Source organism: Methylobacterium sp. Leaf456 (genome assembly GCF_001425465.1).
Classification (GTDB): domain Bacteria; phylum Pseudomonadota; class Alphaproteobacteria; order Rhizobiales; family Beijerinckiaceae; genus Methylobacterium.
Window position 1 is genome coordinate 168,886 of record NZ_LMQV01000043.1, and the last position, 56,233, is coordinate 225,118.

49 protein-coding genes and 2 pseudogenes (2 of these 51 running past the window's edge) are annotated in these 56,233 nt (G+C 70.7%); 23 read left to right on the forward strand and 28 right to left on the reverse strand.

The genetic code is table 11. The features are described from left to right. The 7 genes from ASG52_RS22305 to ASG52_RS22335 all read right to left on the reverse strand — a co-directional run. Window positions 1-999, reverse strand: partial view of a hypothetical protein gene (locus ASG52_RS22305; protein WP_286159159.1) — the 5' portion only. 231 nt of this gene lie to the left of the window's left edge; the window shows 999 of its 1,230 coding nt (coding positions 1-999); its start codon is at window positions 997-999; its stop codon lies beyond the left edge, outside the window. 212 nt (window positions 1,000-1,211) lie between these two features. Next, a complete protein-coding gene (locus tag ASG52_RS22310; RefSeq protein WP_056248007.1) occupies window positions 1,212-2,150 on the reverse strand; it encodes a tetratricopeptide repeat protein in 939 nt (312 codons plus the stop codon). Next, entirely contained in the window at window positions 2,150-3,073 is a 924-nt protein-coding gene (locus ASG52_RS22315; protein ID WP_056248010.1) for a VWA domain-containing protein, read from the reverse strand. The genes ASG52_RS22310 and ASG52_RS22315 overlap by 1 nt, the downstream gene beginning before the upstream one ends. Beyond that, window positions 3,070-4,092, reverse strand: coding sequence for a VWA domain-containing protein (locus tag ASG52_RS22320; protein WP_056248013.1), 1,023 nt, complete (start codon window positions 4,090-4,092; stop codon window positions 3,070-3,072). The genes ASG52_RS22315 and ASG52_RS22320 overlap by 4 nt, the downstream gene beginning before the upstream one ends. Window positions 4,093-4,096: 4 nt before the next feature. Next, window positions 4,097-4,561 carry a DUF4381 family protein gene (locus ASG52_RS22325; RefSeq protein ID WP_056248015.1) on the reverse strand — a complete coding sequence of 155 codons (465 nt, stop codon included), beginning with the start codon at window positions 4,559-4,561 and terminating at the stop codon, window positions 4,097-4,099. Window positions 4,562-4,780: 219 nt separating this feature from the next. Then, on the reverse strand, window positions 4,781-5,710 hold the full coding sequence (locus ASG52_RS22330) for a DUF58 domain-containing protein (protein WP_056248019.1): 930 nt from the start codon (window positions 5,708-5,710) through the stop codon (window positions 4,781-4,783). Window position 5,711: 1 nt separating this feature from the next. Continuing rightward, window positions 5,712-6,704, reverse strand: coding sequence for an AAA family ATPase (locus tag ASG52_RS22335; RefSeq protein ID WP_056248022.1), 993 nt, complete (start codon window positions 6,702-6,704; stop codon window positions 5,712-5,714). A gap of 302 nt (window positions 6,705-7,006) precedes the next feature. Between ASG52_RS22335 and ASG52_RS22340 the strand changes: the two genes are divergently transcribed. Further along, complete coding sequence (locus ASG52_RS22340; RefSeq protein WP_056248025.1) at window positions 7,007-7,723, forward strand: MgtC/SapB family protein; 717 nt, start codon at window positions 7,007-7,009, stop codon at window positions 7,721-7,723. A gap of 5 nt (window positions 7,724-7,728) precedes the next feature. Here ASG52_RS22340 and ASG52_RS22345 read toward each other — a convergent pair whose 3' ends face one another. After that, window positions 7,729-8,730: an Hsp33 family molecular chaperone gene (locus ASG52_RS22345; RefSeq protein ID WP_056248027.1), complete on the reverse strand. Its 1,002-nt coding sequence runs from the start codon at window positions 8,728-8,730 to the stop codon at window positions 7,729-7,731. A 292-nt stretch (window positions 8,731-9,022) separates the two neighbouring features. Here ASG52_RS22345 and ASG52_RS22350 point away from each other — a divergent pair, with 292 nt between their 5' ends. The 5 genes from ASG52_RS22350 to ASG52_RS22370 all read left to right on the forward strand — a co-directional run bounded on the left by ASG52_RS22350 (window position 9,023) and on the right by ASG52_RS22370 (window position 14,885). Then, window positions 9,023-9,838 carry a response regulator gene (locus tag ASG52_RS22350; RefSeq protein ID WP_056248030.1) on the forward strand — a complete coding sequence of 272 codons (816 nt, stop codon included), beginning with the start codon at window positions 9,023-9,025 and terminating at the stop codon, window positions 9,836-9,838. 3 nt (window positions 9,839-9,841) lie between these two features. Then, a complete protein-coding gene (locus tag ASG52_RS22355; protein WP_056248032.1) occupies window positions 9,842-10,975 on the forward strand; it encodes a DUF2336 domain-containing protein in 1,134 nt (377 codons plus the stop codon). 284 nt (window positions 10,976-11,259) lie between these two features. Further along, window positions 11,260-11,811, forward strand: coding sequence for a PadR family transcriptional regulator (locus ASG52_RS22360; RefSeq protein WP_056248036.1), 552 nt, complete (start codon window positions 11,260-11,262; stop codon window positions 11,809-11,811). Then, window positions 11,798-13,030: an MFS transporter gene (locus ASG52_RS22365; RefSeq protein WP_056248041.1), complete on the forward strand. Its 1,233-nt coding sequence runs from the start codon at window positions 11,798-11,800 to the stop codon at window positions 13,028-13,030. The genes ASG52_RS22360 and ASG52_RS22365 overlap by 14 nt, the downstream gene beginning before the upstream one ends. A 106-nt stretch (window positions 13,031-13,136) precedes the next feature. Continuing rightward, on the forward strand, window positions 13,137-14,885 hold the full coding sequence (locus ASG52_RS22370; RefSeq protein ID WP_056248044.1) for an ABC transporter ATP-binding protein: 1,749 nt from the start codon (window positions 13,137-13,139) through the stop codon (window positions 14,883-14,885). 39 nt (window positions 14,886-14,924) lie between these two features. On the opposite strand, the gene ASG52_RS22375 is transcribed toward ASG52_RS22370, so the two are convergent. From ASG52_RS22375 to ASG52_RS22385, 3 genes are all read right to left on the reverse strand, one after another. Further along, on the reverse strand, window positions 14,925-17,012 hold the full coding sequence (locus ASG52_RS22375) for a calcium-binding protein (RefSeq protein ID WP_056248045.1): 2,088 nt from the start codon (window positions 17,010-17,012) through the stop codon (window positions 14,925-14,927). Between the two features lie 390 nt (window positions 17,013-17,402). After that, entirely contained in the window at window positions 17,403-18,080 is a 678-nt protein-coding gene (gmk, locus tag ASG52_RS22380; RefSeq protein ID WP_056248049.1) for a guanylate kinase, read from the reverse strand. A gap of 8 nt (window positions 18,081-18,088) precedes the next feature. After that, a complete protein-coding gene (locus ASG52_RS22385) occupies window positions 18,089-18,952 on the reverse strand; it encodes a YicC/YloC family endoribonuclease (RefSeq protein ID WP_056248824.1) in 864 nt (287 codons plus the stop codon). Window positions 18,953-19,254: 302 nt separating this feature from the next. On the opposite strand from ASG52_RS22385, the gene ASG52_RS22390 reads away from it, so the two are divergent. After that, window positions 19,255-19,800 (forward strand): hypothetical protein, encoded by a 546-nt coding sequence (locus ASG52_RS22390; RefSeq protein ID WP_056248052.1) that lies wholly within the window; start codon window positions 19,255-19,257, stop codon window positions 19,798-19,800. A 128-nt stretch (window positions 19,801-19,928) separates the two neighbouring features. Here the strand turns inward: ASG52_RS22390 and ASG52_RS22395 are convergent, their stop codons facing one another. Further along, the gene (locus tag ASG52_RS22395; RefSeq protein WP_156384083.1) at window positions 19,929-20,159 is read right to left on the reverse strand and encodes a hypothetical protein; all 231 of its coding nucleotides are present in this window, start codon (window positions 20,157-20,159) and stop codon (window positions 19,929-19,931) included. 327 nt (window positions 20,160-20,486) lie between these two features. Here ASG52_RS22395 and ASG52_RS22400 point away from each other — a divergent pair, with 327 nt between their 5' ends. The 3 genes from ASG52_RS22400 to ASG52_RS28705 all read left to right on the forward strand — a co-directional run bounded on the left by ASG52_RS22400 (window position 20,487) and on the right by ASG52_RS28705 (window position 23,698). Next, complete coding sequence (locus ASG52_RS22400) at window positions 20,487-22,280, forward strand: sensor histidine kinase (protein ID WP_056248056.1); 1,794 nt, start codon at window positions 20,487-20,489, stop codon at window positions 22,278-22,280. 132 nt (window positions 22,281-22,412) lie between these two features. Next, window positions 22,413-22,991, forward strand: a complete 579-nt coding sequence (locus ASG52_RS22405) for a hypothetical protein (RefSeq protein WP_502691103.1) — start codon at window positions 22,413-22,415, stop codon at window positions 22,989-22,991. Between the two features lie 266 nt (window positions 22,992-23,257). Beyond that, window positions 23,258-23,698 carry a hypothetical protein gene (locus ASG52_RS28705; protein ID WP_353612502.1) on the forward strand — a complete coding sequence of 147 codons (441 nt, stop codon included), beginning with the start codon at window positions 23,258-23,260 and terminating at the stop codon, window positions 23,696-23,698. 58 nt (window positions 23,699-23,756) lie between these two features. Here ASG52_RS28705 and ASG52_RS22415 read toward each other — a convergent pair whose 3' ends face one another. The 7 genes from ASG52_RS22415 to ASG52_RS22445 form a co-directional block, all read right to left on the reverse strand. Beyond that, window positions 23,757-24,854, reverse strand: coding sequence for a M48 family metallopeptidase (locus tag ASG52_RS22415; protein ID WP_056248059.1), 1,098 nt, complete (start codon window positions 24,852-24,854; stop codon window positions 23,757-23,759). Between the two features lie 6 nt (window positions 24,855-24,860). Further along, the gene (locus ASG52_RS22420) at window positions 24,861-26,135 is read right to left on the reverse strand and encodes a YjgN family protein (protein ID WP_056248062.1); all 1,275 of its coding nucleotides are present in this window, start codon (window positions 26,133-26,135) and stop codon (window positions 24,861-24,863) included. A gap of 125 nt (window positions 26,136-26,260) precedes the next feature. Continuing rightward, window positions 26,261-26,491 carry a YbdD/YjiX family protein gene (locus tag ASG52_RS22425; RefSeq protein WP_056248063.1) on the reverse strand — a complete coding sequence of 77 codons (231 nt, stop codon included), beginning with the start codon at window positions 26,489-26,491 and terminating at the stop codon, window positions 26,261-26,263. A gap of 4 nt (window positions 26,492-26,495) precedes the next feature. Further along, the gene (locus tag ASG52_RS22430) at window positions 26,496-28,553 is read right to left on the reverse strand and encodes a carbon starvation CstA family protein (RefSeq protein WP_056248066.1); all 2,058 of its coding nucleotides are present in this window, start codon (window positions 28,551-28,553) and stop codon (window positions 26,496-26,498) included. 155 nt (window positions 28,554-28,708) lie between these two features. Then, window positions 28,709-29,335, reverse strand: a complete 627-nt coding sequence (locus ASG52_RS22435; protein ID WP_056248067.1) for a TPM domain-containing protein — start codon at window positions 29,333-29,335, stop codon at window positions 28,709-28,711. Beyond that, window positions 29,325-30,104: a TPM domain-containing protein gene (locus tag ASG52_RS22440; RefSeq protein ID WP_056248070.1), complete on the reverse strand. Its 780-nt coding sequence runs from the start codon at window positions 30,102-30,104 to the stop codon at window positions 29,325-29,327. Before ASG52_RS22440 ends, ASG52_RS22435 begins: the two co-directional genes overlap by 11 nt. A 13-nt stretch (window positions 30,105-30,117) precedes the next feature. Continuing rightward, a complete protein-coding gene (locus ASG52_RS22445) occupies window positions 30,118-30,753 on the reverse strand; it encodes a LemA family protein (RefSeq protein ID WP_056248073.1) in 636 nt (211 codons plus the stop codon). Between the two features lie 350 nt (window positions 30,754-31,103). On the opposite strand from ASG52_RS22445, the gene ASG52_RS22450 reads away from it, so the two are divergent. Further along, window positions 31,104-31,433 carry an Rdx family protein gene (locus tag ASG52_RS22450; RefSeq protein ID WP_056248075.1) on the forward strand — a complete coding sequence of 110 codons (330 nt, stop codon included), beginning with the start codon at window positions 31,104-31,106 and terminating at the stop codon, window positions 31,431-31,433. Window positions 31,434-31,533: 100 nt separating this feature from the next. Further along, window positions 31,534-33,675, forward strand: coding sequence for a sensor histidine kinase (locus ASG52_RS22455; protein WP_056248829.1), 2,142 nt, complete (start codon window positions 31,534-31,536; stop codon window positions 33,673-33,675). A gap of 182 nt (window positions 33,676-33,857) precedes the next feature. Here the strand turns inward: ASG52_RS22455 and ASG52_RS22460 are convergent, their stop codons facing one another. From ASG52_RS22460 to ASG52_RS22475, 4 genes are all read right to left on the reverse strand, one after another. Further along, window positions 33,858-34,694, reverse strand: a complete 837-nt coding sequence (locus ASG52_RS22460; RefSeq protein ID WP_056248079.1) for an aldo/keto reductase — start codon at window positions 34,692-34,694, stop codon at window positions 33,858-33,860. 310 nt (window positions 34,695-35,004) lie between these two features. After that, the gene (locus ASG52_RS22465; protein WP_286159139.1) at window positions 35,005-35,778 is read right to left on the reverse strand and encodes a Crp/Fnr family transcriptional regulator; all 774 of its coding nucleotides are present in this window, start codon (window positions 35,776-35,778) and stop codon (window positions 35,005-35,007) included. A 68-nt stretch (window positions 35,779-35,846) separates the two neighbouring features. Then, window positions 35,847-37,376, reverse strand: a complete 1,530-nt coding sequence (gene glgA / locus ASG52_RS22470) for a glycogen synthase GlgA (protein WP_056248085.1) — start codon at window positions 37,374-37,376, stop codon at window positions 35,847-35,849. Window positions 37,377-37,565: 189 nt separating this feature from the next. After that, window positions 37,566-39,182, reverse strand: coding sequence for an alpha-amylase family glycosyl hydrolase (locus tag ASG52_RS22475; RefSeq protein WP_056248089.1), 1,617 nt, complete (start codon window positions 39,180-39,182; stop codon window positions 37,566-37,568). A gap of 324 nt (window positions 39,183-39,506) precedes the next feature. Here ASG52_RS22475 and ASG52_RS22480 point away from each other — a divergent pair, with 324 nt between their 5' ends. Further along, complete coding sequence (locus tag ASG52_RS22480) at window positions 39,507-42,038, forward strand: glycogen/starch/alpha-glucan phosphorylase (RefSeq protein WP_056248092.1); 2,532 nt, start codon at window positions 39,507-39,509, stop codon at window positions 42,036-42,038. Window positions 42,039-42,312: 274 nt separating this feature from the next. Here the strand turns inward: ASG52_RS22480 and ASG52_RS22485 are convergent, their stop codons facing one another. Continuing rightward, window positions 42,313-42,495 (reverse strand): hypothetical protein, encoded by a 183-nt coding sequence (locus ASG52_RS22485; RefSeq protein WP_056248093.1) that lies wholly within the window; start codon window positions 42,493-42,495, stop codon window positions 42,313-42,315. 271 nt (window positions 42,496-42,766) lie between these two features. On the opposite strand from ASG52_RS22485, the gene ASG52_RS22490 reads away from it, so the two are divergent. The 6 genes and pseudogenes from ASG52_RS22490 to ASG52_RS22515 all read left to right on the forward strand — a co-directional run bounded on the left by ASG52_RS22490 (window position 42,767) and on the right by ASG52_RS22515 (window position 47,325). Beyond that, window positions 42,767-44,215, forward strand: coding sequence for a homospermidine synthase (locus ASG52_RS22490; protein ID WP_056248098.1), 1,449 nt, complete (start codon window positions 42,767-42,769; stop codon window positions 44,213-44,215). A 73-nt stretch (window positions 44,216-44,288) separates the two neighbouring features. Then, the gene (locus ASG52_RS22495) at window positions 44,289-44,849 is read left to right on the forward strand and encodes a Uma2 family endonuclease (RefSeq protein ID WP_056248101.1); all 561 of its coding nucleotides are present in this window, start codon (window positions 44,289-44,291) and stop codon (window positions 44,847-44,849) included. Between the two features lie 70 nt (window positions 44,850-44,919). Then, window positions 44,920-45,479: pseudogene (locus tag ASG52_RS22500) on the forward strand (Uma2 family endonuclease). Between the two features lie 63 nt (window positions 45,480-45,542). Beyond that, window positions 45,543-46,111, forward strand: a pseudogene (locus ASG52_RS22505) (Uma2 family endonuclease). Window positions 46,112-46,127: 16 nt separating this feature from the next. After that, window positions 46,128-46,469 carry a hypothetical protein gene (locus tag ASG52_RS22510; protein WP_056248103.1) on the forward strand — a complete coding sequence of 114 codons (342 nt, stop codon included), beginning with the start codon at window positions 46,128-46,130 and terminating at the stop codon, window positions 46,467-46,469. Window positions 46,470-46,473: 4 nt separating this feature from the next. Then, complete coding sequence (locus ASG52_RS22515; RefSeq protein ID WP_056248106.1) at window positions 46,474-47,325, forward strand: DUF1206 domain-containing protein; 852 nt, start codon at window positions 46,474-46,476, stop codon at window positions 47,323-47,325. 151 nt (window positions 47,326-47,476) lie between these two features. On the opposite strand, the gene ASG52_RS22520 is transcribed toward ASG52_RS22515, so the two are convergent. Then, window positions 47,477-47,968, reverse strand: a complete 492-nt coding sequence (locus tag ASG52_RS22520) for a hypothetical protein (RefSeq protein ID WP_082552688.1) — start codon at window positions 47,966-47,968, stop codon at window positions 47,477-47,479. A gap of 282 nt (window positions 47,969-48,250) precedes the next feature. On the opposite strand from ASG52_RS22520, the gene ASG52_RS22525 reads away from it, so the two are divergent. Next, on the forward strand, window positions 48,251-50,278 hold the full coding sequence (locus tag ASG52_RS22525) for a polysaccharide biosynthesis protein (protein ID WP_082552689.1): 2,028 nt from the start codon (window positions 48,251-48,253) through the stop codon (window positions 50,276-50,278). A gap of 183 nt (window positions 50,279-50,461) precedes the next feature. After that, window positions 50,462-50,695 (forward strand): hypothetical protein, encoded by a 234-nt coding sequence (locus ASG52_RS22530; protein ID WP_056248109.1) that lies wholly within the window; start codon window positions 50,462-50,464, stop codon window positions 50,693-50,695. A 12-nt stretch (window positions 50,696-50,707) separates the two neighbouring features. On the opposite strand, the gene ASG52_RS22535 is transcribed toward ASG52_RS22530, so the two are convergent. Next, entirely contained in the window at window positions 50,708-51,055 is a 348-nt protein-coding gene (locus ASG52_RS22535; protein ID WP_056248835.1) for an ArsR/SmtB family transcription factor, read from the reverse strand. Window positions 51,056-51,161: 106 nt separating this feature from the next. Between ASG52_RS22535 and ASG52_RS22540 the strand changes: the two genes are divergently transcribed. Beyond that, on the forward strand, window positions 51,162-51,908 hold the full coding sequence (locus tag ASG52_RS22540; protein WP_056248112.1) for a glucose 1-dehydrogenase: 747 nt from the start codon (window positions 51,162-51,164) through the stop codon (window positions 51,906-51,908). Between the two features lie 10 nt (window positions 51,909-51,918). Here ASG52_RS22540 and ASG52_RS22545 read toward each other — a convergent pair whose 3' ends face one another. Beyond that, a complete protein-coding gene (locus tag ASG52_RS22545; protein ID WP_056248115.1) occupies window positions 51,919-52,842 on the reverse strand; it encodes an NAD-dependent epimerase/dehydratase family protein in 924 nt (307 codons plus the stop codon). Beyond that, window positions 52,839-53,882: an MraY family glycosyltransferase gene (locus tag ASG52_RS22550; protein ID WP_286159140.1), complete on the reverse strand. Its 1,044-nt coding sequence runs from the start codon at window positions 53,880-53,882 to the stop codon at window positions 52,839-52,841. Before ASG52_RS22550 ends, ASG52_RS22545 begins: the two co-directional genes overlap by 4 nt. Before the next feature lie 229 nt (window positions 53,883-54,111). Between ASG52_RS22550 and ASG52_RS22555 the strand changes: the two genes are divergently transcribed. Further along, window positions 54,112-56,233, forward strand: the 5' portion of a protein-coding gene (locus ASG52_RS22555; RefSeq protein WP_056248841.1) for an EAL domain-containing protein. Its footprint extends 785 nt past the window's final position; only the first 2,122 of its 2,907 coding nucleotides appear in the window; its start codon is at window positions 54,112-54,114; its stop codon lies off the right edge, out of view.

Consider the following 56,233-nt stretch of genomic DNA (forward strand, 5'->3'; position numbering starts at 1 on the left):
GAGCGTCGCGCGGAAGGCGCGCGGGTCGTTTGCGGCCGCGGCGCGCTTGAGGGCGCGAGCCTGCTCCCGGTCGAGGCGTAGGCGCCCCTGGCCGGTGCCGTATCCGATCAGCGCGATGCCGAGACCGAAGGCGGCGAGTGCCGCTGCCGCCAGAACCGGCCAGCCCGCGGGGGCGGGGGGCTTCAGGTCCTCCTCGCGGTCGGCGAGGCCGCCGCCGATCTGGCGGGCGGGAATCTCGGCCTCGCGCATGGTGCGGGACACCGTGTCGAACCATGGAATCTTGATCGCGTCCAAGGGGATGACTTCCGGCACGCCGGGCTTCACGTCCCATTGGTAGGTCGCCCGCGCCACCGGGCCGGTGGGGGTGATGAGGGTCTCGCGTTTCACCGGCCCCGCGAAGGTGGCGATGCCGCGGGTGCGCATGACGGGGCGCGGCGGCAGGCCCTCGGCGAGCATGCCCTGGGCTTCCAGCACGACGATGCGCCGGGCGGTCTCGCCCATCTTGATCGTCTCGGGGTCGGGGTCCCAGTGGTCGGTGATCGCCACGTCGCGGGCGGGCAGCCACCACGGCTCGGCCACGTCGGGCCCGCCGCCCTGGCCGGTCCAGGTCGCGACCGGGAACGGCACGGCTTCCGAGCGCACGTCGATCTGCTTGCGCTCGCCGTTGTCGTTGATGGTGAGGCGGTGGATGAATGGGTCGATGGTGAAGGTGCCGGTGTGCTGCGGAAACACCGCGATGGTGCGCTCGAACTCCAGCGCCATCTGCCCGTCGGGCATCCGGGTGCGGCCCCAATGGTCGCGGCCGAGTTGGGTCCAGGAAAAATTCACGAGCGCGGGCTGGCGCACCTCTTCGAGCAGGATTTGCGTGCGGTAGACCCCGCGCAGGCGCAGCAGCACCATCTCGCGGGCATAGGCCGCGCCGCCCGCGGGGAGTTCGGGGGTGACCGTGAAGGTGAGGTCGCCGGGGTCGATGGCGTGGGCGGGGGTGGCGAGGAGCAGGGCAAGGAGCGCGAGAACGACCCTCCCCCCTCCGCGGGGGAGGGTGGCCCGCGAAGCGGGTCGGGAGAGGGGAACCCGGTTTCCGGAGATTCCACAGACGACCGCGGCCAAGCGGAAGCGTCGCTCCCCTCTCCCGCCCTGCATCCGCAGGGCACCCTCCCCCGCGGAGGGGGGAGGGTTCTGGGCGGTGCGCCCAAAGAACCTCAAAAAAATCACCACGGGTTGCTGCCTCCCGGGATCGCGGTGCCGGCCTCGATGCGGCGGGCCTGCTCGGCCTTGAGGCGCAGCTTGAGGAAGCGGCCGGGCTCGTCCGGCAGGGTCTGGAGCCAGAGCCGGTCGGGGTGGATCTCGTGCGCCTCGAAGCTTTTCGTCACACGGCGCGCTTCCTTTTCCGGCGCGGCGGCGACCATGGCCGAGCCGGCGCCCTGGCGCCCGCGGCCCGCCGAGTCGCTGGCCGAGCCGCGGGCCTGGCCCTTGCCGGAATCCATCGCCTGCTGCTCGGACTTGCCGCGCCGCGCCACCGGGCTGGTGCCGGGCAGCGAGGCGGACGAACCCGCCTCCTTGTTGCCGGCCAGCCCCTCGCCGCTGGCGGTGGCCTTGATGTCGTCGTTCTGGTCCTGGTTGGCGGTGCTGCCGTAGCGGGCGCCGTACTGGGCCGAGGCGTTGGCGATGCCGCCGCCCTTGCCGCGGTCGATCTCCTCCTGCATCGCCTTGGCGACGAGCGAGCGGTTGGCCTGGGCGTCGGCGTCGCGCGGGTTGTAGGTCAGCGCCTCATCATAGGCGTCGAGAGCGCCCTTGAGGTCACTGGCTCGGGCCAGCGCGTTGCCGAGATTGTAGGCGCCGCGCTTGCCCTGCGTCCGGTAGAACGCGGCCGCCTCGTCGTAGCGCCCGGCCTCGTAGAGGGCGGCGGCGCGCCAGTTCGGCTGGTCGAAGACCGAGAGGGCGACCCCCGGCAAGCCCGCCGCCAGCAGCGCGCGGCCGAGCGTCGTGCGCGGCTCGGAGATCAGCAGCAGGCCGAGGATGCTTGAGACCGCCAAAGCCAGCCCACCGAGGCGGGCGGCCTTGCGCCAATGGCGCGGGAAGGCGCCGGGGGCGAGCCGGCCGAGGGGACGCGCGTTCAGCAGCGTGCGGGGATCGAGCGCCGCCGTCATCACGCGCTCCGGCGGAACAGGAGGAGGACCGGTACGAGCGCCAGCAGCAGCAGCCAGCGGCCGAGGTCGGCGAAGGCGAGCACGCCGTAGCCGCCTGCGGCGAGGTGCTGCGCCGTCGAGGCGCCGACCCGGTCGAGCACGGCCTGCGGCCCGTCGATGTCGGCGGCTCGGCCCCCGCCCGCGGCACTGAGCCGGTCGAGGGCAGCGCGGTCGGTCGCGGGGGCGCCGGGGGGCAGGGCCTTGGCGGCCGGCACGAACAGGCCGTGGAGCTGCCAGCCCTTGGCTCGGATCGCCGCCGCCTCGCGCTCGGCGGCCTGGCCGATGCCGTCGCCGTCGGTGATCAGCACCACGTCGGCGGCCACCACGTTGGCCTCGTCGAGCGTCCGGCGGGCCAGCGCGAGGCCGCGCTCGGGATGGGTGCCGCGGTCCGGCACGGTGTCGGCGTCGAGCGCGAACAGGGTGGTGCTGATCGCCTCGCGGTCGGTCGTCGGCGAGACGGCGGTGTAGGCATCGCCGCCGTAGATCAGAAGCGCGACCGAGCGGGTGCCGGCGGCCTCCGCCACGGCCTCGGCGGCTTGGCGCGCCTCCTTGAAGCGCCCGCCGTCGGTGACCGAGCGGGAAAGGTCGAGCACGATCACCGTGGCGTCGAGGTTGCGGAAGGTCGCGGCCTCGGGCCGCTCCATCGCCGGGCCGGTCAGCGCCAGCGCAAGGATGCCGGCCGCGAGCGCGGCGGCGAGGTTGGCCTGCCGCCGCCCGCCGAGCACCGCGCCGCGGCGGGCATGGAGCGCCATCAGGGCCGGATCGACCGCTTTGGCCCAGTCACCGAGCGGGGCCGAGCGCCAAGCCGCACGCAGGGCCAAGGCTGCGACGAGGGGCACCGCCAGGAACCAGAGCGGGCGGAGCAGGGTGAGGCTCTCGATCATAGGCGGCGCCTCGTCGCCAGCAGCGCGCAGGCGCAGAGGAAGGCCAGCGCGCCGGGCCAGGGCCAGAGGTCGCGCCGCAGCGGCAGGGGCGGGGCCTGGGCGCGCCCGCCTTCCAGTTCATCGATGGCGGCGGCGACGCTTTCCAGATCCTCGGTGGTCTTCACCCGGAAGGCGCGGCCGCCGCTCGCCTCGGCCATCGCCCGCAGGGTCTCGACATCGACCACGTCCTGCTCGTTGTTGGGGTTGTCGGCCATGTCGATCGGCCCGAGCGCGATGGTGTAGACCCGCACGCCGAGGTCTTTCGCCAGCGCCGCGACGTCCTTGGGCGCGGTCTGGCCGGCATTGTTGGCCCCGTCGGAGAGCAGCACCACGACCTTGTCGCGGGATGGCGGCGGGCCGCCGCCCTCCGCATTCGCGACCTGGGCCGGGGCGAGGCGCTTCAGCGCCAGCCCGAGCCCGTCGCCGATGCCGGTGGAGCGGCCGACGAGGCCGATGCTGGCCTCCTCCAGCGTGCGGGCGACGCTGGCGGTGTCGAAGGTGGGGGCGGCGGCAACGAACGCCTGATCGGCGAACTCGACGAGGCCGATCCGGTCGCCGGCGCGGCGGCGGATGAAGTCGGCGCCGACGCGTTTCACTGCGGCGAGCCGGTTCACGGTCTCGCCGTCCAGCGAGAAGTCGCGGCGCTCCATGCTGCCCGAGAGGTCGAGCGCCAGGATGATCTCGCGGCCGGACGCCGGCAGCGCGGTGGCCGGCAGGACGAGGCGGGGGCCAGCGAGCGCCACCACCAGCGCCACCCAGAGCGTGCCGGTGAGCCAGAGGCGACGTTTTCCGCGGGCGGCGATGGAACCGGCGCTCGCGGTGTCGCCGACGAGCGAGGGCGGCACCCGCAGCGCGCCGCTGGCGCCCTCGCGCTCCGGCGGGATCAGCCGGGCAGCGACGAGCGGCAGGGGCAGCAGCAGCAGCGCGAGGGGGGCGGCGAAGTCGAAGGCCGAGACGAGGGCGGTGAGCCAAGCGGGCATCGGGTCAGGCCCTGATCCGCGAGAGGAGACGGGTCAGGCCGTCATCGATTTGTTCCGAATCGGTCGAGCCGGGGCGCCGGTAGAGGCCGTCGGTGAGGGCCTGTCCGGGGCCGCTGCGAAAGAAATCGGTGGCGAAGGTGGTGTCGAGCGTCTCAGCCCAGGCGGGCCCGCGGGTGCGGGCGGCCTCCTCGCCCTTGAGGGTGCGGACCAGCCGCCGCAGCAGCCGCGCCTGCGCCACCCGCCGGGGCTCGGGCGGGAGGTTTTTGGCGAGCGCGAGTTCCCGCAGGGCCGCCCGCCGCACGGACGCGCCGAGCCGTGCCCGGACGATGCGGATGAGGCCGACCAGCAGCGCGAGGCCGAAGCCGAGCGCGATGACGGCCACGACCTCGGGCTGCACCGCCCCGCCGCCGCCGGTGGGGAGGTGGAGGGGGCGGAGGGCCGAGAGGTCGAGGGGAGGGGGGGCGGTCATGGTCGCGACGCCGCCGCTGCATCCCCTCGCCCCGCACGCGGGGAGAGGGCTTCGGCGACCCTGTCGTCGCCGGAGCGAGGCGGCAGCCGAAGGTGAGGGGGCGTCGACGAGTGTGACTCTTCCGGCCACGCCCCCTCACCCCCGCTACCGCTCGTCGCGACGACGACGAGGTCGCCGCGACCCTCTCCCCGCGTGCGGGGAGAGGGGGGTGCCTTGTTCTCACAGCACCGCATCGAGCCGCTCCATCAGGGGCGCGTAACTCTCCGGCCCGCCCTCCACGTCGATGCGCAGGCCCTCGACGCCGCAGGCGTGGAGGCGGGCCAGCCGCTCGTCGGCGTTCGCCACGGGGGCGCCCGAGCGCCCGGCCTCGACGGTGCCGCGGCGGCCGTCGGGCATGGCGTAGGGGTAGAAGCCCGGCGGGCGGGTGCGCTCGAAGGCGTCGCTGACGAGGAGCAGGCGGATCGAGAGGCGCTCGGCGAGCGCCGTGATCAGGCTCTCCATCTCCGGGCCCGGCGCGTCGAGGGCGGTGGCGATGACGAGGTGGCCGCCGGACGGCAGCAGCGAGCGGGCGAGCGCCAGCGTGTCGGTCAGCGGCGGGTCGTCCTTGGCATGGCTCGCCAGCGCCGCCGCGTGGGCGTGGGCGAGCGCGCCGGTCACCGCCGTCATCGCCCGCTCGCCGCCGGACGGGCGCACCACGGCGGGCTCGCCCGCCGACGCCACGATCAGGCCGATGCGCCCGCCGTCGCCGACGATGCGCCAGCCGAGCAGCGCCAGGGCCTCCGCGCCCGCGACCGAGCGCAAGGCGCGCCGCGTGCCGAACAGCATGGAGGGCCGGAAGTCGGCCAGCAGCACCACCGCGCGGTCGCGTTCGTCGTGGTGGGTGCGCACGTGCAGTTCGCCGGTGCGGGCGGTGGCGTTGCGGTCGATGAAGCGGCGGTCGTCGCCCTCCGACCACAGCCGCACGTCGTCGGGCTCGGAGCCGCGCCCGCGCTTGCGCGTGACGATCCCGCCGGGCAGCCCCGCGATGGTCTTGGTCGAGGGCGAGACGCCGCGCCGGGCGAGGTGGCGCAGGCTCATCAGCCCGGCCCCCGAGAGGTGGATGCCGGGCGTCTCCAGAGGGTCGGTCGCGGGCGTCGCGGAGCCCGCCATGTCAGAGCGCCCGCGTCCGCTCGACGAGCCCGGCGACGATGCCCCGCGTGGTGCGCCCCTCGGCGGCGGCGCGCCACGTCAGGCCGATGCGGTGGGCCAGCGCGTCGGCGGCCAGCTCCGCAATGTCCTCGGGGACGACGTGGTCGCGGCCGTGCAGGTAGGCGCGGGCCTTGCCGGCGACCATCAGGGCGAGCGTGCCGCGGGGCGAGGCTGGGTGCTCGATCGCCGCGCGCAGCTCCGGCGCCACCGCGTCGGTGCGGGTGCCGGAGACCAGCCGCACGAGATAATCCTTGAGCGCGGGCGAGACGTAGGTGGCGAGCGCAGCCTCACGCGCCGCGATCACCTCGGCCACCGACAGCTTCACCGGCATCGCCTCGGCATGGTGGTTCAGCTCGCCCTCGACGAGATCGAGGATGCGGCGCTCGGAGGCCTCGTCCGGCATTTCGACGACGACGTGGAGCAGGAAGCGGTCGAGCTGCGCCTCGGGCAGGGGGAAGGTGCCGGCATGCTCGATCGGGTTCTGGGTCGCCACCACCATGAACGGATCGGGCAGGCGGTGGGTGTGGCCCGACACCGTGATCTGACCCTCGGCCATGGATTCGAGGAGCGCCGACTGCACCTTGGGCGGCGCGCGGTTCACCTCGTCCACGAGGATCAGCGAGTGGAACAGTGGGCCGGGCAGGAACTCGAACTCGCCCTGGTCCTGGCGCCAGACGGTGGTGCCGGTGAGGTCCGCGGGCATCAGGTCCGGCGTGCACTGCACGCGGGCGAAGGAGCCGTCGAGCCCGTCCGACAGGCGCTTGACCGCGCGGGTCTTGGCCAGACCCGGCGCGCCCTCGATCAGCAGGTGGCCGCCGGTCAGCAGCCCGATCAGCAGGCGCTCGACCAGCTTGTCGGCGCCGATCAGCCCGTGGGCGAGGCCGTCGCGCAGTTGAAGGAGGCGGTCGCGGACGCCGTCCGCGGTCGGCGCCGCGGCGAGAGCCTGACCGCTCATGCGAAGGCGACCCCGCGGATCGACGACCGGGCGTTCGCAGGATGGGCGGCCTGCCTCATGCGCATCTCCTCAGGGTGATCTTATTCTTTGGGCTTATTCTTAAGGTGCCCAGGTTGGTTCCGGTGTGCCCGCTGCCGCCGCGCCCCGTCAATCCCGCGGCGCCGGCCACCGGCAAGGTAGGGCGATTTGCCCGTGGGGCGCGGGGTATGCGGCTTCAACAGCGCGCGATTCCTGCCAGAACGGCGTCATGCCAGCGTCACGCTCGTCCGTCAGCGGGGGCGGCGCACGAACACGGACGACGCATGCCCGGCCCCTTTCCCTTCCCGACGCCCGAAGCCCTCAACTCGGCGATCAGCCTCGCCACCGCCTTCGGGCTCGGCACCCTGATCGGGGTCGAGCGGCAGTACCGGCAGCGCACCGCGGGCCTGCGCACGGCGGTGCTGGTGGCGCTGGGCGCCGCCGCCTTCGTCGATCTCGGCATGCGGCTGACCGGCGGCGACGGCGCTACCCGCGTCGTCGCCTACGTGGTCTCCGGCATCGGCTTCCTGGGCGCGGGCGTCATCATGAAGGAAGGCATGAACGTGCGCGGCCTCAACACCGCCGCCACGCTCTGGTGCTCGGCTGCGGTCGGCGCCTTCGCCGGGGCCGACCTGCCGCTGGAGGCCTGCTTCGTCACGGTGGCGGTGCTGGCCGGCAACACGCTGCTGCGCCCGCTCGTCAACCTGATCGACCGCATCCCGATCGACGAGAGTGCGACCGAGGCGACCTACGAGGTGCAGGTGACGGTGGCCCCCGACCATTCCGGCCCGGCCCGCGATCTCCTGGTCGAGCGCCTGGAGGCGGCGGGCTATCCCATCGGCGCAATCGAGGTCGAGGAGCGCGGCGAGGAGGCGGTCGACGTCATCGCCACGCTGACCGCCACGACCGTGCAGGCGAAGGAACTCGACGCGGTGACGACCGCGCTGGAGGCGCGGCCGGAGGTGCGGCATGCCACGTGGTCGGCGCAGTCGGGCGACTGACGCCTCTACGACGCCGCCGCGATCTCCCGTTCCACTTCCGCCGGGTCGAGCACGTAGCGGCGCGAACAGAACTCGCAGGTGATCGCGATGCTGCCGTCGTCGGCGATCATCTCGTGCCGCTCCTGCGGGGAGAACGAGCGGATCATGCCCATCACCCGCTCCTGCGAGCAGCGGCATCGCTCGACCAGCCCCTGCGGCTCGAACACCCGCACGCCGCGCTCGTGGAACAGCCGGTAGAGCAGCCGCTCGCTCGATACGCCCGGGTCGATCAGCTCGTGGTCCTGGATCGTGCCGACGAGGCTGCGCGCCTCGGTCCAGGCGTCGTCCTCGGCGGGCTGGCCGGTGAGGATGTCGTGGCCCTCCGGGGCGTCGCCGGGGGGCAGATCGGCCTGGCGCAGGCGGTCGGGCGAGGTCGGCAGGAACTGCACCAGCAGGCCGCCCGCGCGCCAGCGGCTCTCGCCGGCCTCCATCTGCTCGGCCACTGCGAGGCGCACCAGCGTCGGGATCTGCTCCGACTGGCGGAAATACTGGTGCGCGGCCTCCTCCAGCCCCTGGCCATCGAGGGGCACGACGCCCTGGTAGCGGCTCTGGGCCGAGCCCTGGTCGATCGTCATGGCGAGATGCCCGCGGCCCATCAGCTCCGGCGCGCGCGCCTTGGCCCCCAGCGCCGCCACGGCGTCGGCCTCGAACCGGGCGGTGGCGCGCAGGCGGTCGGGCGCCTCGAAATCCACCACCAGCATCCCCACCGGCCCGTCGGTCTTGGTCTGGAGCTGGAACCGGCCCTCGAGCTTGAGCGAGGCGCCGAGCAGCGCCGTCAGCGCCGCCGCCTCGCCGATCAGCCGGGCGACGGCATCGGGGTAGCCGTGGCGGCGCAGGATCGTGTCGATCGACGGTCCGAGCCGCACCGCGCGCCCGCGCAGATCGAGCGCCTCGACGGCGAAGGGCAGCACGGCGTCGTCGCCGCCTTCGAGCGCGGCCGTGGGGGTGGGGGCGTGTCCGGCGCTCATGGGCTCGTGTTCCGTCTGAGGCATGGGTCCTGTGGGGCGGGGGCGCGGCGCCGAGGGGCGATGCCTGCCTCGGGAGCGAAAGGCCCATATGGGGCCTTCCTCGCCGCAACGCGAGCCCGAGGTCAGTGCCAAGGCGATGACCTCGGTTTTCCTGCTGGCCTCAAGCGCCGGCGCCCGCCTCTGCGGGCTTGGCTTCCGCGCCGCCGCCGCCCTCCCGCGAAAGGAATCTTAGGAACCTGCGTTTAGGGTGAGCCCCAGGGGACAGGCCGTCCCGACCCGACGGGGCCCATCCTTGAGCGCACCCACCATCCTGGTCGCCGACCCCGACGAGGAGACCCGGCTCACCCTGGTCGAGGCGGTGCAGCGCATCGCTCCGGACGCCGCCGTGATCGAGGCCGCCGACGGCGTGGCGCTGGACCGGCTGCTCGCGGAAAGCCGGGTGGACGTGCTGTTCATCGACGTCGCCCTGCCCCAGACCAACGGCGCCGACATCGCCCGCTGGCACCGCAGCGAGAACCCGCAGGGGCTCATCGTCCTCGTCACCGACATGCTGGCCCCGCGCTGGCCCTCGGTCGCCACCCGGCTCGGCGCCTACGACGTCATCCTGAAGCCGCTGGGCGACACCCACATCGAACGCGTGCTCGACGCGGCCCGCGTCATCGCCCGGCGGCTCGACCTGCTCGTGGTCGATCCCGGCCGGGCGACCCGCGCGCTGATGCGCAAGCTGCTGGGCCAGAGCCACTTCACCTTCAACATCATCGAGGCTTCGGGCGGCCACGAGGCGATGCGGGTGAGCGAGCGGCGCAGCATCGATCTCGCCATCATCGAGATGAACCTGCCCGACTATCCCGCCCTCGAGGTCGCCTGCCGCATCAACGACCGGCATCCCGATGCGCGGCTGCTGATGACCGGCGCGGCGATGGAGGAAGGCATGCGCCGCCAGCTCGCCACCTTCGGCGCGTCGGGCTTCCTGAAGAAGCCGTTCCGCTTCTTCGACGTGGACAAGGGCGTGCACGAGAGCTTCGGGCTCTGGCACCCCTACCTCATCAACGCCCTGCGGCGCGAAGAGGGTCTGGCCGAGGCGTCCGCCGTGCGGCAGGCGTCCTGACGCGTGCCGGCGCGGCCCCATTCCCGGGCGCAGCTCGACGCCCTCGTCGCCGGGATCGAGCAGGCCCTGCGCGACGGCGAGCGAATACGGCAATCGCAGCTCGTGCTGGACTCCGCCGACCTGCTGACGCGGCGCTGGTCGCGCCTGCCGGTGGCGGACAAACCCGCCTTCGACGCCCTGCTCCACGGCCTGTGCGCCCAGATCGACACCGCCGCGCGAAAAACCTTCGCCGAGGGGCTGGCCGATCTCCGGCTCGGGCCGCCCCGCACCACGCGGGCGCTGGCCAGCGATGCCGCCGCCGCGGTCGCCGCGCCGTTGCTCGCCCGCTGCACCAGCCTGCCGCCGGAGTTTTTGGCCGACGTCGCGGAGCGAGGCAGCGAGGCCCATCGCCTCGCGCTGGCCACGCGCTCGGAACTCGCCCCCGCCGTCACCGACGCGCTGGTGCGCCGCGGCGGCGCCCGCGTCGCCGTCCGGCTCCTCGACAATCCCGGCGCCCGTTTCTCGCCCGAGGGGCTCGGCCGACTGCTGGCCTGCGCTCGCGAGAGCGAAGCCGTGACGCTGCGCCTCGCGCTCCGGCCCGATCTGTCGCCTGAGCACCGCCCGGTGCTCCTCGACCTGACCCGCGCGCGGGCGCTCGGCGAACTGCGGTTCGATCTTCACCGCGACGACGACCCGGACCCCGAGCGCCTGATCGAGACTGTGGCCGAGACCCTGACCGCTCCGGTTCCCGAGCCGCGGCTCGCGCGCTTCGCCTCCTCCGACGCCTTCGTGCGCCAACGCTTCACCGCCATCCCGCCCGGCCCCGTCCAGCTCGAACGCTGGGCGGGCCTGCGCCGCACCGAGGACGTCCTGGCCGGCCTCGCCCGCGCCGCCGGCCTGCCGCTGTCCCCGACGGTCGCGGCCTTCGATGCCGCCGACCCCTCGGCGCTCGCCGCGATCCTGGGCGGGCTGGAACACCCGTGGACCCTGCTCAAGGCCCTGCTGATCCTGCGCCACGGCGAGGACGTCGCCGCCGCGACCACCGGGTTGGCATACGAGCGCCACCGCCGCCTGGGGCCACTCTGCGCCCGCCGGCTGGTTCGGTTCGGGGCGCTGCGGGGTGGGTATCTGGCGTTTCCCGCCGCCGACGTGGCGTAGGCCGAATGGTCGGGTCCGACAGTCATTGGTGTCACCTCCCAATCCGAGAAACCCCACCGCCGTCATTCCGGGGCGCCGGAGGCGAACCCGGAATCCACGACTGGCCTCGACGGTTCGAGTGCGACTGGGCACCGCGCATCACGGGTGGATTCCGGGTTCCGCTGCGCGGCCCCGGAATGACGGGGGGAGGGGAAGCCACGCGCTACGCTGTCACTCGGCGATTGACAAAGATATATCTTAGACGCATCGCTTGACTGAACGTAACAACGTCAGCCGAGATCGTCATGCGACACGCCATCGACCACGGCCCGCATCGCGGGCGCCGCCACGGGCCTCCCGGGTGGGACGACGAAGGGCAGGGCGGCTTTAAGCGGGGGCGGCGGCGGATGTTCGATGCCGGCGAGCTGCGCCACACCCTGCTCCTGCTGATGGAGGCGGGCGAGCGGCACGGCTACGACCTGATCCGCGAGATCGAGGGGCTGACCGGCGGCGCCTACGCGCCGAGCCCCGGCACGATCTACCCGACCCTGACGCTGCTGGAGGAACTCGGCCATGTCGAGGCCAAGGCCTCGGAGGGCTCGCGCCGCCTGTTCGCGATCACCCCGGACGGTACGGCCCATCTGAGCGCCCACCGCGCCGAGGCCGAGGCCGCGCTGGAGCGGCTGCGGGCGCTCGCCGCGGGCGAGGCGCCGTCGCCCGCCGACCCGGTCTGGCGGGCGATGCAGAACCTCAAGACGGTTTTGGGCCAGCGGTTGTCGGGCCAATCCGACAAGGCGTTCGGGTTCGCGGTCGCCGACATCATCGACGAGGCGGCGCGCAAAATTGAGCGCCTCTGAATCGGTCGCGGGCTGGCCCGGATCGGCGCTCCTGCTCCGGCTCGCGCCGTTCTTCTGCCTCTCGGTCACCTTCGGGGCGACGCTCGGCTTCCTGGCGAGCGGGGCGCCGCTGATCCTGCGCGTGCGCGGGATCGATCTCGCCGAGGTCGGCCTGTTGCAGCTCATCAACCTGCCGGTCGGCCTCACGTTCCTGTGGGCGGGCGTGGTCGATCGGTTCCGCCTGCCGCTTCTGCCGCACCGGCTCGGCTGGATCGTCGGGATGCAGGCGTTCGGGATCGCGCTCCTGGCCGTGCTGAGTTTTGGCGAGGCGTGGCCGCTTCCCGCCCTGTTCGGGCTGGCGCTGGCCATCTTCTTTTGCCTCGCCACGATGGACGTCGCCCTCGAAGCCCTGGTGGTCGAGACGGTGGAGCCGGAGCGGCGCCCGTACGTCACCTCGGCCAAGCTCGGCGGGGCCTCGCTCGGCGGCATCGTCGGGACAGGCATGCTGATCGCGGCCTACGACCGGCTCGGCTGGCAGGCCGTGGTGCTGAGTGTGGCCGGGCTGAACGCGCTCTGCCTCCTGCCGATCCTTTTTTACCCCGAGCCCACTTTGCGCCGCCGTGCATCCACCGCTGTGCGAAAGAAACTCGACTTCGCGCGGCTGCGCAGGCTCGGCGGGCGCGTGGGGGTGCTGGGCCTCTACTTCGCCGCCCTGTTCGCGCTCACCAGCGTCAACAGCTTCGCGCTGGCCGATCTCGGCGTGCCGCTGGCGCAGGTCGGGCTCGTCACCGGAAGTCTCGCGGCCGGCATCAATCTCGCCATGGCGCTGGTCTCCGGCGCGCTGGTGCGTCGGTTCGGCCTCGTGCCCCTCGTCACGGTCTCGGCATTGGGTGTGGGCGCCTCCGGCCTCCTGATGCTGGGCGCGACGGCCACCGGCTCGGGCGGGCTCGGGCTCGCGGCGGCGGTCTTCGGGACGCTCGCGGCCGGCGGGCTCGGCGTGCCGGTCTTCACCATGATCTACCGCTGGGCCGAGGGACCGCAGCCCGCCACCGACTACGCGCTGCTGTTCGGCGCCGCCTTCTTCGCCGCGATGCCGCTGCGGGTCGCCGCCCCGGCGCTCGCGGGCGCGGTCGGCTGGCCCGCCTATTTCGCCCTGTGCCTGCCGTTCTACGGGGTCGCCGTCGCGCTCCTGCGCGGGGCCATCACGCGCACGCTCGACGCCGACCGGGCGGCGGCATGAGGGCGCCCCTGCATCACTGGGGCTGGCCCGCGGCCCGGCCCTCCGTTATCCGCCATTCCGCGGCCTCCTCGTTCGACCCCGAAAAGACCAGGCGACACCCCCTCCCATGCTGAAGGACTTCTTCGCCTATTACCGGCCCTACCGGACCCTGTTCCTGGTCGATTTCGGCTGTGCCGTGCTGTCGGGCCTGCTCGAACTAGGCTTCCCGATGGCGGTGAAGGCCTTCGTCGACGTGCTGCTGCCGCGCCAGGATTTCGGGCTGATTATTTTGGCGGCCGCCGGCCTCGCGCTCCTCTACGTCGCCAATGCCGGCCTCATGGTGGTGGTGACCTATTGGGGCCACGTGCTCGGCATCAACATCGAGACGACGATGCGCGAGCGCGCCTTCGCGCACCTGCAAAAACTCTCGTTCCGCTTCTTCGACGGGCAGAAGACCGGCCACCTCGTCGCCCGCGTCACGAAGGATCTGGAGGAAATCGGCGAGGTCGCCCATCACGGGCCCGAGGACGTGTTCATCGCCGTGATGACGCTTCTCGGCGCCTTTGCCCTGATGACGTGGGTGCATCCGCAACTCGCGCTCGCCACCGCCGCGATCCTGCCCCTCATCGCCTTCGTGACGATCCGCTACGGCGGGCGCATGACCCGCAACTGGCAGGCGCAGTACGGCCGCGTCGGCGCCTTCAACGCCCGCATCGAGGAGAATGTCGGCGGCATCCGCGTGGTGAAGGCCTTCGCCAACGAGCCGCACGAGCGCGCCCTGTTCGCCACCGACAACGCCCGCTACCGCGCGGCCAAGTTGGAGGCGTACCGGCTGATGGCCGCGGCTTTGTCGATCAACTACCTGGGCTTACGCCTTGTCCAGATCGTCGTGCTGCTGGGCGGTGCCTACTTCGTCGTGCGCGGCGATCTGACGGCCGGCGGCTTCGTCGGCTTCCTCTTGCTGGTCGGCGTGTTCTACCGGCCGCTCGAAAAGATCGGCGCCGTGGTCGAGACCTACCCGAAGGGCATCGCGGGCTTCCGCCGCTATCGCGAGCTGCTCGCCACCGAGCCCGACATCGCCGACCGTCCGAACGCCATTCCGGCCCCGCCGCTCAAGGGCGACATCAGCCTCAAAGGCGTCAGCTTCGGCTACTCTTCCGACAGGCCGGTGCTCTGCAACGTCGATCTCGCCATCCGGGCGGGCGAGACGGTGGCCTTCGTCGGTCCCTCGGGGGCGGGCAAGACCACGTTGCTGTCGCTGATCCCCCGCTTCTACGAGGCGGAATCCGGCCGCATCACCATCGACGGCCACGACATCCGCGACCTGACGCAGGGCTCGCTGCGCGGCCGCATCGGCATCGTCCAGCAGGACGTCTTCCTGTTCGCCGGGACCATCCGCGAGAACATCGCCTATGGCCGCCTCGACGCGAGCGAGGCCGAGATCATGGCCGCCGCCGCCAGCGCCCGGCTCGACGGCCTCGTTAGCTCGCTGCCGGACGGGCTCGACACGGTGATCGGCGAGCGCGGGGTGAAGCTGTCGGGCGGGCAGAAGCAGCGGCTCGCCATCGCCCGCGCCTTCCTGAAGAACCCGCCGATCCTGATCCTCGACGAGGCGACCTCGGCCCTCGACACCCAGACCGAGCGCGAGATCCAGGCCTCCCTCGCCGAGTTGGCGCAAGGCCGCACCACGCTGGTCATCGCCCATCGCCTCGCCACGATCCGCCACGCCGACCGCATCGTCGTGGTGGCCGAGCACGGCATCGCCGAGCAGGGCCGGCACGAGGCCCTGCTCGGATTGGACGGCTATTACCGCCGCCTGCACGCCGCCCAGATCGGCGACGTGTGGGAGAACCCGCCGCGCAGTGCCGCGGAGTAGGGAGAGCCGCCGGAGCCGAAAAGCTCCGGCGACGCCCGATCAGGCGACAACGAAGTCGCCCGCGTTCAGCGCGGCCCGGTTGTCGAGGGTGGCGAACTGCACCGAGGCTCCGGCGCCCGAGCCGTCCGCGTCGTAGGACAGGGCGCCCGTGCGGCTGTCGTAGACGATGCGGTCGTTCGCATCGACGTTGTCGCCCGTGCCGACATCCTTGAACGCGTCGGCGCTCAGCGCGCCGGGGCTCAGCGCCGTGAAGATCTCGGCCGAGAGCCGGATCGTGTCGGCGCTGGAGAAGTCCTCGATCCGATCGACGTTGCCGGCGCCCAGCGCGGTCGAGAACACGAAGGTGTCCGCCCCGAAGCCGCTCGCCAGCACGTCGGCACCGCCGCCGCCGTCGAGGACGTTGTTGCCGGCATTGCCCGACAGCCTCTGGCCGAACTCGTTGCCGGTGATGTCGAGGTTGGCGCTGCCGGTGGAGCGAAGGAGATGGAGGAGCTCGATCTCCTGGCCTGCGGCGAGCGTGTAGGACGAGGTGAGGTAGGCTCGATCGTTGCCGCTGTTGGCCTGCTCGAACACCTGATCGTCGGCGCTGTCGATGCCGTAGATGTCGTCGCCGAGCCCGCCGATCATGATGTCGTCGCCGCCCCCGCCTTCGAGGAGGTTGTCGCCGGCATTGCCGAAGAGCGTCTGGTCGAACTCGTTGCCTTTCAGGTCGAGGTCGGCGTTGCCGGTCGAGGCGAGGAGGTGGAGAAGTTCGATCTCCTGCCCCGCAGCCAAACTGAAGGACGTGTTGGTGTAGACCCGGTCGTAGCCGCTGCCCGCCTGCTCGAACACCTGATCCCGGAGGTTGTCGACGCCGTAGATGTCGTCGCCGAGCCCGCCGATCAGGATGTCGGCACCGCCGCCGCCTTCGAGGAGGTTGTCGCCGGCATTGCCGAAGAGCGTCTGGTCGAACTCGTTGCCCTTCAGGTCGAGGTCGGCGTTGCCGGTCGAGGCGAGGAGGTGGAGAAGTTCGATCTCCTGCCCGGCCGCCAGGCTGTAGGACGAGGTGGTGTAGACCCGGTCGTAGCCCCCGCCTGCCGCTTCGATCACCCGGTCGCGGCCGCTGTCGACGCCGTAGATGTCGTTGCCCGCGCCGCCGAGCAGGCCGTCGGCTCCGGTGCCGCCCTCCAGCGTGTCGTTGCCGCCTCCGCCCACGAGGAAGTCGTTGCCCGCGAGGCCGCGCAGGACGTCGTTGCCCGCCCCGGCATTGATATAGTCGGCCTCCGCCGTGCCGTTGATCGTCTCGCCCGCGGCGGTGCCGAGCGTCGCGGTGCGGAACTGGTCGCCGCGCTGCACGCCGCTCACGAGGTCGCGCACGTCGAAGGTCACGCCGGTGCCCGCCACGAAGGTGATGCCCTCGTCGTCGGCCCGGCTGATCGGCCCGGTCAGCCCGTCGGAGCCGTCCTCGGCCTGGATTCGCACGGCAAGGCCGCCGTCCTGGTTTGTCAGCGTTCCACCGTCGTTGGCGCTGCCGTTGCCGACCTCCGCCGAGGTGAAGCTCAGGCGGACTTGGCCCGCCGTCGCGCGGTCCACCTCGATCCGGTCCGCCCCGTCGCCGAGGTCGATCGTGTCGGCTCCGTCGGTCGAGACGTTGAGCCGCGCGGTGTCGTTGCCGCCGCCGCCCAGGATGCCGTCGTCCCCGAGATTGCCGATGAGTAGGTCGCCGCCGCCGCCGCCCACGAGGAAGTCGTTGGCCGTGCCGCCCGAGATGCTGTCCGCACCCATGCCGCCGTTGATGTAGGTCGGACGCGCCTCCGCGGGGGAGCCCAGGACGTCGGCGTTCTGGGTGCCGAGCTGGACCGAGGCGAACTGGTTGCCGCGCGACACGCCACTGACGAGGTCGCGCACGTCGAACGTGCTGTCCTCGTCGTCGCCGGCGATGAAGACGATGTCCTCGTCGGTGTAGCGCGTGACCGGTCCTGTCAGCGTGCCGTCGCTCGCCTCCGCCTGGACGCGGACGGCGAGGCCGCCGTCCTGATTGGTCAGGGTGCCGGAATCGTTGGCGTTGCCGTTCCCGACTTCCGAAGAGGTGAAGGTGACGCGGGTCTGACCGGAAGCGGGGGAGGGGACGAGGACGAGTTGCGGCATGACGGCAAACTCCTGAGCGGGCGGTGGGCCCTTGAGAGAAATGTCATTTGCTGGCTTCTGCCAGCGTGGCACGGCTCTTGTATTGATAAATGCTAGTTCGGCTGCCGATGCACTGCTGTGCTGGCGACGGAGCGAGTATGGAAAGGCCGCGGTGGCGATCCATTCAATTGAATTTGATGGATGAAATGCGCTCGTCAGGCCGTGTCGATAATACCGATGATCAAAGGTTAAACTGCGCAGTCCGAGAAAGGACGCGCGCGAATGCACGAGCAGGCTGAACCGTTCCCTGGCGAGAACGGGGCTCAAAGCCGCAGGATTCGGGAGCGATCATCGGAAACGGAGTCGGCAATCGAGCGGCGCGGGTAGGGCGGCGTCGGGCTCGGCGGCCGGTCAGCGCCCGCCGCCGGCTTCCGTCAGCAAGCCCTCGACGAAGGCGGCGAGCCCGGTGCGGCGGCTGCGCTTGAGCCGCTCGGCGGCCAGGATCGCCTGGAGCGCGCGGAAGGACTCGTCGAGGTCGTCGTTGACGATGACGTAGTCGTACTCGCTCCAGCGCTGCATCTCGTTGCGGGCGTTGGCGAGCCGCCGCTCGATCGTGTCGGGCGAATCCTCCGCCCGCCGCTCCAGCCGCTGGCGCAGCTCGGAAAAACTCGGCGGCAGGATGAAGACGGTGACGACGTCGTCCTGCAGCCGCTGCCGCACTTGGCGCGTGCCCTGGTAGTCGATGTCGAAGATCATGTCGCGCCCTTGCGACAGCGTCTTCTCCACCGGGCGGCGCGGCGTGCCGTAGAAATTGCCGTGGACTTCCGCCCATTCGAGCAGGTCGTCGCGGGTGCGCAGGTCCTCGAACGCCTCGCGGTCGATGAAGCGGTAGTCGCGTCCGTCGATCTCCGAGGGGCGGCGCGCCCGCGTGGTGACCGAGATCGACAGGTCGAGGCCCCAGTCGCTCTTCTGGGCGATGGCCCGCGTCAGCGTCGTCTTGCCCGCCCCCGAAGGCGAGGACAGGATCAGGATCAGGCCACGCCGCTCGGCCTTGGCATCCCGTCCGCCCTCCGTCCGACCCTGGTTCATACCGGTTCTCACTCGACGTTCTGCACCTGCTCGCGGAATTGCTCCACCACGGCCTTCAAGTCGAGTCCGATCCGCGACAGCGCGATGTCGTTCGCCTTGGCGCACAGCGTGTTGGCCTCGCGGCCGAGTTCCTGCGCCAGGAAATCGAGCCGCCGCCCGATGGCGCCGCCCGCCGCCAGCAAGTCGTTCGCCGCCGCCCCATGGGCGCGCAGGCGGTCGAGTTCCTCGCGCACGTCGGCCTTGGCGGCCAGGAGCAGCGCCTCCTGATGCAGCCGGTCGGGATCGAGCCCGGTGCCGTCGGTCAGCGCGGCGATGCTCGCCTGGAGCCGCGCCCGCACCGCCTCGGGGCGTCGCGCCGGGCAGTCCTCCGCCGCCTGCGTCAGCCGGGCGATCTCGGCGAGCTGGCCCCCGACGATGGCGTGGAGCGAGGCGCCCTCCGTCCGCCGGGCGGCGACGAGGTCGGCCACCAGCGCCTGCGCGCCGTCCACGAGGTCGCGGTTCAGCGCATCCGGGTCGGCAGGGCCTTCCGCCTCGATCTCGACGACGCCGCGCACCGACAGGAGCCCGTCGAGCGTCGCAGGCGCAATGCCCGCGGGCCGCGGCACCCGCGCGACCGACGCCGCGAGGTCGGCCAGCAGCGCCTCGTCGATGCGCACCCGCGCCGCCGTATCGGGCCGGGTCAGGGTCAGGCCGAGCTGGCACTGGCCGCGCGCCAGCGCCTTGGAGAGCGCGGCGCGGGCCGCCTCGCCCGCCGCCTCGAAGCCGCCCGGCACCCGCACCCGGATGTCGAGCCCGCGTCCGTTGACCGTGCGGATCTCCCACAGCCACTGCACCGCGCCGGTGGTGCCGGCGGCGCGGGCGAAGCCCGTCATGCTCGCGATCGAACCGCCCAAGCCTGAAACCCCCTCGTGGAACCGGCCCTCTCGGACCCCGTTGCCCGAATACGCGGTTTGGCCCGATCTGCGCAACGCAGGGCGAACTCTGTCGCCGCGTGCACTGCACTCATCGCGCTGCGGTCGTGATCGCCTAAAAAACAGGCATGGCCAAAGCCCGCGCAATAGCCTGTTGTCGAGGCAGGCGCGAATACTGTGCATCATCTTGACGCTTATTGAGCGAATTTCTAGCTTCGGAATCGACAGCGAATTTCCGGACCTTCCCGGGAGGGACCGAATCCATGACGAACCCGTTCGACATCAAGAACCGCTTCCGCGCACGGCTCCGCGCCGCCGACGCGCAGAAGAACCGCCTGCGCGCCCGGCTGCTCGAAGAGGGCACGCGGGCGCTCGCCCCCGTCTCCGAGGCCCTGACCCTGATGGCCGAGGTGCTGGCGGAGGACGGCGTCGCCCACGGCCGGATCGATTGCCCGGCCCCGGAGGTGGATCGCGACGACTTCGTCGGCTTCACCGCCGTTCTGCGCAACGCCGCCGACAAGGAGCAGCGCGTCGGCGTGCGGTACGGGCCGGTCCTCGGCGGGCGCAACTACATCGCGGTCACGGGGCTGAGCGCCGGCTACGACGAGCGCCTCGCCGCGTTGGCCAGCAACGGGGCCCCGAGCCTCGGCCGCTCGGTCGGCACCGACGTGCATATCGAGGCCGACCGCGGCGGCGACCTCGCCGAAGTCCTGCGCGAGATGGTCGAAGATTTCTTCGCCGGCCACGTCGAACCGCCGATCCGCACCGGCTCGGGCGAGGCCCGCGGGCGGCTGGCGCTGGTACAGTAGATTATTCGCGAGACGGAAAACGCCGCCTGTCCCTCGCCGGACGGGCGGCATTTTTGTGCCGGCACCGATGGTGCGCATCTCCTCTCCCCACCGTGCGGGGAGAGGGGGAGTAGCGGCCTTCGGGCGGATCAACCGGCCGCCGAATCAGCCCCTTCCGCCTCCAAACTCCGCGCCCGCGCCGCGCGGGCCATGGCGATCAGCTCGTGCGCGGTGAGGCCGCGCAGGGGAAGGCTCTCGTCGGCGGGGGCCGCCGGGACCCGCACCGGCTCCGGCGGCGGGGGACGCAGGTCCCGGCTCGGCCACAGGGCGCGGATGCGGGATGCCTTCACGGGGGCCTTTCTGGGTGCTGCCTGCGCCATGCCGTCTCCGCTCCGGGGCGTTTCGCGTGGGGTGTGGCGAGGGCAAATAGTTAAGCTTATCCGCAGGAACATTCTTGACGGACGCGCAAAGGCCGGTTCGCGGCGCAAAAATCGCCAAGATCGGCGATGGACCGGCACCTTGATGCAACCGTGCCGCGCTTGTGTCGTGAAATTTGTTTCCCCACGGGCGAAGGATTGCCCCCCGTGGCAGGCCGGGCGAAGACAGCGTGACCGGTCCGCCGCCAGGGCCGGCGCATCCGCTCGAACGAGGCGTTCCGGCCCTCAAACGAGCCGATGCGGCACGAAATACCCGGGGCGCCGCCATCGATGCAGACCGACGCCGAGCTGGCCCAGTCGATCCCGTCCCAATCCGGGACGCGTGCGGGGGCCCGGGCCGCCCCGCGCTGGCCGGTGCTGCCGCTGCGGCTCGTGCTGGCGCTCGCCTTCGGCAGCCTCGGCCTCGTCTCGACGCTGGCGCTGGCGCTCCTCGTCCACGCTCAGGCGACCGCGCGGCTGGAGGTGGAGGTCGGCGCGCAGCTCGACGAGCTGACGAGCCACATGGCCCGCACCCTCGACCAGGGCATGTTCGAGCGCTGGCGCGACGTGCAGGTGGTGGCCACCCTCGACACGCTGCGCGAGCCCGACGCCCCCCTGCCGGCCAAGCGCGCGGTGCTGGAGCGGCTGCAGACGACCTATCCGGCCTACTCGATCCTGCTCCTCACCGATGCCGCCGGGCGCATCGTCGCCACCAGCAACGGCCTGCTCGAAGGCGCCGACGTCTCGGCCCGCGACTATTTTCTGGCCGGGCGCGAGCGGCCGTTTGCGGGCGACGTGCACGACGCGCGGCTGCTGGCCAAGGTGCTGCCGCCGGTGAACGGCGAGCCGCTGCGGCTCGTCGATCTGGCCGCCCCCGTCCGCGCGCCGGACGGTACGCTCGTCGGCGTCGTCGCGGCCCATCTCGATTGGGCTTGGGCGCGTGACGCCGCCGCCGCCTTCGAGCGCACCCTGACGCGCCAGCGCGCCGGCACCGAGATCCTGCTCCTGTCGCGCGACGGCGTCGTGCTGCACGGGCCGCCCGACCTGCTCAAGCGGACCCTGCCGCAAGAGACGCTCGCAGGCGCGCGCCGCCTCGGCGCCGACGGGGCCGGCCCGCGGATCGGCCCCTGGCCCGACGGAGCGAGCGCATATCTCTTCGCCACCGAGCCGACGCGGGGCTTTCGCGACTATCCCGGCCTCGGCTGGACCGTGGTGGCGCGGGTCGATGCGGCCCGCGCGCTCGCGCCCGTGCGGGAGCTGAGCACGGCCATCGCGGTCTCGGGCCTCGCCGTGGCTTTGGCCGGCGCGGCCCTGGCGTGGTGGCTCGCCGGGCGGCTCGCGCGTCCGCTCGATGCCGTCTGCGCCCAGGCCGAAAGGCTCGGGCGCGGCGCACCGCTGGCCGTGCTGCCGCCGACGCTCGTGCGGGAAATCCGCGACACCGGCCGGGCCCTCGACGCGGCGGCGCGGGAGCTGCGCCAGCGCGAGACCGGGCGCCGCCTGCTGGTGGACGAGCTGAACCACCGGGTGAAGAACACCCTCGCCACCGTGCAGTCCTTCGCCTTCCAGAGTTTTCGCGGGCTCGATGGCGCGGGGGCGCGGCAGCGGGAGGCGTTCGAGGGGCGGCTGCTGGCGCTGTCGGCGGCCCACAACATCCTGACGCGGGAGAACTGGGCCGGGGCCGGCCTGCACGCGGTGATCGAGGAGGTGCTGCGCCCGTTCCAGGCCGGGGGCCCACGCTTTGCCCTGTCGGGCCCGGATCTGCGCCTGCCGCCCCGCGTGGCGCTAGCGCTGGGCATGGTGCTGCACGAACTCTGCACCAACGCGGCCAAGCACGGCGCGCTTTCCCTGCCCGAGGGCCGGGTCGCGTTCGGCTGGCGGACGGAGCCGGCGGAGAACGGCGCCCACCGCCTCCATCTCGTCTGGCGCGAAACCGGCGGGCCCCCGGTGGTGCCGCCGGCCCGTCGCGGTTTCGGCTCGCGGCTGATCGAGCGCGGGCTGGCGGCCGAACTCGGCGGCCACGCCCGCATCGACTTCCCGCCCGAGGGCGTCGTCTGCGAGATTTTTTCGAGTGTCGAGGCGGCGTGAGGCCGGAGGCGAGGGCGAAACAGCGAGGCTGCCCCATTGAAGCGCGTCACGACAAGCGCTTCGCACTCCGTTGACGAAGCCGACTCCGCCGTGGTTGTCTGTCCTCAGTCCTAGGACAGCGGACGCGCGCGCATGAACGGAATCAAGGGCCAGGATGTCGTCGTCCTGCTCAAGCTCGTGAGCCTTCAGGATTCCGCGAATGGGAGGAGGTCTCAGGATCTCGTTTCGAATCTCCAGGGAGGCGCCGCGTATTCCGTTCGCAATCTCGAGTCTCTGCTCGGCATCAGCAAGACGGAAATCGGTGCGTCGATAAAGCGGCTTCTTTCGATCGGAATGGCCATCAAGGATCGCGAGACCGGTTGGCCAAAGCCTCACCGCCGTGATCTCTACAGCTTCATCGTTCACGGTCTGAAATTCGTGTTTCCTGCAGAGCCGGGAGCGCTGACACGCGGTATTCCAACTGCATTCGCCGCGCCAATGCTGACAAACATGCTGATCAGCGGAGGCACGTACATCTACGTCTGGCCGTCCGCCACGGGCCGCGATATCGGGCAGTCCATTTTGCCGCTGTTCAGAAGTGTTCCCGAAGCGGCAGCCAAGGATGATCGACTGTATGAATATCTTGCTCTGGTTGATGCCGTCAGGCTTGGAAACCAGCGTGAGGTGAGCCTCGCCAGGGATAAGCTCGCCGACAGGTTGATGTCGAAATGAGTGTCCGAGGCCACCTGTTTCGAATGCTGCAGTCCGTTGCCGATGTCTTGGGCGACGACCTTCGGAGCAGGCTGGTGTTCGTCGGAGGATGCACGACCGCCCTCTTCATCACCGATGAGGTCACCCTCGAAGACGTGTGAACGACGGACGACGTCGATCTCATCGTCGACTTGGCCGGGTACCCTGGATGGGCTGCCCTTCAGGCGCAACTGCGCGAGAGAGGCTTTGCGGAAGCCGACGACGACACGGTCATATGCCGAATGAGATTGGGCGACCTCAAGGTCGACTTCATGCCCGACGATGCGGCGATCCTCGGCTTCACCAACCGTTGGTACAAGAGAGGCATCGAGACGGCGGTCGCCTATCTGCTGACCGAGGCGCTCGCCATACGACTGCTGACGCCGGAACTCTTCCTCGCCACGAAGTTCGAGGCGTATCTCGGCCGCGGCGAAGGCGATCTTCTCGCAAGTCACGATCTGGAAGACATCCTTCTGGTTGTCGATGGTCGTGAGGAGATCGTGGCGGAGATGCTGCGATCTGACATTGACATTCGGCAGTTCATCGCCAAGCAACTCGCGAAGCTGTTCGCGGATCGTGACTTCGATCACTTTGTCGAGGGGAATATACGAGGACCGGGCGGCCGAGCCGATATCGTCCGCGCACGCCTCGTTGTTTTGCGAGATGCCGGTGCCGGAGAGAGCGGTTGACGTCGGTCGAAGCGCTTCGCTTCGACAAAGAGCCGAATGTGAGCTTCGGCGTGATTCTTCAATCCGCTTTCTCATCCTTCGTGCCGCAGATGGCGCGCAACGTCCGCCAATCCGCTTCGCTCAGGAGCGAGGCCCCGTCCGTCCGCTCGCCCGGCATCGCCCGGATCGCCGCCGCGCGCTCGGCGGTGTAGGGGTGCGAGCGCAGGAAGCCGGTCAGCCCGCCGGGCGTCTCGTCGTGGGTCTCGGTGATGCGCTCCAGGATGGCGGCGAGCGCCCGCCCGTCGCCGCCGGCCCGGTCGACGCCTGTGACCGCCGCCCGGTCCGCCGCGCGCTCGGCCTCGCGCGAATAGCCCGCCGCGATGGCCCCCTGCCCCACGGCCACCAGCACGGTCGAGCCGGTGAGGTCGCCGAGCACGAGGCTCAGCAGGAACGAGGTGCCGCCGGCCCGGATCACCGCGCGAATGGAATCGCGCGCCGCGACATGTCCGAACTCGTGGGCGAGGATGCCGGCGAACTCGTCGGCGCTCCTCGACTTGGCGATGATATCGGACAGGACGACGATCCGCCCGCCGGGCAGCGCCAGGGCGTTGGCGGTCGCGTGCCGCCGCACGCTCACCTGCGGCGGCGGGGACAGCGCCATGGTCTGCGACAGCCGCCCGACGAGCCGGTCGAGCACGGCTCTCCCCTCCGGCGCCGCGCAGAGCGGCGGGTCGCCCAGCAGGCCGACGACCTGTGTCTCGATCGCCTGCCCCAGCCGCGCCTCGACCGAGGGCGGGACCAGCGGGGCCAGGAGGTTCGCCGCCGCCGGCACGCCGTAGAGCGCGGTCAGCACCACCGAGACGCCCGCGGCGATCGACCAGAGCACGAGCCGCGTGAGCCCGCCCCCGCCCTCGCGCCGGTTCAGGTCGGGGCAGCGGGCGGCCAGCGCCTCGGCGAAGGCCGCATCCTCGAACTCGACGCTTCCGGGGTGCTCGGCATGGCCGATCCGGGCGAGCGGCGGCGCCGTCTCGGCGGCGCGCAGGTCGAGGAGGCTCCAGTCGAGGCGCACAGCCTCGCCCGCGATCTCCAGCCGCTCGCCGAGGCGCAGCCGCACGGGATGGGCCCGCGCGCTGCGCCCGTCGAAGTAGCGGCCGGTGGTGGTGAGCGGTGCGTTCACCCGGCGCTAAAACCCGATTTCCAGGGCGCCGCCGACATCCAGCGCGTCGGCGAGGCCTTCGTTGAGGCCGCTCGCGGGCGTGCGGGCGGAGGCCAGCACCGCCTCGAGCGCAGCGACGTTCTCGATGGTCGTCGCGTTCGCCACCGCGACCCAGAGGCCGTGGGTGACGATGCGGACGTAGATCACCGCCATGCCGAGCAGCGTGCCGGCATAGAGCAGCCCGCCGCCGACCAAAGCGGCCGCCTGCGCGCCGGAATTCGCGTTCGGGCCGGCGACGCCGACCACCATCGCGAACAGGACACCGATCACGAGGAAGAAGAACAGCAGCGTCAGGAAGTAGACGAAGTAGGGCCAGTAGAATTCGCGCGCCTGCAGCCGCGAGACGAGGCGGGCCTCGCCGAGATGCGTGGCGGAGAGGAAAGCGCGGGTCTCGCGCGCCCGGTAGAACGGGATCAGCAGCAGGACCAGCGGGACGGCGAGGCTGAGCGCGGTGATCAGCCAGCCCAAGGACGTGCCTACCGCCGTCCCCGCGTAGCGTGGATTGAGGATGGAGGTGTCCATCTTGCCGTTCGACTGGGAGACGAACAGATCCGCGGGCAGCGGGAGCCCGACGCTGCCGAGAAAGGCGAGTCCGGCCACGACGATCGGCAGCAGGCTGACCGCGTAGAAGGCGAGCCACGGCAGCAGCACCGAGCGGCCCGTCGCGGACGAGCGCAGGCGGCTCTCGCCGACGAGCGTGTGGTCGATGCGGTAGCGCTCCAGTGCGGCGCGCATGAACGGGAAGGCGAGGCCGAGCGTCAGGATCGTGGCGAGCCACCACAGGCTGGCGCGGAGCATGTAGGCGACGGCCGAGCCGTCCTGCCCGAGTCGGATGCCGCGCCAGCGGGTGCGCGCGGCGCGGTAACGCCGCCCGCGGAAGATCGCGTATTGCCCGAGCACGAACAGGAAGATCGCCGACAGCACCGGCACGGCGGGCGCGAGGACCGGCACCGCGATGCCGAGGAGGAACAGGACGAGGTAGAGCGGCACCAGGATGGCGAGCGCCACGAGGAAGCCGAGAAACAGTTCCTTGCCGCGGCCGAGATATTCCGCCGGGCTGCCCGCGATCAGCGTACGGCTCCAGAAGTAGCGCCGCAGCTCGGTCATGTACCAGAAGCGGTAGATCGTGAAGGTGACGGCGGTCAGCAGCAGGCCCTTCACCACCAGCCCTGTCAGGCCCTTCGCCTCTTGCGCGAAGGCGACGGTGCCCTCAGAGCCGCTCCGATCCTCGGTCCTATCCATGATCGTCCACCTTCCCGATGGGGCGGCAGACTAGCCAAGCTTGCGCCACTTGCACGCGAAAAAGCGCCGCATCTCGCGAATGGCGAGGATGACGGCGCTTCTTCGTTCGTGCGGTTAACGTCCTGTTAACAGCAGCGGAAACCCGAGGTGTTGCCGCCCCCGAAACGCGCGTTCTCGCGGTTGCGAAAGAACTCGCGCTCGGTCATCGGCGCCTGGTCCGGGTGGGTTTTCTGGATGTGAGCGACGTAGGTGCCGTAATCGCCCTGGCCCACCATCAGCCGCGCCCCGTCGCAGACGCATTTGTTGAACGCCTTGAGGCGGTCGCGAAAGTTCTGCGCCGGTGCGGTTCCCGTCATGCTCTCACTCCGCCGGGGCGAGCTTGGGATCGGCTTCCAGCGCCGTCCAGCGGTCGGCGCGGTAGGCTTTCAGGCAGGCCATGACGCCGAACACCACGATCGCCACGACGAGGCAGACGAAGAACACGGCGAGCACCGTATCGACGCGGTCGTTGAAGACGATCTTGTGCATGTCGTCCATGCTTTTGGCCGGAGCCAGCACCTTGCCCTCGGCGATGGCGGCCGAGAAGCGGTCGGCGTGGCTGAGGAAGCCGATCTTCGGGTCGGGGGAGAAGATCTTCTGCCAGCCGGCCGTGAGGGTGCAGATGCACAGCCACACCGTCGGGATGATCGTGACGAAGGCGTAGCGCTCGCGCTTCATCTTGAAGATCACCACGGTGGCGAGCGTGAGCGCCACGGCCGCCAGCATCTGGTTCGAGATGCCGAACAGCGGCCACAGCGTGTAGATGCCGCCCAACGGATCGGTGACGCCCTGGTAGAGGAAGTAGCCCCAGGCCGCGACGCAGAGCGCGGTGGCCACGAGGCTCGGGGCCCAGGCCGAGGTGTCCTTGAAGCGCGGCGACAAGAGGCCGAGCAGGTCCTGCAGCATGAAGCGCCCGGCGCGCGTGCCGGCGTCCACCGCGGTGAGGATGAACAGGGCCTCGAACAGGATCGCGAAGTGGTACCAGAAGGCCATCATCGCCTTGCCGCCGATGGCGGACGAGATGATGTGGGCCATGCCGACGGCGAGCGTCGGAGCGCCGCCGACACGCGAGATGATCGAGTGCTCGCCGACGTCCTTGGCGGTCTGAGCGATCACCTCCGGCGCGATCGGGAAGCCGAGCTTGGTCACGGCGGCGGCGGCCGTCTCCGGCGTGGTGCCGACGAGGCCGGCGGGCGAGTTCATGGTGAAGTAGACGCCCGGATCGATCACGCTCGCGGCGACGAGCGCCATGATCGCGACGAAGCTCTCCATCAGCATGCCGCCGTAGCCGATGAAGCGGGTGTCCATCTCGTTGTCGACGAGCTTGGGCGTGGTGCCCGACGAGATCAGGGCGTGGAAGCCCGAGACCGCGCCGCAGGCGATGGTGATGAACAGGAACGGGAACAGCGAGCCCGCCCAGACCGGGCCGGTGCCGTCGACGAACTTCGTCATCGCCGGCATCTGCATGTGCGGGGCGACGACGACGATGCCGAGCGCCAGCCCGACGATGGTGCCGATCTTGAGGAAGGTCGAGAGGTAGTCGCGCGGGGCGAGCAGCAGCCATACGGGCAGGATCGCGGCCACGAAGCCGTAGCCGATCAGCATCCACGTGAGCTGGGTGCCGGTGAAGGTGAAGGCCGGGCCCCAGACCGGGTGCTCGTTGATCTGCCCGCCGCCGAGGATCGCGGCCATGAGCAGGACGAAGCCGATGATCGAGACCTCGCCGATCTTGCCCGGCCGGATGTAGCGCGCGTAGAGGCCCATCAGGATCGCGATCGGGATCGTGGCGGCGACCGTGAAGGTGCCCCACGGGCTCTCGGCCAGCGCCTTGACGACGATCATCGCCAGCACCGCCAGCAGGATCACCATGATCATGAAGGTGCCGAACAGGGCGATCACGCCGGGGATGACGCCGAGTTCGGCCCGAATCAGCTCGCCGAGCGAGCGCCCGTCGCGGCGCATCGAGATGAACAGGATCATGAAGTCCTGCACCGCGCCCGCCAGCACCACGCCGGCCAGGATCCATAGCATGCCGGGCAGGTAGCCCATCTGCGCGGCGAGCACCGGGCCGACCAGCGGGCCCGCGCCCGCGATCGCCGCGAAGTGGTGGCCGAACAGCACGGTCTTGTTGGTGGGGACGTAGTCGAGGCCGTCGTTGTGGCGGTGGGCCGGGGTCTCGCGCTTCGGATCGAGGCGCATCACCTTGTCGGAGATGTAGAGCGAATAGTAGCGGTAGGCGATCAGGTAGACGCAGACCGCGGCCACCACGACCCACAGCGCGTTGATCGATTCCCCGCGCTGCGTGGCGACGATGGCGAGCGCCGCCGCCCCCAACGCGCCGACCAGGGCCCAGGGCCCGTGTTTCTGTACCGCGCCCATCTGACGCCTCACTCCGTGATGGCCGCATTCTTTGTTCAGGCGGCCTTGACGGGCCTTGTTTGGCTGAAATTTTTCACCAAGGCCAGTTGCACAGGCTACACACGCGGCGATCCATCAACGGGTGAGGCGCGTCTTCCTCTTGCGTGTCTTCCGGCTCAGTCCAACACGATGACGCGGTTGGGCAGTTCGTTGCCGGTCCCATTTTCGGGCAGTGCCGCCTCCAACACGCCGCCGACCCGCTCCACCGCCGCGACGAGACCGGGGCCGAGTTCGCCGCGCCCGGCCGCCGCGAGGAGGTCGGCCAGCACCACGCGCCACTCGCCGTCGGGGATGCGGGCCCGCACCGCCGAGTCGGCAACGATCTCGGCGTAGCGCTCGGCGAGCGCGACGTAGATCAGCACCCCCGTGCGCTCCCGCGTGGCGGTCAGCCCGTGCGCCACGAATTCGTGGCGGGCGGCGGCGCGGGCACGCTCGTGGCGCCAGGGGCGGGGGGTGAGCGCAAGCCGCACCCGCTCGTTCAGCGTGGCGGCGAGCGCCACGAGCACGCCGCCGGCCTGAGCCAGCGCGATCTCGGCGGCAGACAGGTGCGTCAGCAGGATCAGCGGCCAGGGCAGGGCGAGCGCCACCGCGAGCGCCAGGGCGAGCGCAGGCGAGCGGTAGAGCCCGGCGCGGGCCGCCACCAGCACGACGATCTCGCCCGCGGTGCCGGCCTCGGCCCGGCCGATGGCGGCGGCGATGCGCGCGCGCTCGGCCTCGGTCAGGATCGCCGCGCTACCAGTCACCGGAGGCTCCCCCGCCGCCCGACGAGCCTCCCCCGCCGGAGAACCCGCCACCCCCCGAAAACCCGCCGCCATCGGAGAAGCCGCCGCCCCAGCCGCCGGACGAGCCCGGAATCACGACGATGCCGCCGCCGCGCCCGCGCCGCCCGCCGGAATTCATCCGCGCCATGACGAGGACGAGCACGACGATGACGAGGATCCAGAACCCGACCGTGACCGGATCGATGCTGTCCTCGCGCACCGGCGCCCGGCGCTGCCACTCCTCGGCGTCGCCCGACAGGATCGACAGGATCGCGTCGGCGCCAGCCTCGACGCCGCTGGAAAATTCGCCCTGCTTGAAGCGCGGCGTGATCGCGGTGGTGATGATGACTTTGGTGAGCGCGTCGGTGAGCGCGCCCTCCAACCCGTAGCCGACCTCGATGCGGACCTTGCGCTCGGTCGGCGCGACAAGGAGCAGCACGCCGTTGTCGGTCTTGGCCTGCCCCAGCTTCCACGCCCGAAACAGGCGGTTGCCGAAATCCTCGACGGTGAGGCCTTGCAGCGAGGGCACGGTCGCGACCGCGACCTGATCGCCGGACTTGTCCTCGTGCGCCTTGAGCTTGGCGTCGATGCGCGCCTCGGCCTCGGGCGAGAGGATGTTGGCGCCATCGACGATGCGGCCGGTGAGCTTGGGCAGATCGGGCTCGGCGGCGAACGTCGTGCCCAAAGCCAGCAACAGGACGGCGAGCGCTGCCGCCAGCCGAGCAAAGAGGTCTTTTGCGCGAAGGCTCACCCGGCGGCTGGCGCTAGAACTTCACGTTCGGCGCGCGCTCCGCGCCCGGCGTCGAGGTGAAGGTCTCCATGGGCTTGGCCTCGGGGTAGAACCACGAGGCGATCCAGCGGCCGGGAATCGTGCGGATCTCGGTGTTGTAGGCCTGGACCGACTGGATGTAGTCGCGCCGCGCCACCGCGATGCGGTTCTCGGTGCCTTCCAGCTGCGATTGCAGCGCCAGGAAGTTCTGGTTCGATTTCAGGTCCGGATAGGCCTCAACCGAGGCGAGCAGGCGCCCGAGCGCGCCGGAGAGCTGGTTCTGCGCGTCCTGGAACTGCTTGAACTTTTCCGGGTCGCTCACCGTCGAGGCATCGACCTGGACGCTGGTGGCCTTGGCGCGCGCCTCCGTCACCTTGGTCAGCGTCTCCTGCTCCTGCTTGGCGTAGCCCTTCACCGTCTCGACGAGGTTGGGGATCAGGTCGGCCCGGCGCTGGTACTGGTTCTGCACCTCGCTCCACGACGACTTCGCCTGCTCCTCCAGGCTCGGCACCCGGTTGATCGCGCCGCAGCCCGACAGGCAGAGCGCCAGCCACAGGGCGGCGAACGCGCTGGCGATCCGGCCGAGCACGGGCGCGCGCAGCGCCACAGGAGGCTGGAGGCTGACGGACATGGGCAATAGGTCTCCGAAGCGGGGCTTTTCGTGAGGGGAGATAGGTGCGGCTGGCCGCCGCGGGAAGGTTGGGCGGTGAAGTTCGGGGGATGAGGAATTTCCACATCGACGTCTTGCCTGTCCTCGCCGTCATTCCGGGGCCGCGGAGCGGAACCCGGAATCCGCCCGTGATGCGACGCTGTGCCGGGCGTCGCGGCCAGTCGTGGATTCCGGGTTCGTTTCGCGCCCCGGAATGACGATGCTGGAGGATGGGATGCCGCATCGCCCGGCATCCCATCCTGCGTAGCGAGCCCGTCGCGAAAGGGACGAACGGTTGACAAGGCCCGGCCGATAGGGCCGCTGTGCGGGCCATGGACGAGGCTTCCGACGCCCCAACCCCATCGCCGCCCTCCGCCCGGCCGCGGGTCGCGATCACCTACTGCACCCAGTGCCAGTGGCTGCTGCGCGCCGCCTGGATGGCGCAGGAGCTGCTCTCGACCTTCCGCGACGACCTCGGCGAGGTGGCCTTGCGGCCCGCCACCGGCGGCGCGTTCTCCATCGAATTCGAGGGCGAGACGATCTGGGAGCGGGTGCGCGACGGCGGATTCCCCGACGTGAAGGCCCTCAAGCAGCGGGTGCGCGACCGGCTGGATCCGGGCCGCGACCTCGGGCATGTCGATCGTGCTGCGCACCGATCCTGAGACCCGCGCCGAGGCCGAGCCGTCGGGGCCTGCGCCCGCGGCGCTGCCTGTGCGCCCGTCCGCTCCGCCGCGCGAGCCGCGGGATGCGCCGTTGCGGCGGATGCTGACCCGGCTCGGCCAGCGCGGCTTCTCCACGCAATTCTACCTGATCATGCTGGTGATCGCGCTGATCGGCCCCGGCCTGATCTTCACCGCGATCCTGCTCGCCCGCTACGCCTCGACCGAGCGCGCCCGCTTCGAGCAGGACGCGCGGGAGAACGTGCGCGGCATCGCGCTGTCGATCGACCGCGACACGGCGGGCCTCGTCTCGGTGCTGCAGACGCTGGCGACCTCGCCGCGGCTCAAGGACGGCGAGTTCCTGAATTTCGAGAACCAGGCGCGGCTGGTGCGCGACGCCACCGGCCTCGACATTGTGCTGCGCCGCCTCGACGGGCAGCAGATCGTCAACACGGCGCTGCGCCCCGGCGCGCCGCTGCCGGTCACCACGCTGCCGCTGGACCACGAGTTGCGCGCCAGCGGGCAGCGCTCGATGGTGACGGGCTACCTCGCGGGCGCCACGCCGGATCGGGCGAGCTACGCGGTGGCCGTGCCGGTGCGGATCGACGACGCGGTCGCCTACATCCTCAGCTTCACCGTGCCGGTCAGCCGCATCGAGGGCATCTTGGCCCGCGAGCAGGTGCGGGGCTGGGTCTCGGGGGTGTCCGACCGGGACGGCGTGGTGCTGGCGCGCCTGCCCGAACTGCCCGGCGTGGTCGGGCGCCCGCGGCTCGCGACGCTCCGCCAGAAGGCGACCGGCACACCCGGCGTGTGGGAGGGGCGCGACCGCGCCTTCAAGCCCGTCACCGTGGTCGAGGCGCGCTCGCGGCTCAACGGCTGGACCGCCGCCGCCAGCATCCCGCGCGAACTCGTGGACGAGCGGCTGCACCGCTGGCTCTGGGCCTTCGGCGGCTTCGGCCTGCTCGTGCTCGCGACCTCCTCGGTGCTCGCGGTGCATCTGTGGTCGCGGGTGTCGAAGCCGCTGCGCCAGCTTGCGGCCTCCGGCCCGGCGCTGGCCCGCGGTCAGGCGATTCCCCGCATCGCCTCGCCCATCCACGAGATCCGCCGCCTCGGCGACGTGCTGTCGGAAGCCTCGCTCCGCTTGCGCACCCGCAGCGAGGAGCGCGACCGGGCGCTGGCCGAGACCCAGCGCGGCCTCTCGGCCCTCAAGGAGAGCGAGGCGCGCTTCCGCCACATGGCCGATTCGGCGCCAGCCCTGATCTGGATGACCGACGAGACCGCCGAGGTCGTCTTCGCCAACATGCATTTCGACCACCTGTTCGGCCGCCCGGCGGCCGAGATGGCAGGCGCCGGCTGGGAGTCGATCGTCCATCCGCCGGACCTGCCGCTGTTCCTCTCGACCTTCGAGGAGGCGTTCGAGAGCCGGCGCCCGTTCCGGGCCGAGATGCGGGTGGTGGACCGCACCGGCGAAATCCGCTGGCTGCGCTGCGAGGGCGTGCCGCGGCTCGACGACGGCGGCACCTTCCTCGGCTTCACCGGCTGCAGCGTCGACGTCACCGACGCCAAGCGCGCCGAGGAGCACCTGCGCCTGCTCATCAACGAGCTGAACCACCGGGTGAAGAACACGCTCGCCACCGTGCAGTCGATCGCGATGCAGACGCTGCGCGGTCTCGAGGGCGAGGAGGCGGAAGCCGCGCGCGCCGCCTTCGAGGCGCGGCTGCTCGCGCTCGCCCGGGCCCACGACGTGCTGACCCGCGAGAGCTGGGACGGGGCCGAACTCAAGACCGTGGTGGCCGACGCGATCCGCCCGCTGGAGGCCGGCGAGGGGGCGGCCCCGCGCTTCGCGGTGTCGGGCCCGCGCCTGCGCCTCGCGCCGCGCCTCGCGCTCTCCATCGCCATGGCGCTCCACGAACTCGGCACCAACGCGGTCAAGTACGGCGCGCTCTCCAAGGAGGGCGGCCTCGTGACGATCACGTGGACGGTGCAGCGCAAGCCCGAACTGCGCCTCTCCCTGCGCTGGAGCGAGGCCGGCGGCCCGCCGGTGTCGCCGCCGACGCGCCGCGGCTTCGGCTCACGCCTGATCGAGCGCAGCCTCGCCCGCGAACTCGCCGGCACGGTCGAGCTGCTCTACGAGCCCGGCGGCGTGGTCTGCACCATCGAGGCACCGGTGCCGCCGCCGGGCCTGCTGGAGCGCAAGGGCGGGACGGAACTGGCGGCGGTGAAGCCGCTGCCGCTGGCGGGGTAGGGGCGCCGCCTGTCTCAGATGTCACCGACCTTCGACAACACCATAACCTTCTCAACCGCCGTCATTCCGGGGCCGCGCAGCGGAACCCGGAATCCACGACTGGGCACGACGCTCGGTCTTGCCGCGCATCACGGGTGGATTCCGGGTTCTCGCCTGTGGCGAGACCCGGAATGACGGGCGCGTTATTGCAATGTCGCCGGGTCCGGCCCGATCCGCCCGTCTGCCCGGTCGAGTCCGGCGATGGCGGCGTGGTCGTCCTCGGTCAGGGCGAAGCCGAACACGTCGAGGTTCTCGCTGATCCGGGTGGGCGTCGCGGATTTTGGGATCGCGACGAAGCCGCATTCGACGTGCCAGCGCAGCACGATCTGGGCCGGGTTGCGCCCGAGGCGACCGGCGATGCGCCTGATCACCGGATCGTCGAGGATCTGCGCCTTGCCGAGCGGGCTCCAGGCCTCGGTGACGATGCCGAGCCGGGCATGAGCCTCCCGCAACGACCGCTGCTGGAAGCGGGGATGCAGCTCGATCTGGTTGAGGGCCGGCGTCACGCCGGTCTCCGACACGAGTCGGTCGAGCTGGGACTCCGTGAAATTCGACACGCCGATGGAGCGGGCGCGGCCCTCCTCGCGCAGGCGGATCAGGGCGCGCCAGCTGTCGAGATAGAGCCCGCGGGCCGGGCAGGGCCAGTGGATCAGGTAGAGGTCGACCTGCTCGACCGCGAGACGACTGAGGCTCGCCTCGAACGCCCGCAGGGTGGCGTCGTAGCCCTGGTCGTCGTTCCAGAGCTTGGTCGTCACGAACACGTCGGCGCGCTGGACCGTGGTCTCGCGAAGCGCCCGGCCGACGCCCGCCTCGTTGCCGTAGACGGAAGCCGTATCGACCGAGCGGTAGCCGCTGCCGAGCGCGGTGCCGACGAGGGCGGGCGCCTGCGCATCCTCCAGCCGGTACACGCCGAAGCCGATCTGGGGGATCGTGTGCCCGTCGTTCAGCGCGATCGGCGGGACGGGATCGTGAAACGGCATGGGGCCAGCCTGTGCGCGGCCCGAGCGAGGGCCTGAAAAACGCGGGGAGAATCGGCAGGATCGTGCCTGTCGTGTAGCCGTCTCACCGGAGGGGCTGGCCTGCGCCCGGATCAGGGCAGGGGCAATCGCTCGGGCGGGCTGCCACCCTTCGCACGGGTCGTCCCATTCATCCTCCTCATCCTGAGGTGCGGAGCGAAGCGAAGCCTCGAAGGAGTTCTCCAGAAGTCGCCCGCTCCCCGGAGCCCCCTTCGAGGCCGCTGCGCGGCCCCTCAGAAGAATGACGGGATTGGGCTCAAGGGGCCGTCCGAAATCAGCTCCGGCCTCGGCCCGCTGCGCTTGCCTCCATGTCCGCCCCGCCGGGTTGGCGCAGGAGGTGGAGGTAGGTCGGGTCGAAGTCGCAGAAGGCGTGGAGCCGCGCCACGTCGGGCACATGCAGCCGCCGGTCCTGTACCCGGACCAGACCCTGCTGGCGCAGGTCGCGCAGGACGCGGCTGACATGGATCGTGGTGATGCCGAGGATGTCGGCCAGCATCGGCTGGGTCATCGGCATGGCGCAGTCGTTGGACCCCGCCGCGCCGACGATCTGCTGGCGCAGCAGCAATTCGCAGAACAGGTGGGCGATGCGCCGGTCGGCGGCGCGCTGGCCCATGTTGGCGAGCCATTCGCGCACGATGCTCTCATCCACGAGCGTCGCCCACCACAGGGCGCGGGCGATCCGGGAATCGCGGAACACCAGGGCATCGATCCGGTCCTGCGGCACGTCGGCGACGGTGCAGGCGGTGAGCGCGGCGATGTAGTGGTCGGAGGGGCCGAGCACGATCGATTGCAGATCGCAGAAATCGCCCGGCAGTAGCAGGCCGAGGATCTGGCGGCGGCCGTCGCCGACGAGCTTGTAGCGGAAGGCGAAGCCCTCCATGACGAGGTGGACGCCCGGCGCCGGCTCGCCCGCCCGGACGATGTCCTGCTGCGGCTCCAGGGTGCGGCCCGGCCGGAACATGCCGGCGAGCAGCGAACAGTCGCCGTCGTCGAGATCGACGCCGTGCCGCAGCTTGCGGACCAGAGGATTGCTGCGCGGAATCGCCACCGTTGCATCCATGGCCGCACAACGCGGCAGACGCCGCTCCGTTGCGCGGGATGGCGTCCGCTAACGGATCAGGCCGCCTTCCAGCGCCGGGCCGCGTTGTTGCCGAAGGCGCGGGAATAGAGGCCGCAATAGTTCAGCGCGGCGCGGTCCCAGCCGAACTCGCGCGACATCGCGGTGCGGCGCATGGCGTTGAGGCGCTTCTTCTGGCCGAAGGCCTCGAAGGCGCGGGTGATCGCCGAGGTCAGCCCGCGGGGCGAGGCGTCGGCGAAGGTGAAGCCCGTCACTCCGTCCTCGACGGTGTCGTTGAGGCCGCCGGTGCGGCGCACGATCGGCAGCGAGCCGAAGCGCTGGGCATACATCTGCGCCAGCCCGCAGGGCTCGAAACGGGACGGCATCAAGAGGAAGTCGCTGCCGGCGAAGATGCGGCGCGCCTCCGTCTCGCGAAAACCCACATGGACGCCGACATTGTCGGGGTGGCGCCCGGCGAGATCGCGAAGCGCCTCCTCGAAGCGGCCCTCGCCCTGGCCGATCACCACGAGCTGGCCGCCCTCGGCGACGATCGACTCCGCGGCCGCGAGGCTGAGGTCGATCCCCTTCTGGTGGACGAGGCGAGAGACGATGGCGAAGAGCGGCCCGCGCGAGATCGCCATACCGAACTGCTTTCGCACCTCGTCGGCGTTGGCGCGCTTGCCCTTCCAGTCGTCGGCCTCGAACGGCGTGGCGAGATGCGGGTCGGTGCGCGGGTCCCAGCTCTCGTCGATGCCGTTGAGGATGCCGGTGAGCCGCCCCTGCGCGGCGCGGGTACGCAGCAACCCGTCCAGGCCGCAGCCGCCTTCGGCCGTGGTGATCTCGCGGGCGTAGGTGTCGCTCACCGTGGTGACGTGCGAGGCGTGGTAGAGCCCGGCCTTCAGGAACGAGAGCTGGCCGTAGAACTCCACCCCGTCCATCTGGAAGGCGTAGTCCGGCGCGCCGATCCGCCCGAGGGTGTCGCGCGGAAACAGGCCCTGATAGGCGAGGTTGTGGATCGTCAGCACGCTCGGGCGGCGGATGCCGAGCCACGCCATGTAGGCCGGCGCCAGCGCGGTCTGCCAATCGTTGAGGTGCAGCAGGTCGGCCGACCAGAACGGATCGAGCCCGGCGGCGAGTTCGGCTGCGGCGCGGCCCAAACGGGCGAAGCGGATGTCGTTGTCGCCGAAATCGCCGCCGGCGTCGCCGTAGGGCGTGCCGTCGCGCTCGTACAGGTCGGGGGCGATCAGCGCGTAGACGCCGAGCCCGTCCGGCGTCGTGCCGTAGCCGAGTTCGCAAGCAGGCACGCCGGCGAAGGCGCCCATCCGGGCGACGGTCGTGAAGTTCTGGAGGCCCGCGATGACCGAGGCGTAGCCGGGGATCAGGACGCGGACATCGTAGTGGCGCCGCAGCGCACGCGGCAGCGCACCCGCAACCTCGCCGAGGCCGCCGGTCTTCACGAAATCCGCCATCTCGGGCGTGGCGAAAAGGATGCGAGGAAGGAGGGAGCGGTCCGACTGCGGTTCGTGGTGGGATGGGGGAAACGGCGTCACCTCGGCAGCCGGAAGCGCACCGAGATCCACATACGCCATCGACTCGCCCCCACGACCCTCGCGCCGCCTATGAACCGTGAGGGTCGATACCGCCGCGCTCGGCATGACAATGCTCCGGAAGGCACTCTGTTCCGTTGCATCGCACAATTCAGGCCATGTTCAGATGAAGATTGTCGGCGAAATGCACGCGGTTGCATCATGGCGTGCATGCGCCGGACGCGTGCCGCCTCATCTCGACGGATCGGCGCGCAGCACCATGCCCTCGTCCGGCGCGAGGGTGAGGGCGTCGCGGACGGCCTCGCCGGCCCGCCCCGGACGGGTCGAGAGCAGGACGGTCCAGGCCTGCCCGCCATCGAGCGGCACCGCGTGCGCGGCGCCCCCGAAATTGAGCAGGATGCGTAAGCTTTCGGCACCCTCGAACCGCTCGTAGGCGAAGATCTCGGCGGCCAGATCCGGTGCGAGGGCGAGGCCGCGCCAGCCGCCGACCGAGAGGGCGGCGTGATCGCGCCGCAGCGAGAGCAGACGGCGGTAGAGCGTCAGGATCGAGCGGGAATCGTCGCGCAGCGCATCGACGTTGCGGCGCTCGCGATCCACGGTGAGCGGCAGCCAGGGTTCCACGGTGCTGAAGCCCGCGTTCGGGCCCTCGTCCCACTGCATCGGCGTGCGCACGGGGTCGCGGCCGTGGCCGGGCTCGTTCTTCTCCCACGGGTCCTGCACCCGGTCGGCCGGGATCGGCACGTGACCGATCCCGATCTCGTCGCCGTAATAGAGCGTCGGCGTGCCGCGGAGCGTCAGCAGCAGCATCGCGGCGACCCGGGCCTGGGCGTCGCCGACGCGGGCGGCGATGCGCGGCCGGTCGTGGTTGCCCAGCACCCAGTTCGGCCAGCCGCCCTCGGGCAGTGCCGCCTCGTACTCGGCAACCAGGGCCGCCACCGCGTCGGCCCGCCAGGATGTTTCGAGGAGCTGGAAGTTGAACGGCAGGTCGGCCGCCGTGAGGTCGGGGCCGTAATAGGCCACCAGCCGCTCGATCGGCAGGTAGATTTCGCCGATCAGCACCCGCTCGCCGTATTCGCGCAGGACGCTCCGCATGCCTGAGATCACTTCGATCACCTCCGGCCGGTCGCAGGAAAAGACCTGCGAGAACCGCTCGATGCCGGGCCGATCGGGCGCGAAGTCCGGGTTCGAAGGGTTGTCGCGAAAGCCCTCGTCCTTGATCAGATGCCAGATCACGTCAACGCGAAAGCCATCGACGCCGCGCTCCAGCCAGAAGCGCAGCACGTCGTGCATCGCCGCGCGTACCGCCGGGTTGCGCCAGTTCAGGTCCGGCTGCTCGGCCAGGAAGGCGTGGTAGTAATATTGGCCGGTCGCCTCGTCCTTGGTCCAGGCCGGGCCGCCGAAGTTGGAGAGCCAGTTGTTGGGCGGCCCGCCATCGGGGCCCGGATCGCGCCAGATGTACCAGTCGCGTTTTTCGGAAGTCCGGCTCGCCCGGCTCTCGGCGAACCACGGATGCTCGATCGACGAGTGGTTGGGCACGAAGTCGAGGATCACCTTCAGCTTGCGCCGATGCGCCTCGGCGATCAGCGCGTCGAAATCGTCGAGCGTGCCGAACAGCGGATCGATGGCGCAGTAATCGGCCACGTCGTAGCCGAAATCGGCCATCGGCGAGCGGAAGAACGGCGAGATCCACAGAGCATCGACGCCGAGCCACGCCAGATGGTCGAGCCGGGCGGTGATGCCGGCCAAGTCGCCGACGCCGTCGCCGTCGGTGTCCTGGAACGAGCGCGGATAGACCTGATAGACGGTCCCGCTCTGCCACCATGTCGCCTTGCAGATCGCCTCGGGCATCGGACCTCCCCGGACTCGGCCGCGGGAACGACCCGGCGGCGCGCGTTGTTCGGAATGGGGTAGGGCCGTTCAGGCCGCCTTCAAGCGGGCGGGCTCAGTTCGGCGCCCGAGGCCGTGCGGGACCGGCAGCCTTGTGTCGACAAGGACACAGGCTTGCAGGCACGACGCTTGCGAAGGTGATCTCCGCCCGCATGTGTCTCGACAAGCCCCTGCATCCGCAACACCATGCGGGCGCAGGGTTGTCGGACCTCGTCCTGCCGCAAGAAGTGGGCAGGGTCCGATCCATCACCGATCGAATCGGCTGCGACGTAGGGGGTTGGTCCAGTGCTGAACGAAGCTTTGTCCGTTCTCCGGAACGGCGATGCGGAGACATCCGCTTCTTCCGCGAAACCGGCGAAGGCCGCAGCCATATATGTGAAGCCGCGCTCCGCCGACGACCGCGATCCCGTGGTGGCTCTGCGCGAGGACATCCGCGCCAAGCTGATCTACGTGCTCGGCAAGACGCCGGAGAGCGCGCGCGACCGCGACTGGTTTGCCGCCACCGCACTCGCCCTGCGCGACCGGATCGTCGATGCCTGCCACGAGGGGCAGGCCGGCACCGTGCCGGACAAGCGGGTCTATTATCTCTCGCTCGAATTCCTCATCGGCCGTCTGCTGTCGGACGCGATGAACAATCTCGGCCTCGTCGAGGCCACCAAGCAGGCGCTACGCGACCTCGGCGTCGATCTCGGCGAAGTCGAGGGGGCCGAGCCCGATGCCGCCCTCGGCAATGGCGGCCTCGGGCGGTTGGCCGCCTGCTTCATGGAGAGCATGGCGAGCCTGTCGATTCCCGCGATCGGCTACGGCATCCGCTACGACCACGGCATCTTCCGCCAGTCGCTCGAAGACGGCTGGCAGCGCGAGGCGCCGGAGACGTGGCTCGCCGAGGGCAACCCGTGGGAGTTCGCCCGGCAGGAATCGACCTACAAGATCGGCTTTGGCGGCCACGTCACCATGACGAGCCACGGCGACCATCACATCCGCCGCCACTGGCATCCGGCCGAGACCGTCAACGCGGTCGCCTACGACATCCCGGTGGTCGGCTGGCGGGGTCGTCACGTCAACATGCTGCGCCTGTGGAAGGCGGAGTCCGACGCGCCGGTCGAGCTCGCCCGCTTCAACGCGGGCGACCATGTCGGCGCGGTGGCCGGCCGCGCGCGCGCGGAGGCGATCTCGCGGGTGCTCTATCCGAGCGACTCGTCGGCGGAAGGCCAGGAGCTGCGCCTGCGCCAGGAATACTTCTTCACCTCGGCCTCGCTGCAGGACCTCGTACGCCGCCACGTCGCCGAGCGCGGTTCGCTCCGCACACTGCCCGACCACGCCGCGATCCAGCTCAACGACACCCACCCGGCCATCGCGGTGCCGGAGCTGATGCGCATCCTCTTGGAGGAGCACGACTTCCTCTGGGAAGACGCCTGGCAGGTCACCTCCAACACCCTGCACTACACCAACCACACCCTCCTGCCGGAGGCGCTGGAGACGTGGCCGGTGGAACTGATGGAGCGGCTGCTGCCGCGCCACATGCAGATCATCTACCTGATCAACTGGCTGCACCTCGAGGCGCAGAGCAAGAACGCCAAGGGCGGCGCGGCCCACATCGCCGCGGTCTCGCTCATCGACGAGTCGAACGGCCGGCGCGTCCGCATGGGACCGCTCGCCTTCCACGGCTCGCGCCGGGTCAACGGCGTCTCGGCGCTGCACAGCGACCTGCTGAAGTCGACGGTATTCAAGGATCTCCACGAGATCGAGCCGGAGAAGATCGTCAACAAGACCAACGGGATCACCTTCCGCCGCTGGCTGCACAACGCCAATCCGGAACTGACGAAGCTCGCCGTCGAGACCGTCGGCAAGGGCGTGCTCGACGATCCGACCGAGCTGTTAAAGCTCGTGCCCTACGCCGACGACGCCGAGTTCCGCACCCGCTACGCGGCGGTGCGCAAGCTGCGCAAGAAGCGCCTCGCCCAGGTGATCGCCGAGCGCACCGGCATCGCGGTCGATCCGACCGCCCTGTTCGACGTGCAGATCAAGCGCATCCACGAGTACAAGCGCCAGCTGCTCAACCTCGTCGAGACGGTGGCTTTGTATCAGGCGATCAAGAAGGCACCGCACAAGGACTGGACGCCGCGGGTCAAAATCTTCGCCGGCAAGGCGGCGCCGAGCTACGTCCAGGCCAAGCTCATCATCAAGCTCGCGGGCGACATCGCCAAGGTCGTCAACGAGGACCCGGATGTCGGCAACAAGCTGAAGCTGGTCTTTCTGCCGAACTACTCGGTGAGCCTGGCCGAGGTGATCATCCCGGCGGCCGACCTGTCGGAGCAGATCTCGACCGCGGGCATGGAGGCGTCGGGCACCGGCAACATGAAGCTGGCGCTCAACGGCGCGCTCACCATCGGCACCCTCGATGGGGCCAACATCGAGATCAAGGACCATGTCGGCGCGGAGAACATCTTCATCTTCGGCCTCGATGCCGAAGGGGTGCTCGCCCGCATCGACGAGCCGGCCTATGCCAACAAGGCGATCTCGGCCTCCCCGCGTCTGGCCGCCGCGCTCGACGCCATCGGCAGCGGTTTCTTCTCGCCCGACGAGCCGCGCCGCTTCGCGCCGCTCATCGACGAGTTGCGCCACCGCGACCGCTACCTGACCACCGTCGATTTCGACGATTACTGGCGCGTCCAGCGCGAGATCGACGCCGCGTGGCGCCGCCCGGCGCAATGGTGGCGCACCGCCATCCTCAACACCGCCCGGATGGCGTGGTTCTCCTCCGACCGCTCCATGCGGGAATACGCCGAGGAGATCTGGCAGGTGAAGCTGGGCTGACGCCTGCGGATCGAAGGGTTTTACGCAAACGGGCAGGGGAGGCGAGTGCCTCTCCTGCCCGTTTCATTTCGAGCGCCCGCTTCGAGGCCTCTCCCACTCACACCCTCATCCTGCCGCGCAGCGGCCTCGAAGGAGGGCTCCAGGAATCGCGCGAGACGCTGGAGCCCTCCTTCGAGGCTCCGCTTTCGGCTACGCACCTCAGGATGAGGGGGATTGGGTTGGATAGACCTACGGCACGGCCGACCGATCGGCCGTGCCGTGTCTTCCGAAAGACTCAGCGCGAGCTGTGCGGCCAGGCCGTGGACGAAGCGAAGAGGCCGATGCCCTCTCCGGCGCGGCCGCCCTTGGAGCGGCGAGCGGAGCGGAGGAGGGCGGAGAGCAGGGTGATGATGCCCGGATCGCGGTCGATGGTCTCGACCTCGGGGCGGACGGGCTGGGCGGTCAGGATGGTCAGCATGGCTCGGGTCCGTTCTGTGCGGGTGGGCCCTGGGCGTCGCTCCCTTGTTGCAGTGCAATATATGCGCTTATGGGCGAGGCACGTCCCACGCGATGTCCGCCGCAGCCCTGCGCTGGGCTCATGCCGGCGCCCTCTCACCTTCACAGTTTTGCAACACTCTCGTGGCTCGCCCGGTTGACCGCGCGGCGCCGAACCGTCATCCGCTCGTCATTTCCAGGCATCACTCACGCCGCTCTCACACCACGAGCAGCCCGACGAGGAGCGTTCCACCATGTCCGACGGTCAGAAGCAGGATTGGCCCGTCCACGGTCGCATCACCGGCCCGATCGTGATGATCGGCTTCGGCTCGATCGGTCGCGGCACGCTTCCCCTGATCGAGCGGCATTTCGAATACGACAAGAGCCGCTTCACGGTGGTCGAGCCCTCCGACGCGCACAAGGACTTGGCCGACCAGCACGGCCTGCGCTTCGAGCAGGTCGCTCTCACCAAGGAGAATTATCGTGACGTCCTCACCCCGCTCCTCACCGAGGGGGGCGGCCAGGGCTTCTGTGTGAACCTGTCGGTCGACACCTCCTCGCGCGACATCCTCGAGCTCTGTCGCGAACTCGGCGCGCTCTACATCGACACCGTGGCCGAGCCCTGGACCGGCTTCTACTTCGACAAGGGCCTGACCCAGGCCGACCGCACCAACTATGCCCTGCGCGAAAACATCCTCGACGCCCGCCGCGCCGCACCCGGCGGCCCGACCGCGGTGTCGTGCTGTGGCGCCAACCCCGGCATGGTGTCGTGGTTCGTCAAGCAGGCGCTCCTGAACGTCGCGCAGGACACCGGCGTCACCGATCCCGAGCCCAGGACCCGCGAGGAATGGGCCGCGCTGATGCACAAGGTCGGCGTCAAGGGCGTCCACATCGCCGAGCGCGACACCCAGCGCGCCAAGCATCCGAAGCCGATGGGCGTGTTCGTCAACACGTGGTCGGTCGAGGGCTTCGTGTCGGAGGGCAACCAGCCGGCTGAGCTCGGCTGGGGCACGCACGAGACCTGGAAACCGGAGAACGCGGAAGGCCAGACCAAGGGCTCGGCTTGCGCGATCTTCCTGCTCCAGCCCGGCGCCGATACCCGCGTGCGCACCTGGGTGCCGACGGTGGGCGCGCAGTTCGGCTTCCTCGTCACCCACAACGAGGCGATCTCGATCGCCGACTACTACACGGTGCGCGAGGGCGGCGACGCGGTCTACCGCCCGACCTGCCACTACGCCTACCACCCGGCCAACGATGCCGTACTCTCGCTGCACGAGATGTGGGGCAATGCCGGCAAGGTGCAGGAGCGCCAGCACATCCTCGATGAGAACGAGATCGTCGATGGCATCGACGAACTCGGCGTGCTCCTCTACGGCCACGAGAAGAACGCCTACTGGTACGGCTCGCAGCTCTCCATCGAGGAGACCCGCCGCGTCGCCCCCTACCAGAACGCCACCGGCCTTCAGGTGACCTCGGCCGTGCTCGCCGGCATGGTCTGGGCGCTGGAGAACCCGGAGGCCGGCATCGTCGAGGCCGACGAGATCGACTTCCGCCGCTGCCTCGAAGTGCAGACGCCGTATCTCGGCCCCGTCGTCGGCGTCTACACCGACTGGACCCCGCTCACCGACCGCCCCGGCCTCTTTCCGGAGGACATCGACACGAGCGATCCCTGGCAGTTCCGCAACGTGCTGGTTCACCGCTGAGGCGACAGGGGCCGCCCGCGACAGGGCAGCCCCGCGATGCTAAGGTGCGCGACTTCTCGCGGAGGCAGGATCGATGGCCGTCGCCGTCCGCCGCGACCCGCCCATGCGGGTCGCGGAGTACAAGGAGTGGCTCGCCGCCCGGCCCGAGGGCGAGCGCTGGGAGCTGATCGACGGCGCGCCGGTGATGATGGCGCCGCCGGCCTACCGGCATCAGCAGATCGTCTCGAATCTCGAAGCGGCCCTGCGTCGTCTAGCCCGCCCGCGGGGCTGCTGGGCTCTGTCCAACCTCGCCGTCCTGAGCGAAGCCTTCGACGACTACGCGCCGATCCCGGACGCGCTCGTCCGTTGCGGGGCCGCGCTGCCGGACGGCTACCTGAGGGATCCGCTGCTGGTGGCCGAAGTGCTTTCGCCCTCCACGATGATCAACGACCGCGGGTTCAAGGCGCGCTTCTATCAGTCGATCCCGTCCCTTCGAACCCTCCTGCTGATCGATCAGGACGAGGCACGGATCGAGGTGTGGCGGCGGGACGCCGAATGGACGATGCGGATCGCGCGAGCCGGCGAGTCCATCGACCTGCCCGAACTCGGCGGCGCCATCGCCGTGGCGGATGTCTATGACGGGATCGATTTCTGAACCTCGGCGCCCGCATTGGCTGCCCCCCGATCGGATGCTAGCCTTCACGGGCTCATCCGGAGGATCGGCGATGGCCTTGGCTTTTCGGCGCGACACCCGCATGCGGGTGGCCGAGTACAGGGAGTGGCCGCGACCCGGCCCGACGACGAGCGCTGGGAGCTGATCGACGGCGCGCCGGTGATGAGATCACCCGCCGAGGGACGGCATCAGCGCATCGTCACGAACATCGCCAAGCGTCTCGACGGTCTCGCCGAGCGCCGGGGCTGCGGCGCCTATCCGGGTCTCGCGATCCTCAGCGAGGCGAGAGACGATGACGCCCCGATCCCCGATGTCGTGGTCCAGTGCGGCGAGCCGCCGGCCGACGGCTACACCAGCGACTCGCTCCTCGTCGTCGAAGTGCTCTCGCCCTCGACCTTCCTGATCGACCGTGGGCGCAAGACCGAGTTCTACCAAACCGTCCCGTCCCTCCGGTTCTTGCTGCTCGTCCATCAGGACGAGGTGCGCGTCGAGGTCTGGCGCCGCGAGGCCGAGTGGACCGTGCGGATCGCAGGACCGGGCGAGATGATCGACTTGCCCGAACTCGGCGGCGGCCTCGCGGTGGCGGACGTCTACGCACGCCTCACCGTCTGAGCGGCGCCCGTTTGCCAAGCCTCGGGCGGATGGTAGCATTGCTCCCGTCTCGGAGGCCCCTCGATGGCGCTCGCCGTTCGGCGCGACCCCGGCATGGGTGTCGCGGAGTATCAGGTCTGGGTCGCGGACCGACCCGACGAGGAGCGCTGGGAGCTCATCGACGGCGAACCCGTGCTCATGTCGCCGCCGAGCGAGCGCCACCAGTCGATCGTTGCCAACCTCATCCGGCATCTCGCGCCCGTCGGCCGTGACACACGATGTCGCGCGCGATTCCGGGCATCGCGGCCTTGAGCGAGACCATGGAGACCTTCGCGCCGATCCCCGACGTGATGGTACGATGTGGCCCGATGCTGAAGGACGGCTACGCCCGCGATCCGGTGCTCGTGGCCGAAGTCCTCTCGCCTTCGACCATGAGCCGCGACCGCGGTTCCAAGACCGATTTCTACCGCAGCATCGCCTCGCTTCGGGTGTTTCTGATCGTCTATCAGGACGAGCCGCGCGTTGAGGCTTGGCGACGGGGAGCGGACGGGGCCTGGACGAAACAGGCCCTCAGCCTCGGCGAGACGATCGATCTGCCCGAACTCGGCGGCCGGCTCGCCGTTGCCGACATCTATGACGACATCGACTTCTGACGCGAGCAGCCCGCCCTTGCCCCATTTCGAAGACTTCTACGCCAACAAGCTGCGCGGCTCCCTCGGTGTCACCGACGCCGAATCCGTGCTCGACCTGCGCGAGGCCAACCGGGCGACGGCGGAGGCCTCCATCGCAGACATGCTGGAGCGCAGCCGCTTCGCCAAGGGCAAGACGGTGGCGGTGCGCCTCGCGGCCCCGCCCGAGGGCGGGGGCGAGACGCTGTTCCAGCCGGTCGGGCGCCTGCTGCTCGACGCCAAGCGCCGCGGCTGGATCGACCGGCTACAGACGCTGCCCTCGGGCGACGGCCTCGGCTTCTACGTGGCGCTCGCGGGCAAGCCCGCGCGCGAGCGCGACTAAGCGGATGGGTTGGAGCCGGAACGACAACGCTCTCGAACATCTCGCCCGCTTCGGCTTCGGCGCCCGCGGCTTCGTCTACTGCGTCGTCGGCGTGCTCGCCCTGCTCGCGGCTTTGGGGCACGGCGGGACGGCCGGCGACAGCAAGGGCGCGCTGCGGGCGGTGCTCGGCGGGCCGTTCGGCGCCGTCGTCGTCGGGCTCATCGCTTTCGGGCTCGCGGGCTTCGCCCTGTGGCGCCTCGTCGAGGGCGTCACCGACGCCGACCGGCGCGGGAACTCGGCCAAGGCGCTGGTGGTGCGCGGCGCGCATCTCGTCAGCGCCTTCGTCTATGCCGGCCTCGCGCTCACCGCCGGGCGCCTCGCCTTCGGCATCGGCCGGGCCTCGGCCGGCGGCGACGGGGTGCAGGACTGGACCGCGTGGCTCCTGCGTCAGCCGTTCGGCCCCTGGCTCGTCGGGCTCGCGGCCGTAGCCGTCGTCGCGGCCGGGCTCGCCTACGCCAAAAAAGCCTGGACGGGCGACGTGACCGACCGGCTGTCGCTGCCGGGTGAGAGCGAGCGCTGGGCCAAGCCGTTGGGCCGGTTCGGTTATGCGGCCCGCGCGGTGGTGTTCCTCATCATCGCGGGCTTCCTCGCCACCGCGGCCTGGACGCAGGGGCCATCCGAGGCGCACGGCCTGTCTGGCGCTTTCGCGGCGCTCAGGGCGCAGCCCTACGGCTGGGTGCTGCTGGCGGTGGTGGCCGCAGGCCACTTCGCTTTCGGGGCCTTCGGCCTGATCCAGGCGCGCTACCGCCATATCGACGCCCCGGACATGGGGGATGCGGACGCCGCGCTGGCCCGGGCCAAGCGCGCGGTCGGCTGAACCGGGCGCCCGATCCCACCGTCGAAATCGGCCTCGGACGGCGTCGTGTGGGTGAGCCGGGCCGAGCTTGCGTCACCGCCGTTCGCGCAGACACGGGCCAAAAAGAAAGGGCCGCCCGAAGGCGGCCCCGATCGTCCTCGCTCGACAGCGCTCAGTACCCGTAGGCGCCATAGCCGCCGTATCCATAGACCGGACGACGATACCCGTAGCTCTCGTATCCCTCGTCGTAGCCACCGTAGCCGACCGGGGCGTAGCCGCCGTATCCACCGCCGTACCCGCTGCCGTAGCCACCGTATCCGCTGCCGTAGCCGATGGCCGAGCCGACCGCGAGACCGCCGAGAAGGCCCAGACCGAGACTGGAGCCGCGGCCGTACCCGCCGCGATATCCACCGTAACCGCCACGATAGCCGCCACGGTATCCGCCGAACCCGCTCCCGCGATAGCCGCCGCCGTAGCCGCGACTGGCGAAGCCGCCGCCGCCGAAGCCGCGACCACCGCCGAAGCCACGGCCGCCCCCGAAGCCTCCACCCCCGCCGTGGAACCCGCCCCCGCCGAAGCCGCCGCGCGCCTCGGCCGGAGCCGCCGCGAGGAGGCCGAGGCCGAGGAAGGCGCTCGCCGCGATGGCGGCGTTGCGCATCGTCATGTGATTCACTGTTTTGCTCATGACGGCCCAACCCACGCGTTCGGGTTGTGTTCAAAGCCCATGTGACGAAACGCACGGACCGTCGGAGCGGGCGCCCGATCGCACCGGTGCCCTCTCACCTTCGGCGGACGGACATTCTCGAGGCCACGGATCGAAGGCGCTGGGGCGGACGCGGACGGTTGCACGCGTGCCGATGCCGAAACAGAGCGTGACCGCCGGGCGCCCCGCGTTGACATCCCCCGGAGCGCCGTCGATACCGCCTCGCGTCCCAAAAAAAGCACCATGCAGAAGCGCACCCTCAAGACGGCGGTGATGGTCGCCCACGATCTCGCCGCCACCGCGGCGGCCGTGGTGCTGACCTTCGTCTTCCGCTTCCAAGGCGAGTTGCTGGCCGAGCGCCTGCACGCGCTGCCGCTGCTGCTGCCGCCGTTCCTGGCCTATGCCGGGCTGATCTACGCGTGGTTCAAGCTCTACCGCACCAAGTGGCGCTTCGCCTCGCTGCCCGATCTCGCGGGCATCGTGCGTGCCGCGAGCGTGATGGCGCTGACGCTGCTGGTGCTCGACTACGTGCTGGTCTCTTCGAACCTCCACGGGTTCTACTTCTTCGGCAAGATCGCGATCCTGCTCTACTGGGTGCTGCAGGTCTTCCTGCTTGGCGGGCCGCGGCTGGCGTTCCGCTACCTGAAATACGCCCGCTCGCGGCAGAGTCATGCGCGAACTGCGACCACGCCGACGCTGCTGCTCGGGCGCGGCGCCGACATCGAGACGGTGCTGCGGGCGATCGAATCCGGCTCGGTCAAGCGGCTCTCGCCCAAGGGCATCCTGTCGCCGCGGGCCGACGAGGCCGGCCAGATGATGCGCGGCGTACCGGTGCTCGGTGGGTTCCGCGACCTCGAACAGGTGGTGGCCGATCTCGGCAACCGCGGCCTGCCCGTGCGCCGCCTCGTGGCGACGCCTTCCGCGCTGGCCCCCGAATCCGAGCCCGACGACCTCATCGCCCGCGCCCGACGCCTGGGGCTCCCGCTCGCCCGCGTCACCAGCCTCGGCGAGGGGATGCGCGATGCCGAACTTGCGCCGCTGGAGATCGAGGACCTGCTGCTGAGGCCGACCGTCGCCATCGACCGGCCGCGCCTCGAAGGGTTTCTGTCCGGCGCCCGCGTGGTGGTGACGGGCGGCGGCGGCTCGATCGGCTCGGAGATCTGCGCCCGCGCGGTCGCCTTCGGTGCGTCCGCGCTCCTCGTCATCGAGAACTCGGAGCCGGCTTTGCACGGCGTCCTCAACAGCCCGGCCCTGCTCCAGGCGGAGGCCGACGTGCAGGGCACCATCGCCGACATCCGCGACCGCGAGCGGCTCGTCGCGGTCATCGCCGCGTTCCGGCCGACCTACGTCTTTCACGCCGCCGCGCTGAAGCAAGTGCCGTATCTGGAGCGCGACTGGGCCGAGGGCATCAAGACCAACGTGTTCGGCTCGATCAACGTCGCCGAGGCGACCGTCGCCGCGGGTGCCCGCGCCCTGGTGATGATCTCGACCGACAAGGCGATCGAGCCGGTGTCGCAGCTCGGCGTCACCAAGCGCTTTGCCGAGATGGTCGCGCAAGCTCTCGACGCCGAGCAGGCGGGGGCCACCCGCCTCATCGCCGTGCGCTTCGGCAACGTGCTGGGCTCGGCCGGCTCGGTGGTGCCGGTGTTCAAGGCGCAGATCGCCCGCGGCGGGCCGGTCACCGTCACCCATCCGGAGATGGTGCGCTACTTCATGACCGTGCGCGAGGCCTCCGACCTCGTGCTCACCGCGGCCTCCCACGCCGACGCGGAAGGCCGCGGCGCCACGGGCGAGCAGCGTGCGGCGGTCTACGTGCTCAAGATGGGCCAGCCGGTGCGCATCCGCGAACTCGCGGAGCGGATGATCCGGCTCGCCGGCTTCGAGCCCGGCGAGGACATCGAGATCCAGGTCACCGGCGCGCGGCCGGGCGAGCGCCTCAACGAAATCCTGTTCGCCCGCGAGGAGCCGCGGGTCCAGCTCGACGGCATCGACGGGGTGATGGCGGCCAAGCCCGTCTTCGCCGACCGCACCGTGCTGGAGGGCTGGATTCTTCGCTTACGCGCGGCCGTGGAGACTGGCGACCGCGGGGCGGCCGAGGCGGTGTTCGAGGAAGCGATTCCCGATTTTCGGCATCGGGCGGGCGCCAAAGCCGCCACGAAGTCGGGGGAATCGCTGCGGGAAGCCGAGGCGCAAGCAGCGGAGCTGTTTCAGCCGGCCGCGCTGTCACGGATCGAAGACGATCTGCCGAAGCGATACGAACGGCAGCCGTGAACCACACCGGCTGCGCCGGCCGCGAAACCGCAATTGCCGTCTGGGCTGAAAGCCGGGCTTAACGGTTGTGCGCAGAGATCGATGCCATGCCTCGATTGTGGGTGAACCGTGCCACTCCTCGCCCCCGACCCCTTTCCTCCGACGTGGCGTGATCGAACGAAAGGGGCGTCGTACGGCGTCTTCATGATCGGCGTGACCGCCTTCCTCTTCTGGTACGCGGAACGCATCGCCGATCCGGATTGGAAGCCGTCGCTGTCGCGGATGGAATACCTTCTCGCCCTCTCTCCGTTCTGGCGCGGTGCGCATATCGCGATCATCGGATCGTGGACCGGGGCGATAGCCTTGCTGCTTCTCTGGAAAGCGGCGCGCCCGTACACACCGGACCCCTCTCGCCGAGGCGGTGTCAGCCGCGGATAGCCGCTGCGCAGCCTACGGCGCCGCCGCCTCGCACCCCTTCGCCCCGGCATAGGCGTTCATGATCGCCGAGAGCAGGCCTGGGAAGCGGGCCTCCACCTCGGCGCAGCGCGAGTGGTTGCGCATCTCGACGCCGTGGCGCTCGCTGCGGATCAGCCCGGCCTCGCGCAGCACCTTGAAATGGGCCGACAGCGACGATTTCGGGATCACCCGCTCCCCCAGCGACGAGACCGCCGAGCAGGCCTGGACGCAGCCGGCCTGCGTGATGCTGGCGAAGATCGCGGCGCGAGCCGGGTCGGCGAGCGCGTGCAGGATCGCCTCGGGCCGCACGTCCTCAATCGCAGGGTGAATCAGCGGTCGCATCATTCATCCATATGGAGGCTTGAACGGCGCTCCATTAGTTCCGAATTTCCGAACTATGGGACAAGGGCGACCGATCCGGCGCCGGCCCGGACAAAGGATAGCACGGATGTCGAAACTCGCAGGCAAGGTCGCCGTGGTGACGGGCGCCTCAAAGGGGATCGGCGCGGCCATCGCCAAGGCGCTGGCGCGGGACGGCGCGGCGGTCGTGGTCAACTACGCGTCGAGCAAGGCAGGGGCGGAGGCCGTCGTCGCGGCGATCACCGGCGAGGGCGGCCGGGCCGTCGCCGTGCAGGGCGACGTGTCCAAGGGGGAGCAGGCCGAGGGCCTGATCGCGGCGGCCGTGAAGGAATTCGGTCGGCTCGACATCCTCGTCAACAATTCCGGCGTCTACGAATTCGCAGCCATTGAGGAGGTGACGGAAGAGCATTACCGTCGCCTGTTCGACGTCAACGTGCTCGGCGTGCTGCTGACGACGCGGGCGGCGGCCAAGCACCTCGGCGAGGGCGGCAGCATCGTCAACATCTCCTCGGCGGCGACGCTCGTGAACATGCCGACCACGGCGGCCTACACCGCGACCAAGGGCGCGCTCGACGCGATCACCGGCGTGCTGGCCAACGAGCTGGCGCCGCGCCGCATCCGGGTCAACGGCGTCAGCCCCGGCTTCGTCGTGACCGAGGGCACACATACGGCGGGCGTCGTCGGCTCGGAGATGGAGGCCGGCCTCGTCGCGCAGACCCCGCTCGGCCGCGCCGGCCAGCCGGACGACATCGCCGGGGTCGTGGCCTTCCTCGCCTCCGACGACGCCCGCTGGGTGACCGGCGAGGATATTGCCGCCAGCGGCGGCGTCCGCTGACGGGCCGCCCTCAACCGCCTGCCCGCGCGAGCGCCGCGAGCCCGTCGCGCGTGGTCCGCGCCGGCTGCCAGCCGAAAGCCGTCAGCCCGTCGGCGCGGGCGACGAGCGCGCCCGAGAGGCGGTCGAAGGTCTCTTGCCGGCCGGTGGCGCGGCAGACAAGCCCGATCAGCGGGGCGGGGCAGGGCAGCAGACCCGGCCCCCGGCCGAGGCCGGCGCGGAGCGCGGCGATCATCTCGGGCAGCGTCAGGGGATCGGGATCGGCCACGATCAGCGGGCGCCCGATCGGGCCGGGGGCGTCGAGGGCGGCCGCGACGGCGGCGGCCAGGCTCTCTACCGAGACAAGGGAGCGGCGACCGGCCAGACTTCCCAGCGGCAGCGGATAGGGCGTGCGGGCGAGCTTGAGGAGGGCGGCCATGTTGCCCTTCACACCCGCGCCGTAGACCAGCACCGGGCGGAGCGCGACCCAGTCGAGCCCGATCTCGGCCAGCGCCTCTTCCGCCGCGAGCTTCGAGCGGCCGTAGGCGTCGGTCGGGGCCGGGGCGTCCCGGTCGGTGAGCGGGGCGCCCGCGCTCGGGCCGGATTGCGCCCGGATCGAGGACAGGAACACGAAGCGGCCGACCTTGGCCCGCTGCGCCGCCTCGGCGAGCTTGCGCGTGGCTTCGGTGTTGGACGTCCGAAAATCGTCCTCGGGCGCGCCGGACATGGCATGCGCCAGCCCGGCCGAATGCACCACGGCATCGACCCCGCTGAGCGCGGCGGCCATGTTCATCGGCCGGGCCAGATCGCCCACCACCGCGCCGCTCGCCCCCTCCGGCAGAGCCACGGGCCGGCGCAGCAGCACCCGCACCCGGTGCCCGCGGGCGGACAAAGCCTTGAGCAGGTGGCGCCCGATGAAGCCCGTCGCCCCCGTCAGCGCGATCAGCTTTCCGCTCAACGGTTCGCCCCCTTCATGATCTGTGGGCGTGGCGTCGCGAAAAGGCGCAGCAGCCACCCGACGAGCCCCGCCGCGAGGACGAGGCCCAGAAGCGTGACCGGCCAGGACGGCCAAAGCAAGGTGATCAGCGCGAGCCCGGCGAGCGCGCCCTGTACGGCGAAGACGCGGGTGACCACCCCCATCAAGGAAAACCCGTTCACGGTGGCGACCTGATAGAAGTGGCTGCGGTGGGCCTGCCACACCTTCTCGCCGCGCCGCATTCGCCACAGCAGCGTCAGGGTCGCGTCGGCGACGGGGTAGAGCGGCAGGATCAGCGCGGCGGTGAGCCCCCCCTCGGCGGCGAGGCGGAACAGCAGCCACGCCAAGATCAGGCCGACCGGCAGCGAGCCGACATCGCCCATGAACAGCCGCGCCACCGGCCGGTTGAACGGCGCGAAACCAATGAGCCCGCCGAGCAGTGCGCCTGCCACGAGGGTCGCTTCGGGCGCGTATCCGCCCGCCGCGCCGAGCAGGGCCAGGAAGGCGGTGAGCGGCACGAACTCGGCGACCGTCATCCAGTCGAGCCCGTCCATGAAGTTGACGAGGTTGACGAACCAAAGGCCCGCGACGAGAGCCGTTGGGCGTTCGAGCCACGCCCATCCCTCCGGCAGGATGTGCCCCTGAACCGTGGCCACCACGGCGGCCACCGCGCCGGCCTGCACCACGAGCCGCAGCGAGGCCGGCAACGGCCGGATGTCGTCGACGGCGCCGACGCCCGCGAGCACGAGAACCGCGAGGGCCAGCGCCGCGCCCTCGGTGCCGTGCAGGCCCATCCCGAGGAAAGCGGCCAGGAGCGCCGCCGCCCCCAAAGCCGCACCGACGATGGCGATGCCGCCGCCCTGCGGAGTCGGGACTTTATGGCTGGAGCGGGCGTTCGGGCGGGCGAGCGCGTAGCGTTGCAGCAGCGGCTTCAGGAGCACGATCAGGCCGGCGGAAAGGGCAGTCGCCAGAGGCACGGCGAGGAGCGGGGCGAGGGGCGCGGCGCCGCGGGTTTCGTCCAACAACATCATCCCCCCGCTCTACCCGCCGCGGCGCGGCCGGGCGAGGGCTCGGCTTGTTTTGGCCGCAAAGCCGCGCGATCCGCTGAAGGAGCGGGGCGCCAATCGCCGGTGGGCCGAGCCCCTCGCCGTCGTGCGGGCGCCTTGCGGGGGCGGGGCCCCGCCGATACGACTCTGGCCGACCGCTCTCGCCGTCCTCTCGCTCCGCCTCCGCCGGTCCAAGAAAAGCCCGTTGCGCATCCTGTCCCCGGCCCTCGCGGCCCTGACGGTTCTGGCCGGCCTCGTGGCCGGCCTCCTCGGGGCCCTCTCGCCCGCCCACGCGGTGGAGGCCGTGCGCGTCACCCTCGACGCGCCCGCCGTGGACCTGACGCCGATGATCGAGCGCTACCGCTCGGACGGCGACCTGATCCAGATCTCCACCGCGCCGGGCAAGGACGGCATCGTGCGGCGCATCGCGGTCAAGGCGCGCGAGCCCGGCGCCAGGCCCGACTGGATGGTGTTCGCGCTCACCAACGACACCGACGAGCAGATCGACCGCCTGCTCGTCGCCCCGCATTTCCGTCTCGTCGGCTCCGGCGTGGTCTGGCCCGATCTCGGCGGCTCGCGCATCGCCGCGATCACCGCGAGCGAGGGCATCCGCCCCGAGCGCGACGAGAGCCTGGAGGCCGACCAGTTCCTGATCACCATCGATCCGGGCACCACGGTCACCTACGTCGCCGAGCTCAAAGGCCCCAACATCCCGCAGGTCTACCTCTGGGACCAGGACGCCTACCGCAAGAAGACCTCGGGGCTGACCCTCTACAAGGGCATCATCATCGGCATCAGCGGGCTGCTGGCGCTGTTCCTCACGATCATCTTCGTCGTGAAGGGCGCGATCATTTTTCCCGCGGCGGCGGCGCTGTCATGGGCCGTTTTGGCATACGCCTGCATCGATTTCGGCTTCCTGCAGCGCGTCTTCCCCGTCACCGAGGGGGCGGAGCGGATCTACCGGGCTTCCGCCGAAGCCGTGCTCGGTGCGACGCTGCTGGTCTTCCTGTTCGCCTACCTGAACCTGTCGCGCTGGCACGTGCGCTACAGCCACGTCGCCTTCTTCTGGCTGATCTTCCTCGCCGGCCTCGTCGGGCTGGCCGTGTTCGATCCGCCGGTCGCCGCGGGCGTGGCGCGCATCTCGATCGCCGCGGTGGCCGGCGTCGGGCTGATGCTGATCCTGTATCTCGCCGTCCACAACGGCTACGACCGGGCGATCCTGCTGGTGCCGACTTGGCTGCTGCTGCTGTTCTGGGTGGTGGCGGCGGGCTTCGCCATCACCGGCCAGATCGGCTCGGACCTCGTCCAGCCGGCGCTGATCGGCGGCCTCGTACTCATCGTCATGCTGATCGGCTTCACCGTGATGCAGCACGCCTTCGCGGGCGGGGGCTTGAGCCACAGCCTCGTCTCCGACACCGAGCGCCGGGCGCTGGCCCTGATGGGCGCGGGCGACATCGTGTTCGACTGGGACGTGCCGGGCGACCGGGTCTTCGCCGGCCCTGAGATCGAGGCGCAGCTCGGCCTCAAGCGCGGCGCGCTGGAAGGCCCGGCCGCCAACTGGCTGGGGCTCCTCCATCCCTTCGACGTCGAGCGCTACTCGGCGGCCCTCGACACGGTGATCGAGGAGCGGCGCGGGCGCATCGTCCACGATTTCCGCCTGCGTTCGGCCGCCGGCCCCTATGCGTGGTACCGGCTCAAGGCCCGGCCCGTGATCGGCACCGACGGCGAGGTGATCCGCATCGTCGGCACCATCAGCGACGTGACCGAACTGAAGACCGCCGAGGAGCGCCTGCTGCACGACGCCGTGCACGACAGCCTCACCGGACTGCCGAACCGCGAATTGCTGCACGACCGGCTCGACGCGGCTTTGGCGCTCGCGAGCCAGGACGCCCGGCTGAAGCCCGCGGTGATCGTGCTCGACATCGACCGGTTCAAGGCGATCAACGACGCCATCGGTTTGTCTGCGGGCGATTCGATTCTGCTCACCCTGTCGCGCCGGCTCGGGCGCCTGCTGCGCCCGCAGGACACGCTGGCCCGCGTGGCGGGCGACGAGTTCGCCGTGATCCTGCTGTCCGAGCGCGAGCCCGACCGCATCCTCGCCTTCGCCGAGATGATCCGGCGCGCCATCGCCACGCCCGTCACCTATGCCGACCGCGAGGTGTTCCTCACGGTCTCGATCGGCGTGACCCTGCACGAGGCCGGGCCCGGCCATGCGGGCCAGCCGAAGCGCGACGAGGTGGTGAAGAGCGCGCAGATGGCGATGATCCAGGCCAAGCGCGGCGGCGGGGACCGCATCGAGATCTTCCGCGCCAACATGCGCACCGAGC

What these genes read in the sequence shown, in the direction of transcription:
- gmk (WP_056248049.1), bottom strand. Translation starts at nt 18,080, where the DNA reads ATGAACCAGGGTCGGACGGAGGGCGGACGGGATGCCAAGGCCGAGCGG.
- ASG52_RS22485 (WP_056248093.1), bottom strand. Translation starts at nt 42,495, where the DNA reads ATGCTGACCATCCTGACCGCCCAGCCCGTCCGCCCCGAGGTCGAGACC.
- ASG52_RS22475 (WP_056248089.1), bottom strand. Translation starts at nt 39,182, where the DNA reads ATGCCCGAGGCGATCTGCAAGGCGACATGGTGGCAGAGCGGGACCGTC.
- ASG52_RS22425 (WP_056248063.1), bottom strand. Translation starts at nt 26,491, where the DNA reads ATGACGGGAACCGCACCGGCGCAGAACTTTCGCGACCGCCTCAAGGCG.
- ASG52_RS22530 (WP_056248109.1), top strand. Translation starts at nt 50,462, where the DNA reads ATGATCGGCGTGACCGCCTTCCTCTTCTGGTACGCGGAACGCATCGCC.
- ASG52_RS22370 (WP_056248044.1), top strand. Translation starts at nt 13,137, where the DNA reads ATGCTGAAGGACTTCTTCGCCTATTACCGGCCCTACCGGACCCTGTTC.
- ASG52_RS22375 (WP_056248045.1), bottom strand. Translation starts at nt 17,012, where the DNA reads ATGCCGCAACTCGTCCTCGTCCCCTCCCCCGCTTCCGGTCAGACCCGC.
- ASG52_RS22405 (WP_502691103.1), top strand. Translation starts at nt 22,413, where the DNA reads ATGAACGGAATCAAGGGCCAGGATGTCGTCGTCCTGCTCAAGCTCGTG.
- ASG52_RS22535 (WP_056248835.1), bottom strand. Translation starts at nt 51,055, where the DNA reads ATGCGACCGCTGATTCACCCTGCGATTGAGGACGTGCGGCCCGAGGCG.
- ASG52_RS22490 (WP_056248098.1), top strand. Translation starts at nt 42,767, where the DNA reads ATGTCCGACGGTCAGAAGCAGGATTGGCCCGTCCACGGTCGCATCACC.
- ASG52_RS22495 (WP_056248101.1), top strand. Translation starts at nt 44,289, where the DNA reads ATGGCCGTCGCCGTCCGCCGCGACCCGCCCATGCGGGTCGCGGAGTAC.
- ASG52_RS22345 (WP_056248027.1), bottom strand. Translation starts at nt 8,730, where the DNA reads ATGAGCGCCGGACACGCCCCCACCCCCACGGCCGCGCTCGAAGGCGGC.
- ASG52_RS22325 (WP_056248015.1), bottom strand. Translation starts at nt 4,561, where the DNA reads ATGACCGCCCCCCCTCCCCTCGACCTCTCGGCCCTCCGCCCCCTCCAC.
- ASG52_RS22330 (WP_056248019.1), bottom strand. Translation starts at nt 5,710, where the DNA reads ATGGCGGGCTCCGCGACGCCCGCGACCGACCCTCTGGAGACGCCCGGC.
- ASG52_RS22455 (WP_056248829.1), top strand. Translation starts at nt 31,534, where the DNA reads ATGCTGACCCGGCTCGGCCAGCGCGGCTTCTCCACGCAATTCTACCTG.
- ASG52_RS22540 (WP_056248112.1), top strand. Translation starts at nt 51,162, where the DNA reads ATGTCGAAACTCGCAGGCAAGGTCGCCGTGGTGACGGGCGCCTCAAAG.
- ASG52_RS22445 (WP_056248073.1), bottom strand. Translation starts at nt 30,753, where the DNA reads ATGTCCGTCAGCCTCCAGCCTCCTGTGGCGCTGCGCGCGCCCGTGCTC.
- ASG52_RS22525 (WP_082552689.1), top strand. Translation starts at nt 48,251, where the DNA reads ATGCAGAAGCGCACCCTCAAGACGGCGGTGATGGTCGCCCACGATCTC.
- ASG52_RS22420 (WP_056248062.1), bottom strand. Translation starts at nt 26,135, where the DNA reads ATGGATAGGACCGAGGATCGGAGCGGCTCTGAGGGCACCGTCGCCTTC.
- ASG52_RS22400 (WP_056248056.1), top strand. Translation starts at nt 20,487, where the DNA reads ATGCAGACCGACGCCGAGCTGGCCCAGTCGATCCCGTCCCAATCCGGG.
- ASG52_RS22335 (WP_056248022.1), bottom strand. Translation starts at nt 6,704, where the DNA reads ATGAGCGGTCAGGCTCTCGCCGCGGCGCCGACCGCGGACGGCGTCCGC.
- ASG52_RS22315 (WP_056248010.1), bottom strand. Translation starts at nt 3,073, where the DNA reads ATGATCGAGAGCCTCACCCTGCTCCGCCCGCTCTGGTTCCTGGCGGTG.
- ASG52_RS22520 (WP_082552688.1), bottom strand. Translation starts at nt 47,968, where the DNA reads ATGACGATGCGCAACGCCGCCATCGCGGCGAGCGCCTTCCTCGGCCTC.
- glgA (WP_056248085.1), bottom strand. Translation starts at nt 37,376, where the DNA reads ATGGCGTATGTGGATCTCGGTGCGCTTCCGGCTGCCGAGGTGACGCCG.
- ASG52_RS22515 (WP_056248106.1), top strand. Translation starts at nt 46,474, where the DNA reads ATGGGTTGGAGCCGGAACGACAACGCTCTCGAACATCTCGCCCGCTTC.
- ASG52_RS22390 (WP_056248052.1), top strand. Translation starts at nt 19,255, where the DNA reads ATGACGAACCCGTTCGACATCAAGAACCGCTTCCGCGCACGGCTCCGC.
- ASG52_RS22310 (WP_056248007.1), bottom strand. Translation starts at nt 2,150, where the DNA reads ATGACGGCGGCGCTCGATCCCCGCACGCTGCTGAACGCGCGTCCCCTC.
- ASG52_RS22385 (WP_056248824.1), bottom strand. Translation starts at nt 18,952, where the DNA reads ATGACGGGCTTCGCCCGCGCCGCCGGCACCACCGGCGCGGTGCAGTGG.
- ASG52_RS22460 (WP_056248079.1), bottom strand. Translation starts at nt 34,694, where the DNA reads ATGCCGTTTCACGATCCCGTCCCGCCGATCGCGCTGAACGACGGGCAC.
- ASG52_RS22430 (WP_056248066.1), bottom strand. Translation starts at nt 28,553, where the DNA reads ATGGGCGCGGTACAGAAACACGGGCCCTGGGCCCTGGTCGGCGCGTTG.
- ASG52_RS22320 (WP_056248013.1), bottom strand. Translation starts at nt 4,092, where the DNA reads ATGCCCGCTTGGCTCACCGCCCTCGTCTCGGCCTTCGACTTCGCCGCC.
- ASG52_RS22395 (WP_156384083.1), bottom strand. Translation starts at nt 20,159, where the DNA reads ATGGCGCAGGCAGCACCCAGAAAGGCCCCCGTGAAGGCATCCCGCATC.
- ASG52_RS22450 (WP_056248075.1), top strand. Translation starts at nt 31,104, where the DNA reads ATGGACGAGGCTTCCGACGCCCCAACCCCATCGCCGCCCTCCGCCCGG.
- ASG52_RS22360 (WP_056248036.1), top strand. Translation starts at nt 11,260, where the DNA reads ATGCGACACGCCATCGACCACGGCCCGCATCGCGGGCGCCGCCACGGG.
- ASG52_RS22340 (WP_056248025.1), top strand. Translation starts at nt 7,007, where the DNA reads ATGCCCGGCCCCTTTCCCTTCCCGACGCCCGAAGCCCTCAACTCGGCG.